47 protein-coding genes, 2 tRNA genes and 1 riboswitch (2 of these 50 running past the window's edge) are annotated in these 57,671 nt (G+C 60.4%); of the genes, 39 read left to right on the forward strand and 10 right to left on the reverse strand.

Annotated elements, in window-relative coordinates:
- From ACTQX9_RS01010 to ACTQX9_RS01025, 4 genes are all read right to left on the reverse strand, one after another.
- Positions 1 to 360: the 5' end (the start) of a hypothetical protein gene (locus ACTQX9_RS01010; protein ID WP_441540254.1), read on the reverse strand. Its footprint begins 675 nt before the window's first position; only the first 360 of its 1,035 coding nucleotides appear in the window; it begins with the start codon at positions 358 to 360; its stop codon lies off the left edge, out of view.
- 8 nt (positions 361 to 368) lie between these two features.
- Positions 369 to 1,442, reverse strand: a complete 1,074-nt coding sequence (locus ACTQX9_RS01015) for a hypothetical protein (protein WP_441540255.1) — start codon at positions 1,440 to 1,442, stop codon at positions 369 to 371.
- 2 nt (positions 1,443 to 1,444) lie between these two features.
- Positions 1,445 to 3,577: a hypothetical protein gene (locus tag ACTQX9_RS01020; RefSeq protein WP_441540256.1), complete on the reverse strand. Its 2,133-nt coding sequence runs from the start codon at positions 3,575 to 3,577 to the stop codon at positions 1,445 to 1,447.
- Between the two features lie 165 nt (positions 3,578 to 3,742).
- Positions 3,743 to 5,995 (reverse strand): hypothetical protein, encoded by a 2,253-nt coding sequence (locus ACTQX9_RS01025; RefSeq protein ID WP_441540257.1) that lies wholly within the window; start codon positions 5,993 to 5,995, stop codon positions 3,743 to 3,745.
- A gap of 86 nt (positions 5,996 to 6,081) precedes the next feature.
- Between ACTQX9_RS01025 and ACTQX9_RS01030 the strand changes: the two genes are divergently transcribed.
- The 4 genes from ACTQX9_RS01030 to ACTQX9_RS01045 all read left to right on the forward strand — a co-directional run bounded on the left by ACTQX9_RS01030 (position 6,082) and on the right by ACTQX9_RS01045 (position 14,867).
- A complete protein-coding gene (locus ACTQX9_RS01030) occupies positions 6,082 to 6,792 on the forward strand; it encodes a TetR/AcrR family transcriptional regulator (RefSeq protein WP_427728052.1) in 711 nt (236 codons plus the stop codon).
- An 11-nt stretch (positions 6,793 to 6,803) separates the two neighbouring features.
- Positions 6,804 to 11,585 (forward strand): acyl-CoA dehydratase activase-related protein, encoded by a 4,782-nt coding sequence (locus ACTQX9_RS01035; RefSeq protein WP_441540258.1) that lies wholly within the window; start codon positions 6,804 to 6,806, stop codon positions 11,583 to 11,585.
- Positions 11,586 to 11,866: 281 nt separating this feature from the next.
- Entirely contained in the window at positions 11,867 to 12,826 is a 960-nt protein-coding gene (locus ACTQX9_RS01040) for a 3-hydroxyacyl-CoA dehydrogenase (protein ID WP_427718252.1), read from the forward strand.
- Between the two features lie 304 nt (positions 12,827 to 13,130).
- Positions 13,131 to 14,867: an aryl-sulfate sulfotransferase gene (locus ACTQX9_RS01045; protein ID WP_441540259.1), complete on the forward strand. Its 1,737-nt coding sequence runs from the start codon at positions 13,131 to 13,133 to the stop codon at positions 14,865 to 14,867.
- A gap of 69 nt (positions 14,868 to 14,936) precedes the next feature.
- Here ACTQX9_RS01045 and ACTQX9_RS01050 read toward each other — a convergent pair whose 3' ends face one another.
- Together ACTQX9_RS01050 and ACTQX9_RS01055 are read right to left on the reverse strand one after the other, a co-directional pair.
- Positions 14,937 to 16,076 carry a DUF389 domain-containing protein gene (locus tag ACTQX9_RS01050; RefSeq protein WP_441040769.1) on the reverse strand — a complete coding sequence of 380 codons (1,140 nt, stop codon included), beginning with the start codon at positions 16,074 to 16,076 and terminating at the stop codon, positions 14,937 to 14,939.
- Positions 16,077 to 16,285: 209 nt separating this feature from the next.
- Positions 16,286 to 17,989 (reverse strand): OPT/YSL family transporter, encoded by a 1,704-nt coding sequence (locus ACTQX9_RS01055; protein ID WP_441033462.1) that lies wholly within the window; start codon positions 17,987 to 17,989, stop codon positions 16,286 to 16,288.
- Positions 17,990 to 18,295: 306 nt separating this feature from the next.
- Between ACTQX9_RS01055 and ACTQX9_RS01060 the strand changes: the two genes are divergently transcribed.
- The 11 genes from ACTQX9_RS01060 to ACTQX9_RS01110 all read left to right on the forward strand — a co-directional run bounded on the left by ACTQX9_RS01060 (position 18,296) and on the right by ACTQX9_RS01110 (position 28,735).
- Positions 18,296 to 19,147 carry a type III pantothenate kinase gene (locus ACTQX9_RS01060; RefSeq protein WP_154514831.1) on the forward strand — a complete coding sequence of 284 codons (852 nt, stop codon included), beginning with the start codon at positions 18,296 to 18,298 and terminating at the stop codon, positions 19,145 to 19,147.
- 88 nt (positions 19,148 to 19,235) lie between these two features.
- Positions 19,236 to 19,760 (forward strand): deoxycytidylate deaminase, encoded by a 525-nt coding sequence (locus tag ACTQX9_RS01065; protein ID WP_154514829.1) that lies wholly within the window; start codon positions 19,236 to 19,238, stop codon positions 19,758 to 19,760.
- A gap of 188 nt (positions 19,761 to 19,948) precedes the next feature.
- Complete coding sequence (locus ACTQX9_RS01070; protein WP_370450539.1) at positions 19,949 to 20,227, forward strand: NifU family protein; 279 nt, start codon at positions 19,949 to 19,951, stop codon at positions 20,225 to 20,227.
- A 109-nt stretch (positions 20,228 to 20,336) separates the two neighbouring features.
- On the forward strand, positions 20,337 to 21,158 hold the full coding sequence (gene lgt / locus ACTQX9_RS01075; protein WP_441056382.1) for a prolipoprotein diacylglyceryl transferase: 822 nt from the start codon (positions 20,337 to 20,339) through the stop codon (positions 21,156 to 21,158).
- Between the two features lie 146 nt (positions 21,159 to 21,304).
- Entirely contained in the window at positions 21,305 to 23,488 is a 2,184-nt protein-coding gene (locus ACTQX9_RS01080) for a DUF6020 family protein (RefSeq protein ID WP_441540260.1), read from the forward strand.
- 165 nt (positions 23,489 to 23,653) lie between these two features.
- Complete coding sequence (locus ACTQX9_RS01085) at positions 23,654 to 24,460, forward strand: YebC/PmpR family DNA-binding transcriptional regulator (RefSeq protein WP_154514825.1); 807 nt, start codon at positions 23,654 to 23,656, stop codon at positions 24,458 to 24,460.
- Positions 24,461 to 24,625: 165 nt separating this feature from the next.
- Positions 24,626 to 25,171 (forward strand): hypothetical protein, encoded by a 546-nt coding sequence (locus tag ACTQX9_RS01090; protein WP_441540261.1) that lies wholly within the window; start codon positions 24,626 to 24,628, stop codon positions 25,169 to 25,171.
- On the forward strand, positions 25,164 to 25,541 hold the full coding sequence (locus tag ACTQX9_RS01095) for a DUF2273 domain-containing protein (protein ID WP_441040759.1): 378 nt from the start codon (positions 25,164 to 25,166) through the stop codon (positions 25,539 to 25,541). The genes ACTQX9_RS01090 and ACTQX9_RS01095 overlap by 8 nt, the downstream gene beginning before the upstream one ends.
- A gap of 44 nt (positions 25,542 to 25,585) precedes the next feature.
- A complete protein-coding gene (locus ACTQX9_RS01100; protein WP_154514821.1) occupies positions 25,586 to 26,107 on the forward strand; it encodes an Asp23/Gls24 family envelope stress response protein in 522 nt (173 codons plus the stop codon).
- A 207-nt stretch (positions 26,108 to 26,314) separates the two neighbouring features.
- Positions 26,315 to 27,337 (forward strand): YitT family protein, encoded by a 1,023-nt coding sequence (locus ACTQX9_RS01105; protein ID WP_441540262.1) that lies wholly within the window; start codon positions 26,315 to 26,317, stop codon positions 27,335 to 27,337.
- Between the two features lie 150 nt (positions 27,338 to 27,487).
- The gene (locus ACTQX9_RS01110) at positions 27,488 to 28,735 is read left to right on the forward strand and encodes a DUF4013 domain-containing protein (RefSeq protein WP_441540263.1); all 1,248 of its coding nucleotides are present in this window, start codon (positions 27,488 to 27,490) and stop codon (positions 28,733 to 28,735) included.
- 140 nt (positions 28,736 to 28,875) lie between these two features.
- Here ACTQX9_RS01110 and ACTQX9_RS01115 read toward each other — a convergent pair whose 3' ends face one another.
- Positions 28,876 to 30,339, reverse strand: a complete 1,464-nt coding sequence (locus ACTQX9_RS01115; protein WP_441540264.1) for a M20 family metallopeptidase — start codon at positions 30,337 to 30,339, stop codon at positions 28,876 to 28,878.
- A 304-nt stretch (positions 30,340 to 30,643) separates the two neighbouring features.
- Here ACTQX9_RS01115 and ACTQX9_RS01120 point away from each other — a divergent pair, with 304 nt between their 5' ends.
- The 12 genes from ACTQX9_RS01120 (at position 30,644) to ACTQX9_RS01175 (ending at position 45,187) form a co-directional block, all read left to right on the forward strand.
- Positions 30,644 to 32,287: an amidohydrolase gene (locus ACTQX9_RS01120; RefSeq protein WP_441540265.1), complete on the forward strand. Its 1,644-nt coding sequence runs from the start codon at positions 30,644 to 30,646 to the stop codon at positions 32,285 to 32,287.
- A gap of 921 nt (positions 32,288 to 33,208) precedes the next feature.
- Entirely contained in the window at positions 33,209 to 33,502 is a 294-nt protein-coding gene (groES, locus tag ACTQX9_RS01125; RefSeq protein WP_154514813.1) for a co-chaperone GroES, read from the forward strand.
- Between the two features lie 96 nt (positions 33,503 to 33,598).
- Complete coding sequence (groL, locus tag ACTQX9_RS01130) at positions 33,599 to 35,236, forward strand: chaperonin GroEL (RefSeq protein ID WP_154514811.1); 1,638 nt, start codon at positions 33,599 to 33,601, stop codon at positions 35,234 to 35,236.
- Between the two features lie 368 nt (positions 35,237 to 35,604).
- A riboswitch (FMN riboswitch) is annotated at positions 35,605 to 35,797 on the forward strand.
- 5 nt (positions 35,798 to 35,802) lie between these two features.
- On the forward strand, positions 35,803 to 36,393 hold the full coding sequence (locus ACTQX9_RS01135; protein ID WP_441540266.1) for an ECF transporter S component: 591 nt from the start codon (positions 35,803 to 35,805) through the stop codon (positions 36,391 to 36,393).
- Positions 36,390 to 38,294, forward strand: coding sequence for an energy-coupling factor transporter ATPase (locus ACTQX9_RS01140; protein ID WP_441540267.1), 1,905 nt, complete (start codon positions 36,390 to 36,392; stop codon positions 38,292 to 38,294). Before ACTQX9_RS01135 ends, ACTQX9_RS01140 begins: the two co-directional genes overlap by 4 nt.
- Positions 38,294 to 39,094 carry an energy-coupling factor transporter transmembrane component T family protein gene (locus ACTQX9_RS01145; protein WP_441540268.1) on the forward strand — a complete coding sequence of 267 codons (801 nt, stop codon included), beginning with the start codon at positions 38,294 to 38,296 and terminating at the stop codon, positions 39,092 to 39,094. The genes ACTQX9_RS01140 and ACTQX9_RS01145 overlap by 1 nt, the downstream gene beginning before the upstream one ends.
- Before the next feature lie 30 nt (positions 39,095 to 39,124).
- A complete protein-coding gene (locus ACTQX9_RS01150) occupies positions 39,125 to 39,571 on the forward strand; it encodes a pyridoxamine 5'-phosphate oxidase family protein (protein ID WP_427726998.1) in 447 nt (148 codons plus the stop codon).
- Between the two features lie 54 nt (positions 39,572 to 39,625).
- Complete coding sequence (locus ACTQX9_RS01155) at positions 39,626 to 40,036, forward strand: pyridoxamine 5'-phosphate oxidase family protein (RefSeq protein WP_427718303.1); 411 nt, start codon at positions 39,626 to 39,628, stop codon at positions 40,034 to 40,036.
- Between the two features lie 263 nt (positions 40,037 to 40,299).
- Positions 40,300 to 41,370, forward strand: coding sequence for an N-acetyl-gamma-glutamyl-phosphate reductase (argC, locus tag ACTQX9_RS01160; RefSeq protein WP_441540269.1), 1,071 nt, complete (start codon positions 40,300 to 40,302; stop codon positions 41,368 to 41,370).
- Positions 41,371 to 41,504: 134 nt separating this feature from the next.
- On the forward strand, positions 41,505 to 42,773 hold the full coding sequence (argJ, locus tag ACTQX9_RS01165) for a bifunctional glutamate N-acetyltransferase/amino-acid acetyltransferase ArgJ (RefSeq protein WP_441540270.1): 1,269 nt from the start codon (positions 41,505 to 41,507) through the stop codon (positions 42,771 to 42,773).
- A gap of 81 nt (positions 42,774 to 42,854) precedes the next feature.
- Positions 42,855 to 43,835 (forward strand): acetylglutamate kinase, encoded by a 981-nt coding sequence (gene argB / locus ACTQX9_RS01170; RefSeq protein WP_427718310.1) that lies wholly within the window; start codon positions 42,855 to 42,857, stop codon positions 43,833 to 43,835.
- Positions 43,836 to 43,903: 68 nt separating this feature from the next.
- Entirely contained in the window at positions 43,904 to 45,187 is a 1,284-nt protein-coding gene (locus ACTQX9_RS01175) for an aminotransferase class III-fold pyridoxal phosphate-dependent enzyme (protein WP_441540271.1), read from the forward strand.
- 534 nt (positions 45,188 to 45,721) lie between these two features.
- Here ACTQX9_RS01175 and ACTQX9_RS01180 read toward each other — a convergent pair.
- The 3 genes from ACTQX9_RS01180 to ACTQX9_RS01190 all read right to left on the reverse strand — a co-directional run bounded on the left by ACTQX9_RS01180 (position 45,722) and on the right by ACTQX9_RS01190 (position 48,142).
- Positions 45,722 to 45,797: transfer RNA gene (locus ACTQX9_RS01180), tRNA-Val, on the reverse strand.
- A 57-nt stretch (positions 45,798 to 45,854) separates the two neighbouring features.
- Entirely contained in the window at positions 45,855 to 47,723 is a 1,869-nt protein-coding gene (gene asnB / locus ACTQX9_RS01185; RefSeq protein WP_441042422.1) for an asparagine synthase (glutamine-hydrolyzing), read from the reverse strand.
- Positions 47,724 to 47,926: 203 nt separating this feature from the next.
- Positions 47,927 to 48,142 carry a hypothetical protein gene (locus ACTQX9_RS01190; RefSeq protein ID WP_441540272.1) on the reverse strand — a complete coding sequence of 72 codons (216 nt, stop codon included), beginning with the start codon at positions 48,140 to 48,142 and terminating at the stop codon, positions 47,927 to 47,929.
- Positions 48,143 to 48,344: 202 nt separating this feature from the next.
- Here ACTQX9_RS01190 and ACTQX9_RS01195 point away from each other — a divergent pair, with 202 nt between their 5' ends.
- The 12 genes from ACTQX9_RS01195 to lysS all read left to right on the forward strand — a co-directional run.
- A complete protein-coding gene (locus tag ACTQX9_RS01195; RefSeq protein ID WP_441048838.1) occupies positions 48,345 to 49,862 on the forward strand; it encodes a Mur ligase family protein in 1,518 nt (505 codons plus the stop codon).
- A 130-nt stretch (positions 49,863 to 49,992) separates the two neighbouring features.
- Positions 49,993 to 50,904 (forward strand): HAD family hydrolase, encoded by a 912-nt coding sequence (locus ACTQX9_RS01200; RefSeq protein ID WP_427793596.1) that lies wholly within the window; start codon positions 49,993 to 49,995, stop codon positions 50,902 to 50,904.
- Between the two features lie 53 nt (positions 50,905 to 50,957).
- Complete coding sequence (gene murI / locus ACTQX9_RS01205; protein ID WP_117769301.1) at positions 50,958 to 51,842, forward strand: glutamate racemase; 885 nt, start codon at positions 50,958 to 50,960, stop codon at positions 51,840 to 51,842.
- Between the two features lie 52 nt (positions 51,843 to 51,894).
- Entirely contained in the window at positions 51,895 to 52,620 is a 726-nt protein-coding gene (rph, locus tag ACTQX9_RS01210; protein WP_117799672.1) for a ribonuclease PH, read from the forward strand.
- Positions 52,621 to 52,762: 142 nt separating this feature from the next.
- Positions 52,763 to 53,404 (forward strand): RdgB/HAM1 family non-canonical purine NTP pyrophosphatase, encoded by a 642-nt coding sequence (rdgB, locus tag ACTQX9_RS01215; RefSeq protein ID WP_118206636.1) that lies wholly within the window; start codon positions 52,763 to 52,765, stop codon positions 53,402 to 53,404.
- 3 nt (positions 53,405 to 53,407) lie between these two features.
- A complete protein-coding gene (gene dtd, locus ACTQX9_RS01220) occupies positions 53,408 to 53,854 on the forward strand; it encodes a D-aminoacyl-tRNA deacylase (protein WP_117797049.1) in 447 nt (148 codons plus the stop codon).
- Between the two features lie 114 nt (positions 53,855 to 53,968).
- A complete protein-coding gene (locus ACTQX9_RS01225; protein ID WP_441540273.1) occupies positions 53,969 to 54,265 on the forward strand; it encodes a Veg family protein in 297 nt (98 codons plus the stop codon).
- Positions 54,266 to 54,267: 2 nt separating this feature from the next.
- Positions 54,268 to 55,164, forward strand: a complete 897-nt coding sequence (ispE, locus tag ACTQX9_RS01230) for a 4-(cytidine 5'-diphospho)-2-C-methyl-D-erythritol kinase (protein ID WP_441540274.1) — start codon at positions 54,268 to 54,270, stop codon at positions 55,162 to 55,164.
- 49 nt (positions 55,165 to 55,213) lie between these two features.
- A tRNA-Pro gene (locus ACTQX9_RS01235) sits at positions 55,214 to 55,290 on the forward strand.
- Between the two features lie 112 nt (positions 55,291 to 55,402).
- A complete protein-coding gene (gene tatA / locus ACTQX9_RS01240; protein ID WP_441540275.1) occupies positions 55,403 to 55,678 on the forward strand; it encodes a twin-arginine translocase TatA/TatE family subunit in 276 nt (91 codons plus the stop codon).
- Between the two features lie 106 nt (positions 55,679 to 55,784).
- Positions 55,785 to 56,255: a transcription elongation factor GreA gene (gene greA, locus ACTQX9_RS01245; RefSeq protein ID WP_006234960.1), complete on the forward strand. Its 471-nt coding sequence runs from the start codon at positions 55,785 to 55,787 to the stop codon at positions 56,253 to 56,255.
- Between the two features lie 79 nt (positions 56,256 to 56,334).
- Positions 56,335 to 57,671: the 5' portion of a lysine--tRNA ligase gene (lysS, locus tag ACTQX9_RS01250; RefSeq protein ID WP_154514782.1), read on the forward strand. 628 nt of this gene lie beyond the right edge of the window; only the first 1,337 of its 1,965 coding nucleotides appear in the window; its start codon is at positions 56,335 to 56,337; the stop codon falls past the right edge of the window.

Raw genomic sequence — 57,671 nt, forward strand, 5'->3', positions numbered from 1 at the left:
TCCCACTTTGCTATTGACGAAGCTAATTTCGCTGACAAGCAGCATTTTCTTGTTTCCGTCGACGGCCTTGAGCGCACCCAGGCAGTCATCGATGTAGTCGATACATCTCTCCGGACCGTACCAATCAAAAGTCTTGTCTGACGAGCCGCGCTCGGCAGCAACCAGCCTGCTGAGCATCTCCCGTTTGCGGTTGATTTCTATCGACGCGCCACCGATGATTTGCGTGTAATGATCACCACTCAGGAACTGCGGATTATGCAGCAAATGCTCTCGCAGCTCCGGAGAGTCGATCAAGTTGATTATTTCTTCGTGCACGATAGTCTCCGAGTTGTTGGTGCGACTTCTTGTGGATTCGGGCATGACGACCTTTATTCAAATAGCTGCGGGTACTTCTCCTTGAGCGGCGCCTGATCCTGACGCAGCTCTTCCAGGTTGCGCTTTGCCTTGGACTCCATCCTTATGGTGTCGATAAACGCGATGAGTGAGTCGACATACAGGTCGCCGCGCAGGTAGGCCTGGGCGGCGATTAAAATTCGCTGCTCGTCTTCGAGTGGTTTGCGATAGTACTCAAGATTCAGGTAAAGCGGGTCTGGCTCTCCGATGTAGAGGGGAAACGTCTCGTTGTAGGTAATCGAGCAGCCAGTGGCACGCATGTTGCTGATATCTCCTGCATGGCGATAGTGCTCGAGGCGCTGCTGCGCATGATCAAGCCATTCGTCAGAACGGTCTGCCTGACGAAGCTCCGCCTCAAGCTTTGTCCGGTCCCACGTGGGCAGATCGAACAGCGTGAACGGCTCACGGGCACTGCCTTGCGGCGTCCAGACGATATCGCCGGTGTGGAACGGCGTGGGGATATCGACCCAGATGAACTCGAACGCGATCTCCCAATCGTTCTCAATGGGGCCGGCGGAAGGACAATAGACGGAAAGGGCCTCACCTTTACCGTTCACCATGAGCCAATCTTCCTGGCGATGTTCTTCGTCGGCATCGAGCGGGCACCGGGTGATGCGTACGCGTGCCTCTGGACGGCTCGCCAGTTCATCATCACTGCGCAACGCCTCGGCACATTTCTCATAACAGCTGAATGGCGCGCCGAAGGCCCCACAAAGTTGCCCGTCGGGCACAATCTCCTCTTCATATTGATAAACGTAGCCCGTCCCACTCGCAAACGCATCGACGCACCGCTTGTTGTAATCGATTGTCCAGCGCAAAAAAGTATGGAAATCGGGGATGGCCGGCCTTCCAAGACCGGCATGGGTTGCCTCCAGCGAACAATTGGGCATAGTTCGGGCGATCTCCTGCCAAGCTTCGCATTTCTGATCGAGCGTGGCGGTCTTCGAAAACCAAACCAGATAGGCGGCCTCAATGGTGTTGGGTTGAAAATTGATGCGGCGGAGATGCTCCCGAATGTCCCGGGAGTCCACAAAATCCAAGATGTCCATGGCTAGCTCCTCTTTGTTTCGAATCGCTCCGGCGGGGTTATCGCATCATCGAACAGCTCCGGATAGCGGATCTTGAGCCCGCCGTCTTCCCCTTCAAACCGCTCGGCTTTTTTCTTGACCAGCGCCTGCAGCTCGCAAAGACTTGATAGCGCAATTAGTGAGTCAAGACCCAGATTGCCGTCGAGATATGCCCGCACGCCGTACAGAATTCTCGCCTCCGGCTTGAGCGGGGTACGGCAGTATTCCATATCGAGAAGAAAACAACTCGGCTCTCCGATATAGACGGGGTACTCCAGGGGATATTCAATCTGACAGCCGTAGGCGTACATGTCGCTCGTATCGCCATTTTGCCGATGGTGCCTGAGCAGGTCGTCGGCCTTTTTTGCGGCGCATTCCCTGTAGGTGGAAGCCGGAAGCTCATCCATGACCCGCTGCGTGGTCCATGTCTGCATATTGAGAAGCAGCATGGGGTCGCCAGGGTCGCCGTGACAACAGATGATGTCGCCGGCGTGGAATGGCGTCGGGATGTCAAACCACATCAACTCAAAAGCGAAAGTGGGGTCTTCGCCCTCGCGTTCCATGTCGATGCAGCTCAGCTGGCAGTCCATAATTTCGCCTTTTGCGTTGAGCATGAGCCTGTCGGCGGCATAGTAGTTTTCGTCCGGATCGATCGGGCGGCGCGTTATTTCTATCGAGGTAGGATTTTCCTCCTCAAGCTCATTCCAGATTGCCTCGAAACATTTTTCGTAGCTGGTGTAGGGGCCATAATTGCACCCGCTCTCATGGGGACTTCCCGTCTTGTCCTCAAAGAAATACATGTGCTTGCCAGGCTGTTTGAACCGGGCGATTTTCTTGCGCTCCCATCTGATGACGTCGCGAAGAAAGACATGGAAGTTGGGGATATTGAACGTGCCGTGTCGCCTGCTCATCGCACAATTGGGCATGTTTTCGAGAATCTTTTGCCAGGCCTCAATCTTCTGTTGCAGCGTCTTCTCGTTCGAATGGTCGACGATGAACGCTGCCTCGGGCGTGGTGGGCTCGTAGCCGATGCCTTCCAAATGCTCTCTGATATCGGGCGAGTCGAGAAACTCGAGAATGTCCGAACGTATGGCGTTGACGCCGGCGCCGGCCGATGTGCGATATGGCTGCAAGCAGTCGTGTACGACCGATCCATCCGACCAATGTTTGCCACAGCCGGGGTCATCGTGCAGTTTTTTCGAGAGTTCGAGCATAAAGGAGCAATCATCGGGCAAGTCGCCGATATAGCGTTCGGCGGTGTAGAGCGCAGAGGGTGTGAAGTCGTCGAGGAAGCCGTCCGTGAAATCCCTCAAGCGGAGATTGCCTTCCTCAACGCCGTAGATTTTGCTCGGATAGGCGCACCAAACCTGGCCTTTGAACGAACTATCGTAGTCGTCTTCGAGCACGATGGCGAAACGAGGGCCGTGGTCGAAGGGCCGACCGTTGATCTTGATGATGTCGCCGGGGACCCAGGGGGTGTAAAAGACCTCACCATTGGCGCAGAAGTGCCTGCTATTGTTCCACGGCAAGTGATTGATGCTTTGATGCGGAGTCCGCTGATTCCGGCGGTCGCTCAAAAAGACCAAATCGCCAGCCATGGTTGCGGCGAATATCAGCGAGGCGTGAGCGCGTGGGCGGTCGTGTAAGTCTTCGGCGGTATAGAGCTTAATCTGCCAGAATGATTCGGACCAATCTTCATCGGGGTCGTCATCGACGTATTGCTTCATAAGGGCTTGAGCGGCATCCCAAGAGGCAACGGGGAAGGGGCCATCAAAGGTGTCGTGCCCGCGCTCGTCTTCACTGTAAAACACGCCGGAGACCAGCAAGATACCGAGGTCACGGTCAACGTTGTAAAGCATATCGAGTGCAGTGTCGAGTTGTTCGAGGCCGGAGTCGATCGTCTCGGCGTAATCCGATGAGACCTCTTTGCGAAGCTGCTCGAGCATGGTCCGTTTTTCGTCGAGCGTCTTGAGGGAGCCGCCGATGGTTTTACAGAGGGAGCCATCTGCCATTCCCATGTGTTTGAACATATGAGCACGCAGCTCATCGTCCTTGATGCAACTGCAAACGAGCTCCCTGCCGGCATCGGTGATCACGGTATCTGCTTGGCTGTCCATAGCAACCTCCAATTCGGTCGTTGCCGTTAGCATCCATCAGAGGCTGTGCTTTGTGATCCCATTAACGGGTCCCATCTGAATCTCGCGTCAAACATACTTTTGGAAACGCACTGGTACATGAGTGTGCGCGTACTGAAAGGACAATCGGTAGTGGCGTTTCAAAAACTAAGCGTAACTGGCGCAACCGCCGTCTTCCTCTAAGAAGGGATCGGCCGTCGCATCGAACAGTTCTGGGTAGCGGTCCTTGAGCCAGCTGTCTGCGTCCTCGAAGCCACGCGCCTTTTTCTCTGCCAGCGCCTGTAGCTCGCATGCGCTGGCCATTGCGGCGAGTGAATCAACCGCCAGGTCGCCTTTGACATATGCCCTGACGCCGTAAAGGATTCGCTCCTCTGACTTGAGCGGCTTGCGGTAATAGTCGATGTCCAAAAGAAAGCCCTCAGGCTCCCCAATGTAGAAGGGGAAATGCAAGGCGGATGAGACTTGGCAGCCGTAGGCGTACATGTCGCTGGTGTCGCCGTCATATCGGTGCCAGCGCAATAGCTTGTCGGCCTTTTGAACGAGGCGCTCTTTGTAGACGGAGGAGGCCAGCTCTTTGTCGACTCGTTCGGATCCCCAAGTTTGCAGGTCAAACAGCACCATCGGCTTGTCGGGGCGTTGGAGGTTGCAGACGATGTCTCCGGCATGGAAAGGCGTCGGGATATCAAACCACATGTCCTCGAAATCGCTGGCGGTGCCCGCCTCGTCCCACTCGCTTTTGTTGCGGTAATCGCAAGACATTACTTCGCCGTTCGCATTGAGTAAGACCATGTCGTCGGCATAGTGGTCTTCTTCTGGGTCGATGGGACGACGAGTGATCCTGATGGCTTTGGGATCGTCACCGTCGAGCTCTTTCCAGATGGCATCGAAGCACTTTTGATAACTGCTGTACGGGCCGTAAAGACAGCCGCCCTGCCCGCGCCAGTCCCACGAGTAGTCCTCAAAGAAGTACAGGCTTTGACCGTCCGTCCTTTTAAGGTGCGCGAGTTTTCGTTTCTCCTGCTTGATGACATTGCGCAGAAAGGCATGGAAGTCCGGGATGACGACCGTGTCGTTTCTGCGGTTCATGGTGCAATTGGGCATATTGTCGATGATCTTTTGCCAGCCTTCGAGCTTTTGCTGCAGCGTTGCTTTATGCGAGCAATTGACAATGAAAGCCGCTACGGGCGTGGTGAGCTCGTAGTTGATTCGTTGAAGATGCTCCTTAATACTTTGCGAGTCTAAAAACTCGAAGATGTCCGGACGAATATCCAGCTCGCTTTGGTTGGCGGGCTTGCGATACGGCTGAAGGCAGTCATGTCCGACCGAGCCTTCGGACCATTGCTTGCCGTAGTCGGGGTTGTCGTGCAGCATCTGCGAAAGCTCGAGCATAAAAGCGCAGTCGTCCGGCAGCTCACCGGTGTAGCACTCGGCGGTGTAGAGGGCAGAGGGGATGAAGGGGTCCAGGAGACTGTCGCTGTAGGTGCCGGATGAAAGTGAACCCTCCTTAACGCCGTGATCTTTACTAGGCCCTGCGCACCAGATCTGTCCCCGGAGCGTGTGCTCGTAGTCGTTTTCGAGCACAATGGCAAAGCGAGGCCCGTGATCAAAGGGGCGACCGTCGATTTTGAGGATGTCGCCTGGGACCCACGGCGTATAGATGGGTTCGTTGCTGTTGCAGAACCGTCTGCTATCGTTTCGCCAGGCGCTTTCGACATACGATTTGCGAGTGCGATTATTGCGCTGATCGCGGAGAAATATAAGCTCGCCATCCTTGGTTGCCGCAAACGCCAGGGAGGACTGCGCCGTTTGATATTCGTGAAGGTCTTCTGGGGTGTATAGGTCGATCTTCCAGTACGATTCGGACCAGTCGTCTTCAGGATACTCTTCGATGTAGCACTTCATGAGTGCCTGCGCGGCCTCCCACGATGCGGCGGGGAAGGGACCGTCGAGGGCGTCGGCGTCGCGCTCCTCCTCGTTGTAGACCATGACGTGCAGTAGGAGGATTCCGCGGTCGCGCTCGATGTTGTGGAGCATATCGAGTGCGCTGTTGAGCTGGGCGAGATGCGAATCGATATCTTCGACCAGCTCCGGCGAAACCTCCTTGCGGAGTTGCTCGAGCATGGTGCGTTTTTCATCAAGCGTCTTAAGAGAGCCGGCGATGATTGGCGCTGGCCAGTATAGGTATTTACGCATGTGGTCGCGCAGCTCTTGGCTCTTTATGCAGCTGAGGACGAGGTCCTTGCCGGCATCGGTGATGCCATCGCATGCCTGATTGTTCATGTCGGCCTCCTTATCGATCATTACCGGCATGATGAAACGGGCGTGGCGATTGTTGGTCCCATTAACGGGACCAAGCAGCGGCTCGATGTGACAAAGGGACTGCCCCTTCGTCGCATCCAAATATTGCCTTTACGTGTTGATACACACGGTGTGCAATAATACTCGCACTGTGCAATAGCGCACAGGCAGAGTAACAAGGAGGACGCTTGTCCCAGCTCGAGAAATGCGATCGCCGGTCCCTTCGCTCGCAGCGTGCCCTTCGCCAGGCACTTGCCAGCGAACTAGCCGAAAGCGGCGACCTTTCGCGCATTAACGTCGCGTCGCTCACCGAGCGCGCCGGCCTTACGCGCCGCACGTTCTATTCGCACTACCGCGATATCCCCGACTTTATCAATCAAATCGAGGACGGCTTGCTGGCCGAGATTCGTGAGCGTATTGAGCTCATCACCGCAGCTCGGCTGCCCGATCTCTATCACAACATCGATGAGCTCGAGCCGGCGCCCGGTTCGGTTGAGCTGCTGCGTTATCTTGCGGCCAACCGCGACTTGATCGGTGCTCTGCTGGGTCCGGGCGGCGACCAGGCCTTCATTAAAAGGATTATCGACACCGCGCGTGAGGCTGTGGTGCCGCGTGCGCAGACGGGCATTTTGGGCCTGGCGCTGGGCACGTTCTTTGACTACTACGTCACCTACGTCGTGAGTGCCGAGGTCGGCATGATTCAGCGCTGGTTTGAGCGTGGGCTCACCGAATCGCCCGAGGCCATGGCGCGCATGATGACGGTGCTCGCTTTTGTGCGCCCTGGTGACCTGTATGGCCAACCCATCGATATCAACGTGCCGGAGTACGGCATGAAGCTGTTGAACTTGCAGCTCGAGGACGCGGCCGACACCCCCGCAACCGTCGAGTCCAACAACTAAGAGGAGAGACAATGAGCAAACTCGTCGAGGGCATCAAGGACCGCATGGTCGCCGCCGCACGCGAGGCTGCGCCCACCGTGGTGGACGCCGCGCAGAAGGCCGCGACCGCGGCTGCCGAGAAAGTTGCCGAGGCAGTTGCCGATGCCAAGAACTCGGTAGGGGAGACGTCCGTCGCTAGCGAGCCCGCCACCGCCGCCGAGCCCGTAGCCACCGCCCACGCCCCCGAAGGCGCAATCTTCAACCCCGACAACGCCCACGGCAACCTGCACCTGGGCATCGATGTGGGCTCCACCACCGTTAAGCTCGCCGTGCTCAACGATGACAACCAGCTCGTCTACGCCAAGTACCAGCGCCACCACACCGACGTCCGCGCCTGCGCCCGCGACCTGTTCGAGGGCGCTGCGGCCGTGCTGCCGACGGTCCAAATGACCTGCGCCATTACCGGCTCGGGCGGCCTGCTGCTGTCCCAGTGGCTCGACCTGGAGTTTGTCCAAGAGGTCATCGCCAGCAAGCGCGCCGTCGAGACCCTCATCCCGGCCACCGATGTCGCCATCGAGCTGGGCGGCGAGGACGCCAAGATCATCTACTTCGATAACGGCATCGAGCAGCGCATGAACGGCACCTGTGCCGGCGGTACGGGTGCGTTCATCGACCAGATGGCAACCCTGCTGCACACCGACGCCAGCGGCCTTAACGAACTCGCGGCCAACGCCACCACCATCTATCCCATCGCCAGCCGCTGCGGCGTTTTTGCCAAGACCGATGTCCAGCCGCTGCTCAACGAGGGCGCCCGCCCCGAGGACGTGGCCGCCTCCATCTTCCAGGCTGTCGTGACCCAGACCATCTCGGGCCTGGCGTGCGGCCGTCCCATCCGCGGCAACGTCGCCTTCCTGGGCGGCCCGCTGCAGTATCTCTCCGAGCTGCGCCATCGCTTCTACCTCACGCTCAACCTGGACGAGGAGCACCGCATCGTGCCCCAAAATGCTCACCTGTTTGTGGCGAGCGGTGCCGCCATGGCGCACGAGTCCAATAAGCTCAGCACGTTCCCGCAGCTCATCGAGGCCATCGATGCCCTGGGTGACACACAGGGCGCCGAGGTCGAGCGTCTGGATCCGCTCTTTGCCACCGACGAGGACTTTGCCGAGTTCAAGACCCGCCACGACACCGAGGTCGTCCCCAAGGGCAAGCTCGAAGGCTACACCGGTCGCGTGTTCATCGGTATCGACGCCGGTTCCACCACCATGAAGGCCGCGCTTGTGGGTGAGGACGGCCAGTTGCTGCATACCTGGTACGGCAACAACAACGGTGACATCCTGGGTACGGCCAAGGTCATCATGGCCGATTTCTACAACCACATCCCCGCCGGCTGCACCATCGGCCACGTGACCACCACGGGTTACGGCGAGGCGCTGCTCATCGAGGCCCTCAAGGCCGACTCCGGCGAGATCGAGACCGTCGCGCACCTGCGCGGCGCCAAGGCATTCCTGCCCGGCGTCGAGTTTATCCTGGACATTGGCGGTCAGGACATGAAGTGCCTGCGCGTCAAGGACGGCGTTATCGAGCACATCATGCTCAACGAGGCCTGCTCGTCGGGCTGCGGTAGCTTTATCGAGAGCTTCGCCGTCTCTATGAACATGGACGTGCGCGCGTTCGCCGACGCAGCCATCCATGCCAAGGCTCCGGTGGACCTGGGCAGTCGCTGCACGGTCTTTATGAATTCGCGTGTTAAGCAGGCGCAAAAGGAAGGCGCCACGGTGGGCGACATCGCGGCCGGTCTGTCCTATTCCGTCATTAAGAATGCCCTGTTCAAGGTCATTAAGCTGCGCGATCCCAAGGAGATCGGAAGCCAGGTGATCGTCCAGGGCGGCACCTTTATGTCCGATGCCACGCTGCGCGCGTTTGAGCAGCTCACCGGCGTTCACGCCGTGCGTCCCGACATCGCCGGCTGCATGGGCGCCTATGGTGCGGCCTTGCTCGCCCGCGATCGCGCCGGCGCCGACGGCACCTCGACCATCCTTTCGGCCGAGGACATCGCGCACCTCACTGTGACGCAAAAGCACGTCCGCTGCGGTCGCTGCTCCAACAACTGCCAGCTCACCGTCAATGACTTTGGCGGCGGTAGGCGCTTCATTACCGGCAACCGCTGCGAGAAGGGCGCCGGCCACAAAAAGCAAAAGACCGAGGCCCCTAACCTCTTCAAAAAGAAAAACGAGTTGCTCTTTAATCGCGAGGTGCTGAGCCCCGACGAGGCCCCGCGCGGCACCGTGGGTATCCCGCGCGCACTCAACATGTACGAGAACTACCCCTTCTGGCACGCGTTCTTTACGCGCTTGGGCTTTAGCGTGCAGCTGTCCGACCAGTCGAGCAAGAAGACCTACCAGGCAGGCATCGAGTCCATGCCGTCCGAGAGCGTGTGCTATCCGGCCAAGATGAGCCACGGCCACGTGATGAACCTTATCGACCGCGATGTCGACTTTATCTGGATGCCGTGCGTGCGCTGGGAGCGCAAGGAGGATCCGACGGCTGGCAATTGCTATAACTGCCCCATCGTCATGAGCTACCCCACGGCGCTGGCACTCAATATCGACGAGATTCGTGAGCAGAATATCGAGTTCCTGTACCCGTTTGTGCCCTATCACGACAAGACCGAGCTCAAGCGCCGCTTGTACCAGGTGCTTGCCGTCGACCGCGTGGCCGATGCTGAGGCCGGTCGCGGTCGCGTGCGCGGTCCCAAGATCACGCGCTCCGAGGTCGATGCCGCCGTCAACGCTGCCTTTGAGGCCGATGCGCGTTTCCACGAGGACATCCAGACCATGGGCGAGGAGACCCTTAAGTGGGTCGAGGACCACGGCGGTCACGGCATCGTGCTCGCCGGCCGCCCCTACCACAACGACCCCGAGATCAACCACGCCCTGCCCGAGCTTATCTCGAGCTTTGGCTTTGCGGTCTTTACCGAGGATTCGCTTGCGCACCTGGTGAAGCCCGAGCGCCCCATCCGCGTCGTCGACCAGTGGATGTACCACAGCCGCCTGTACGCCGTCGCCCGTTTTGTGACGATGCGCAACGACCTGGACCTGATCCAGCTCAACTCTTTCGGCTGCGGCCTGGACGCTCTGACTACCGATCAGGTGCAGGAGATTCTGGAGGCCAGCGGCAAGATCTACACCGTGCTCAAGATCGACGAGGTGTCCAACCTGGGCGCCGCGCGCATCCGCATCCGCTCGCTCATGGCCGCGCTTAAGGACCAGGAGGCCGAGCGCTTGGCCGAGGCCGCGGCCGCGGGCGAGACCTACGAGCAGGGCGATGCCGCGCCGGTGGCTCCCTCCACGGATGCCCCCGCATTCGCGAGCCGCAAGTACACGTTCGAGGCTCAGCGCGAGAGCGCATCGACCGCGTGGCCCAAGGTGCCCTTTACCGAGCAGATGCGCGAGGAGGGCTACACCATCCTGTGCCCGCAGATGGCGCCGATCCACTTTGACCTGGTCAAAGAGGTGTTCCGCGGTGCCGGCTACAACTTGGAGCTGCTGCCCTCGACCGATCACGACGCCGTCGAGGCCGGCCTGCGCTATGTGAACAATGACATTTGCTACCCGTCCATTTTGGTGACCGGCCAGATTATGGAGGCCATCGAGAGCGGCCGGTACGACCTGTCCAAGACGGCCGTGGTTATCAGCCAGACCGGCGGCGGCTGCCGTGCCACCAACTACATCGCACTCATCCGCAAGGCCCTGCGCGAGAGCGGCCACCCCGAGATTCCGGTGATCTCGCTTTCGGCGGTGGCGCTCGGTGAGGACAACCCCGGCTTTAAGATTACGCCGGCGCTGCTTAAGCAGGCAGTCTACGCGGTGCTCTTTGGCGACGTGATGATGCAGATGCTTTATCGCTGTCGTCCATACGAGGCTACGCCCGGTGCCGCCAACGCACTCTACGAGGAGTACATGGCGCGCGCCCGCAAGCTGGCGCCCAAGTTCAACCGCCACAACTACACCAAGCTGTGCCGCGAGGCCATCCGCGCGTTCGACACCATGCCGCTCGTGGGTGAGGGCACCAAGCCGCGCGTGGGCGTGGTCGGCGAGATCTTGGTCAAGTTCCACCCCACAGCCAACAACCACGTGGTCGACGTTATCGAGCGCGAGGGCTGCGAGGCCGTGGTGCCGGGCCTGCTCGACTTCTTCCTGTACTCCATGAGCAACGCCGAGCTGCAGAAGGATGAGCTCGGAAGCTCTGCAACCACGCGCGCTGGTATGCAGGCGCTCATCAAGCTCGTGGACTGGATGCGTACGCCGGTGGAGGAGCTGCTCCAAAAGTCCCGCCGCTTTGAGGCGCCCGAGCGCATCGGCACCATGGCGGACAAGGCCCGTACGGTGCTTTCGGTGTGCAACAACATGGGCGAAGGCTGGCTGCTCACGGCCGAGATGCTCGACCTGATTGACCATGGCGCGCCCAACATCATCTGCACGCAGCCCTTTGCGTGCCTGCCTAACCACGTGGTGGGCAAGGCCGTGATCAAGGAGCTGCGCCGTCAGCACCCCGAGAGCAACATTGTCGCGGTGGACTACGACCCCGGCGCGTCCGAGGTCAACCAGCTCAACCGCATTAAGCTCATGATCAGCGTGGCCAAGGAAAACATGCGCGCCGGTAAGGGCTTTAAGCTCGAGAAGGTGGCGCCGCTCGCGATGGACGAGGTCACCGGCCAGATGCGTGACCATGATGGCTGCGTGAGCTGTGGCTCGGTCAGCGAGGAGGCCGTTGCATCGGTCGCCAAGCGTCTGGGACGCGGCATTAAGAAGTAGTTGGCCTGCTATGTGCTAGATATGAGACAAACGGGTGGCAGCCGTATCGGCTACCACCCGTTTTTGCTGGACATATGCTGCGTAAACGCCCCAACTATCACCTCTTCCGAAAGCTACGTGTCAGTGGCACCAAAAATCGCCCTTGGAACCCTGAGATAATGAACATATGTAGCCGTTCGCCGCAAATTACCGTCCGTTTATGGAACCAACCTCTAGCGCGCGTCATCCTTACGGTTGAATAAATACACATCCATGGAATTACGTAAGAGAGGACTGTTCCTATGAGCTACAAGACCGTTTGTGTTGCCGGTGGCGGCGTGTTGGGAAGCCAGATTGCCTTTCAGGCTGCCTACTGCGGCTTCGATGTGACGATCTGGCTGCGCAGCGAGGGCAGCATCGGCCGCACTCAGCCCAAGATCGATCATGTGCGCGAGGAGTACATCGCGGCTATCGAGGGCATGGCGGACGGCACGGGCGAGTGGTGTGCCGGTATCGCCGATAGCGACCAGCCCTTCGACAGGGAGGCGGCGCTCGCCGCCGTCGAGCGTGCCTACTCCACACTCAAGCTAGAGCTCGATCTTGCCAAGGCAGTGGCCGACGCCGATCTGGTTATCGAGTCGATGGCCGAGGACACCCAGGCAAAGATCGACTTCTACAAGAAGCTCGCCCCGGTTCTCCCGCAAAAGACCGTTGTCGTGACGAACTCCTCCACGCTGCTGCCGAGCACCTTTGCCAAATACACCGGCCGCCCCGAGAAGTACCTGTCGCTGCACTTTGCCAACTCCATCTGGAAGAACAACATGACCGAGGTCATGGCTCAGGACCAGACCGACAAGCGCTATTTCGATGAGCTCGTCGACTTTGCCAGCGATATCCGTATGCTTGCCCTGCCCGTCAACAAGGAAAAGAACGGCTATCTGCTCAATTCCATGCTGGTGCCGTGGCTGCTTTCGGGCCTTGATCTGTACGTCTCGGGCGTCAGCGACCCCAAGAGCATCGACCTCGCATGGACGCGCGGCACTGGCGCGCCCAAGGGCCCGTTCCGCGTGTTCGACACCGTGGGCATCCAGACGGCCTATAACATCGTCATGCAGTATCAGAAGGTGCCGGGCTTGGTGAGCCCGCTGCTCAAAAAGATGATGATGCCCTACAACTTTAAGGCCATGGCATCCGTCCTCAAGCAGATGCTCGACGAAGGCAAGCTGGGCGAAAGCTCGGGCGAGGGCTTCTTCAAGTACTAAAAAGATTCCTCGGCAACATTGAGAAACGTATCATTTGCAGTGTCAGTGCGCCGCAGCGCCGCTCGGCAACGGGACAATCCGCTTTATGCGCCAACGCGAACTTGTCGACTTTGCCGTGGACTGGATCGAGCACCATCGCGGCCGCCCCGATTGATCACTTGGGAGCGGAAGGATTGCGGATTACCTTCGCGCCCCGCGTTTCCGTATCGCTACAAGCTTAAACTTGCATTAAGGGGCGTTTGTTAAACTGCGAGTCAAAATTAGACAGGGATGGGCAAACGCCGTGGTATATGAGGGAACAACAATGGTATTCAAAGACGGTAACGATATGGAATTGAGTGACAAGGACAGCAGACTGTTTTCGCGTCGAGCGGCTCTTGCGGGTGCGGCGGGCGCGCTGGCGCTTGCCGGGACAGGGCTCATGGGCTGCTCGGTCGGCGGAGCCGGCACGGGCGCCGCATCTACTGCGAGCAACGAGCTCACTGACGAGCAAAAGAAACTCCACAAGCAGATCGTCGCGACCTACGACGTCGAGAAGCAGGCGGCCATCAAGGAGCGGCTCGATGCCGAGTACGCTGACGGCGGCTACAACGAGACCACTCCGTTTATCGCGCAGGATCCCTTTGGCACCGATACCCTGAGCTGCTACGTTCGCTTTGCGACAACGGATTCCGTAACCGTCTCCTACAAGGTCGCCGGCCGCAAAAAGACTGGCGACACGCCTAAGGTCGCCGCGTTTTCCCATACGCCCCACGGCGGTGACGCGCCGGCCACGGAACACGAGTTCAAGGTCATCGGCCTCATTCCCAACCACAAAAACACGGTAACCATCACTTGCACGGCACAAGATGGTATCAGCCGCGCCTCGACGTTCACGGTCAAGACGCCGGCTCTCAAAGGCGAGGAAGAAGAGCAGCTCGCCGTCACGTCGGGGGAGTCCAATACGCCGCTTGCCGATGGTCTCTTTACTATTCTGGGCAACGACTCGTCCAAGCTCGACTTTATGTACCTCTACGACAACGACGGCCAGATTCGCGGCGAGGTGCCGATTATCGGCTACCGCAGCCACCGCCTGCTGTTCCCGGGCGATGGCAGCATGATCATGAGCGTCTCGACTGCCAAGATGGCCCAGATCAACGCCATCGGCCAGGTGGTAAACGTCTGGAGCACGGGCGACTACGAGCTACACCACGACTACGCTTTCGATGACGATGGCAACCTGTTGGTGCTGGCGAGTCACGCCGGCTCCGAAGCCGATTTGGACGTCGATCGCGCGGCTGCCAAAAAAGATAAGGACGATCGCGTTAATGTAGAGGACCTCATCATTAAGGTCGATATAACAACAGGTGACGTCTCTCTCGTCGTGGACCTGGGCGATATATTCCCCGACCTCAAGGCAAGCGCCAAGGTTGCCTCGGACGGCGACCTGGATTGGATTCACATCAACACGATCCAGTGGCTCGGCGGCGGCACCGTTTTGCTCAGCTCGCGCGAGACCTCAACGGTCATCAAGCTCACGGATATCTACGGTACGCCTACGGTCGATTGGCTTATGGGCTCGCCAGAGTTTTGGGCCGGCTCGGGCTTTGAGGACAAGTTGCTGCAGGCTCAAGGCGATTTTTCGCTCAACGCAGGCCAGCATAGTGTGACCTATCTGCCAAACGACGAGACGACCGCGACTGGTCGCTACCAGGTGCTGCTATACGACAACAACTTTGGTGTTGCCGAGAGCTATCCCAAGTTTGACTGGGGCCAGCTGGGCGCTGCGGTAGTGACCGACTACAGCAAGGGAACGCATTCGTTTGGGCGCATTTTTACGGTGGACGAGACCGCGCGCACCTACGAGCTTGTGGACCAGATCGCAGTGCCGTTCTCAGGTTACGTAAGTAGTGCGCAGCGCGTCGGCGATTCGAATAGCATGCTTGTGGCATCGGGCATAGCCAAGACCTTTGCCGAGTACGATCGCTATGGACTGCCCATTGCCACGTACGAGATGGAAGCCGAGAAGTACATCTACCGCGTGTACAAGTACGAGCTGTAGCGCTGCGCTTGGCTGTGCCTGTGCCCCGCGGCTGCGCGCGCTCGTACCGGGCCTACCTCACGTTCCGCATCACTTCACGTCAAACTCCACGCGATCGAGTTCGGGTACGTTGAGGTCGATGAGCTTGCGGGCAACACGGCGGTCGTGCGCCCCGAGCGTCTCGCTTGTCGTTACGCGAGCGACAGTCTGGCGCTCGACAACGCCCTCCTTGTCGCCCTCGGTAGCCGAGGTCTCGACGGCGACGGTGTAATCCTTAAAGCCCGGCAGCACCGCCGCAAGTTCGCGCGTGGTTTCAGTGACGCCGTAGCCGTCTTGCACGCCGGCTTGCGCCGAGCCAATAGACCCCGCCGTCATAATAATGCAGGGGATGGCAAAGATCACCGTGCCTACGATGATGCGGCGGCGCACCTTGCGCGATAGCTCGTTGACCTCGGCGTTTTCTTCAGCAGTCACAATACCGTCGCCGTTCAGGTCGCGCTTGAGCGGCACGCGCAAAAGAAGCAGCACGGCTTCGGCAGCCAGTGCGATAAAGACCACGTTGACGCCAAACTCATAAAGCGCCGAGAGAAACAGTGACCCGCTTGCAATGGCGATGCCATAGCCCGCCGCACACAGGGGCGGCATGAGCGCGGTCGCCACGGCCACGCCGGCGATAAGCGTGGCAGGTTCCTGGTCACGCGAGTTGCCCAGCCCGCCCGCAAAGCCGCCCGCGAGCGCGACGGCAAGGTCCCACACAGTGGGCGTCGAGTTGTCGATGATGGCGGCCGTGGTGGTGCCAAGGGGCGAGAGCTTAAAATACAGCGTGGACGTGATCAGACAAAAGGCCATCTGTAGCGCGAGGCCGGCGACGGCCTCGACGGCAATCTCGCGGTCGAGCGTGGCGATGCCATATGCCATGGCAAGGACCGACCCCATGAGTGGGCAGATGAGCATGGCGCCCACGATGGCAATGTCCGAGTCGATATCGAGGCCGATGCTCGCGATGAGCATGGCGATGATGAGGATGCATAAGTGCGAGCCGGTCAGCCGCGCCCCGTTTACAAAGCGCTTGCGAATCACGTGATAGGGTGCGCGACCCTCGCGAATGTTGAATGCGCGCTTTAGGAAGCGGCCGGTGTTCTCCAGGGCCTCACTATGGGCAGGTCGAATGCCGTGGCGCCGGTGATGGCGTTTGCGTAGTCGCTTGATCTGTTGTTTGTCGAGTTCCATGTCCACCTCGTATTGCCGCAGGAACGCGGGTGCGCTCGCAGCATGTACTCTACACCGTGGCGGGCGGGGTGGTCATCTTGACGTGAAACTTAGACGAGCAGGTAAGGGGGACGTCAAATGCGGTTGCGGCCGAGTGTTTCGACAGATACAGAGCACGGGGCCGGATGGTATCCGGCCCCGCGCTCTGTACGGGTACATTGTTGTTGGGTTTAGCCCAGCAGACTCAGGCCGACGGAGACAAACGCCAGGATAACGCCAACGACAGACTCGCCTCCCAACAGGCCGCTGGCGACGACCAGGCCCTGCTCCTGGAAGGCAGCATCCTTGGAAGCCTTCTCTTTGCCCGAAAGACCGGAACCGGCGTCGCGGTGGGCTGCCCACTTGTCGTAGGCGAGCTTGACGCAGGAGCCCAAGAAGGCCGTGAGCGACATGTAGAACGGCAGGTACACGCCCAGACCGATCATCATGGCCGGAATGCCGAGCCAATACATGACGATGCCGGCGATAAAACCGCCTGCGAACCACGGCACGCTCGGGATGCCCGAGACCATGGTGGCGACTACGCTTGCCTGCGCGGCCACAAAGCTCTTGTCGGGACCAAAGGCGTCCGGACCATAGGCGGTGACGAGCGCGACCATGACGGCGGCAGCGACCAGTGCGCCCACGATGCCGCCGATGGCCTGGCCGATCCACTGTGCGCGCGGGTTGGTGCCCAGTACGGCGCCGGCCTTAAAGTCGTTCATGACGTCGCCCGCAAGGCCGCACGCCACGGCCACGATGCCGGCGATAAAGAACAGCTTGACCTGCGCAAGCTGCGCGAAGGCCGCTACGATGAGCATGACGATGAGGCCAAAGATCTCCATGGGGTCGATACCCGTCTGACCGCAGCTCTGCGCACTCATGATGGTGGTGACAAAGGTGAACAGCGTGACGATGACGGCTGGGACGGGGCCAAGGTCGAGCGCGATGGCGATGATCACGGCGATGGCGGCGGTGCCCAGGCCGATGATGCCGGCGTCGAGCTTAAGCGAGCCCGAGATGAGCGACTGCTCGTCGGTGTCGGTGGAGCTGTCGGCGGCAAGACCGCGAACGATACCGGCGACCTGCGGCAGGATGTCTTTGAGGACGACGGCGACGCCAAAGCCCATCATAAGGCCCATACCTAAGGACTTGACGATACCCTGCGCGGTCACAATATCGAACAGGCCGGCAGCGGTGCCGCCGACGATAATACCAAAGTTGCCCAGCAGCGCGCCGGCAAACCAGAAGGCGACGGGGGCAAAGCCCACCAAAAAGCCGATGGACAGCAACATGGGCGAGTTGTAGATGGCAAAGGTCACGCCGGGGATATTGAGCGTGCACAGCATGCTGGGCACCACGCCCAGGGCGTCGCGCAGCACGCTATAGATGCCTGCGATGGCCATGGAGCCAAAGAGCTGCTTGCCGGTCTTGCCGCCGGCCTCGGTAGCACGCAGGGTCTGGGCTGCGGCGTTGCCGGTGGGAAACTCCAGCGCGGCGTCCACGATAAAGTGACGGTGGATGAGCGCCGTTGCCAGAAGGCCCAAAATGGTGCCGGCGAGCGCCACGATAAACATGTCGAGCCAGCTGATCTGGTCGGCATAGCCCAGCATCCAGGCGCCCGGGATGGTAAACGCCAGGCCGCCGGCGACCATGGCACCCGCGGACATGATGGTGTGGGTAACGTTGGCCTCGTTGAGGCTGGCATTGCCCATGAGCTTAAGGAAGAACAGCGAGATGACGGCAGCGAAAATGATCGGCCAGGGGAGGGCGCCCATCTTGAGGGCCGTGTAGGCCGAGCTTGCCGTGATAATCACGCAGCCAAGGACGCCGATGACGACGCCGCGCAGCGTGAGTTGACCGCGCATAGAAGTGCGGTTCGAGGGATTGCCCATATAGAACTCCTTTGCGTATATCCGCTTCCCCCGCAAGCGCCGCTACGGATACGGCTCGGGAAGTCGGGTTACCAAGGGCCGCCGCGTGAGCTCGCGCACGACCGCGCATCAGTATAGCGGCAAGGTAGTCATTTTGGGACGGGGCTATTTTAGCTACCCTTTGACAGTCGACGAATTATCTGGGATTGGGGCAAATATCAACCGACATATTGGGGTAGCTAAAATAGCCCCGTCCCAAAATGACTACCTGGGATGGCTGGTTCGGGTAGGCGATATACTGCTGGGCAGACGAAAGGAGCGCCGACGATGCTTAATGGGTGCGCATATATATTGACGGTCGACGTGGGCAACACGTTCATTCGCTTTGGTCTGTTTGCCGAGGATTCGGCCGCGGCGCAGGAATGCCCGCTTGCGACGTGCGAGATCACGACGCCGCCGAGCATTACGGCCGATGAGGCGCGCATGAGGCTCGCGCGGGTCATGGGCGCACTGGCAGCCGATGCGGGCATGCCTGGTGTGCTTGTTCCCGCGGCAGCAGTGCTGAGCTGCGTGGTGCCGGCGCTCGAGCGCCCGTGGAAGGCGGCACTTTCCCGTACCTGCACGGGGCGCGTGCTCACCGTGGGGCCGGGACTTAAGACCGGCATGCCCGTGCACTACGACGACCCGGCCGAGATCGGTCCCGATCGCATCGCCGACGCCGTGGCGGCCCGTGCCGTCTACGGCTCTCCGTGCATCGTGATCGACCTGGGCACTACGACTAATATCGAGGTCATCGATGCACGCGGAACCTTTGTCGGCGGTGTTATCGCGCCGGGGCTGGCGCTCGGCGCTCGCTCGCTCTCGGCCGCTGCGGCGCGCCTGCCGCAAGTCGAGCCCTCGGCACCCACGCATGTGATCGGTCGCAACACGCGCGAGGCCATGCGCTCGGGCGTGGTCTTGGGCGAGGTTGCCCGTATCGACGGCATGCTCGACATGGTGCTTGCCGAGATGCGCTCGACCAAGGCGGCAGGCGAGGGCAGCGTGCCCATTGTCATCACCGGCGACGATGCCGAGGCGCTCGCGGCGTTGGTCGGCCACAGCCTGACGGTAGACGACGCGCTGACGCTGCGGGGTCTCGCCGAGCTGTACCGCATCAACCAAAAGCCTCGCCGCGCATAAAGCCAAGAACGTCGGCGCCGGGAGGAAACAGCCCCACCTTTCACCTGCTACAATGGGCCAAACTATTTCGATTTCGGAGGTGTCTGCCATGTCGGACGATCTTCATCAAACCGCGTCGGGCAAGCGCCGCGACGTTATTAGCTGGGACGAGTTCTTTATGAGCGTGGCCATCGCCGCGCAGCGCCGCAGCAAGGATCCCAATACGCAGGTGGGCGCGTGCATCGCCAGCACCAACCACCGCATTCTTTCGGTGGGCTACAACGGTACGCCCTCGGCGCTCAACGACGACTTTTTCCCGTGGGGCACGAGCGATGACCCGCTGCAGGACAAGCATAACTACGTAGTTCATGCCGAGGCCAACGCCGTGCTCAACTACCGCGGCTCGCTCAAGGACCTTGAGGGTTCCACGGTCTACGTCACGCTGTTCCCGTGCCACGACTGTGCCAAAATCCTGGCGCAGGTAGGTGTGGGCGAGGTTGTCTATCTGGACAATAAGTACGCCGACACCGACGACGGCCGCATCAGTCGCCGCATTCTCGACTCCTGTGGCATTAGCTTCCGCCAGGTTATCGTCGATGTCCACATTGGTACCGGGGAACAAACGCAGCAGTAGCGGCAGCGTGTACGAGCGCCGGGCGTTGGCAAAAGCGGCTAATTAAGCCCCGTTCCAAATTGACTGTCAAATTAACTGCTCGTGAAAGTCGTGTCCGCGCGCATGGACGGCTCGCGAGCGGGTACATGGCTGTAGTAACATAGCTCTGTCCGCGGGCGCGCCCGCGTTATTGTGAGAAAGGAGCCCCTGTGGCTGTTAACGAAGAGCTGCTTAAGAAGGTTCTTGAAGAGATTCGCCCCAACCTGCAGGCCGACGGCGGCGACATGGAGTATATGGGCGTTGATGACGAGGGCGTCGTCAAGCTGGAGCTCCAGGGCGCCTGCGCCGGTTGCCCCATGAGCGCTCTGACGCTTTCCATGGGCGTCGAGCGTATCCTCAAGGAGCACGTGCCCGGCGTTACGCGTGTCGAGCAGGTCAATGCCTCCGGCGAGGCCGAGGATCTGTACGACGAGTATGCGCCGTTCTGAGAAGCGAAAGCTGCGGGCGATGTGCTCCGCATAGACGTCATGCCCAAATGTGCGGCTGCGAGCGAAAGGCCCGCGGCCGCATTTGTATGTAGGGAGCAGGGGGACCGATATGCTCAACGACCTCTACCATATGCTTGATCCTGTCGCCATTTCGGCGGGGCCCATCACCATCTACTGGTACGGCTTGGCCTATGTGGTCGGAGCTCTGCTCACGGCGGTCGTCATGTACCGCACGCAGCGTCGTTGGGGTTTTGACATTACGGTCGACGACCTGATGAGTGTCGTGGTTGGTGTGGTCTTTGGCCTCATCATTGGCGCCCGTCTGTTCTACGTCATCTTTTACGGTGACGGCTACTACTGGGCGCATCCGCTCGAGATCTTTGCCACCAACGAAGGCGGCATGAGTTTCCATGGCGGCCTGGTGGGCGGCATCATCGGCGGCGTGCTCGTGTGCCGTATGTACAAGCTCGACGCCTGGACCATCGCCGACCTTGCCGTTATCGGTGCTCCGCTGGCCCTGTGCCTGGGGCGCTGCGCCAACTTTGTCAACGGCGAGCTGTGGGGCAAGCCGACCGATTTGCCCTGGGGCGTGATCTTTGGCGGCACCGCGGGCGATATGCCGCGCCATCCATCCCAGCTCTACGAGGCATTTCTCGAGGGCATTGTGCTCTTTTGCATTCTGCAGGTGCTCAGCCGCAAAAAACCGCTGCTGCCCCAGGGTGCGTTTATGGGTGTGTTTGTGATGGGTTACGGCATCGTCCGCTTTTTCGTTGAGTTCGTGCGCGTGCCCGATGCCCAGCTGGGCTATCTGCTGGGCGGCGTCATCACCATGGGCCAGCTGCTGAGTTTGCCGCTCGTGATTGCGGGCCTGGCGCTCATCATTTTTGCCCTCCGTCGCAACCGTCCCCAGCGCATCTATCTCGACGCCTAACCACCACATACACCACAAAGGGGAACAGGCGCCTTTGTGGCGGTTTTTCCAGGCAACGATGACAGAACCGTAACGTTTCCCCAGATAAAACCTGCCAAAATAAACCTGTCCCTTTTTGGCAGGTTTCTAGAAAGGCTTTTCGGACTGTGAAGGATTCCGATCTCTCCACAACGGCTGCGCGCGACGCCGCCCGCATCGTTTGGTTTAAGCGCTATCCCGCCAAGCAGACGCTCGTCGCATTTTTGCTCGCCCTGCTGGCGACCACGGCGTTTTCCATCGATCCCGCCCCGGTGTCGAGCAACGCGGTCCTGGCGATCGATCCAAAGGCGACGGGCATGCTTTACGTGTGCTACGAGGTACTCCTCTCATTTGCCGGCCATACCGACGCTGTGATGCTGCTCGCGCTGGCCTGCCTACTCACGCTGCCGTTTCGCTATGTGTTCTTTGGCCGCGGTGACGCTTGGCGCCCCTCGGTCGTGCTGCCGTCGCTGTTCTTTGCCGTCTGCATGGTGTTCGGCCGCAGTTACGACCTCACCGATTCGGCCGAGATTGTGCTGGGCGACAAGGCGCGCGTTATCTGCGCCTGGATTGGCGGCGCGGGCTGGATGCTTCTGGCGATTGTGTCCTTCTATCTGGCTTTTGAGTTTTTGGATTGGTTGAGTTCTCGCCGCATTCCGTTTTCGGAGGCGCATTTTGGCCGCGTGTGGCGTGTTACCCACGCCGTGCTCTCGGTCCATCCTTTTGTTGGGCCGTTTCTTGTGCTCATGATTGTCTGGGCGCCCACGCTTATCGCCTCGCTGCCCGGCCTCTTTATGGGAGATACGGGCGCGCAGATTCGCCAATGGTTCAACTACCCCAATGGCACGAGCGACTACCTGCGCCTGCTTAACCCCAACGTGCTACTCAACGGCCATCATCCGGTGGTGCACACGGCCATCATCGGCTCGTGTGTGCAACTGGGGCTTTCGCTATTCAATAGCGCCAATGCGGGTCTTGCCATCTACACCTGCGCCCAATTTGTCATCACGGCCGCCTGCGTGGCCTATTCCATATCGTCGCTGCGCAAGCTGGGCGTGAGCCTGCCGGTCCGCGGCGTCATCTTGCTGTTCTTTGCGTTTATGCCGATGTTCTCCAACTACGCGGCGCTGCTGACCAAAGACGTACTGTTTGCCGATGCGTTTCTGGTACTGCTCGTTCAGACCGTCAAGCTCGTGGCATGTGGCCTGCCCCGTCGCGATGTCAATGCCGAGCGCGCGGGCGAGCGCACGCCTGTGCTCTTTGCGCGCCACGACTGGCTGTTGCTCGTGCTGGGCGCCATGGGTTCCACGTTTTTGCGCAATGGCGGCCTGGTCTTTCCGTTGGCGGCCTGCGTGATTGCGGCGGCGTTTTGCGCCTGGGACGCGCATGTGGCCCGTCGCGTGGTCAAACAGTCTGGCGTCGCACCCTCATGCGCCACGCCGCGCTTCCGCTGGGCCGGCGTTCTCGCGGTGCTCGTGCTCTGCCTTGCCTCCAACATGTACTTTACCAAGGTCTTTATGCCCGAGCACGATATCACGCCGGGTTCCAAGCGCGAGATCCTCTCGATTCCGTTTCAACAGACGGCGCGCTTCGTCCAAAAGCACGACGGCCTTAATTCGGGCGTTAACCCCAAGGTCAAAGACGACGGCACGATTGAGGAAGCTCCCTGCGACGGTCTGGTGACCGATAAGGAACGCGCTGCGATCGATCGGGTGCTTAAGTACGAGAATCTGGGCCGCCGTTACAACCCCGACAAGTCGGATGCCGTAAAAAACTGTTTTAACGAGTACGCCTCACAGGAGGACATCAAGGCCTATTTTGAGGTGTGGGCCCAGATGTTCAAAAAGGATCCCGAGTGCTATATCTCGGCGCTCATCAATAACTACTACGGCTACTTTTATCCGAGTGCCCGCGATGCGTGGGTCTACAGCACGGCGCGCAGTGCCGAGATCATGGCGAAGCCCGATAACCTCAAGTACTTCGACTTCCATCCGGTCGATAGCAAGGTTGTGCGCTGGTGCGACCACCTGATCAACCTGTATCGCGTGGCAGTACAACGCATCCCGTTTATCTCGCTCACCATGAGCTCGGCCACCTATGTGTGGATCATGATCGCTGTGGTGGTCTATCTGCTACGTCGTCATTCGTGGCGCGGGCTGGCCATTTGGGTGCCGCTGCTGGGCGTGCTCGCCGTGTGCCTGATCGGTCCCTGCAACGGCTCGACCTACATGCGCTACCTGTATCCAGTCATCGCCTGCATGCCCTTCGCCATCGGCGCCACCATTACCCGCAGCGACCTCCTCTGGTTCTAACTTGGTGCAAAGGGGACAGGTTACTTTGCACCAAGGGGCTGCATCATCACGACGCCTTCATTTTGGGGTTTATCTCGCAGGCCAGTAGGTATATCATAACGACGTTTGTTTATATTGCCCGAGCATCTGCGCTGGGCTTTAGGTCGAAACCGATAGGAGACACGTATGTCCGGACACTCTAAGTGGGCCACAACCAAGCATCGTAAGGGCGCGCAGGACGCCAAGCGTTCCGCCCTCTTCTCCAAGCTGAGCCGCAACATCACCGTTGCCGCCCGTCTCGGCGGCGACCCGCTGCCCGAGAACAACGCCAGCCTCGCCGCCGCCGTTGCCAAGGCCAAGGCTCAGTCCATGCCCAAGGACAAGATCAAGTCCGCTATCGACAAGGCCTTCGGTTCGGGTGCCGATGCCGCCGTCTACGAGAACATCGTGTACGAGGGCTATGGTCCCGCCGGCGTTGCCGTCTACGTCGACTGCCTGACCGATAACCGCAACCGTACCGCCGCCGATGTCCGTTCCGCCTTCTCCCACGCTGGCGGCAACCTGGGCACCTCCGGCTCCGTCGCCTTCCAGTTTGAGCGCAAGGGCCAGATCGTCGTCGCCAAGGAGATCCTGGACGAGAACGCCAAGAAGGAGACCATGATCGCCAACGGTGCTGCCGGTGACGAGGAAGAGTTCATGATGGCTATCGCCGAGGCCGGTGGCGACGACTACGAGGACGCCGGCGAGGAGTGGATCGTTTGGACCGCCGCCAACGACGTCATGGCTGTTTCCAAGGCGCTCGAGGAGCAGGGCATCCAGGTCAAGGGCTCCGAGACCACCATGGTTCCGACCACCCCGACCGAGGTCTCCGGCGCCGATGCCAAGAAGGTCCAGCGCCTCATCGACCGTCTCGAGGAGCTCGACGACGTTCAGGATGTTTACAGCACCATGGACATGACCGACGAGGTCATCGCTGCCCTCGAGGAGGAGTAGCGCCTGCACGGGTTAAGCCGTGCATATCTGGGCATAATGAAGCGAGCATACAAGCCTCGTGGAATAGATGAGCCGGATCCGCGTGCGTATGGCACCGGACCCGGCTCTTTTATAATGATGCGAATCGTTTTGCATTCTGTGGACCGAAACCTGAAGGGAGCGCGCGTGCGCGTACTCAAACGAGCCCTAGCAACCGTGTACCTTGCCGCCGCCATCGTGGCGCTGGGCACGCTTGTCTGCCAGTTCTGGGGACCGTATACGTATCGCTTTATGCTGCTGTTGCGTGACACCATGCCTCGCGTCGTCGTTACGGTGTGCGCCGCCATCGTGGCACTTGGCGTGCTCATCGGGTTTTTCCGCCTGATGTTAGCGCGTCGCGAGCCGTCCTGCGTGCATCCGGCGGGGGAGCGCAACATCGAGGTCACCCTCGCAGCGCTTTCCTCGTGCGCTCGCGCTGCGGCAGAGCGCGACGACCGTGTGATGGTCGAGCATGTCGAGGCGCGCGTGCAGGGTTCCGACGAATCGCTCGTCCGTTTTAAGGTCGACGCCATCGCGCTCGATGACCGGGACGTGGCCTCCCTTGCAACCGCGATGCAGCAACGTATCGAGGAGGCCTGCGACACCATGCTCGGCACGCCGGGCACGACCGCGCGCGTCCGTTTTTTGCCGTCCAAGACTACCGTCCAGACCGTGGAGGTTTCCGGTGAGTGATACCAATCAAGACAAGACCGTCCGCACCCCGCGCCTGACGATCGACCAGAACGCTACGCCGGCAGGCGAGTCCGCCGACACCACCCCCGAGGCCGGCGAGCAGCACGACAGCGCCGCCAACGACTTTGACGAGGCCATGGGTCTCATCAAGGGTACGGGGGCGGCCATCTGGAGCTATGCCGTCCGTCATCCCAACACCACGCTCGGAGCCGTCGCTGGTTTTGTGCTCGCCGTGCTGGTGCTAACGCTCGGCCTGTGGGACACACTCGTCATCGCATTCTTTGTGCTGATCGGCGCCGTGATTGGCCAGATCCGTGACGGCGAGAACGGGATCGTCAACTTCTTCGGCCGTCTGTTTAGCGGCCGCTAGTATGTATTCGACCGCCGCGTGTGCGGTGGGCATAAGGAGGAACCATGGCTTTTAATACGAAGGTCGATGTGGCCGATACCGAGCTCGAGGCAGACGAGACCGTCGCCGCCGAGGCTGAGGACGTAACGCTCGAGGACGGGGCGCTCGTCGAGGCCGAGCCCGCCGACGATGCGGACGAGGATGATGAGGAAGCGGACGAGTCCGAGGATTCGCTGACCTATTCCAACGGTGTGATCGAGAAGATCGTCGCCATGGCTACCCGCGAGGTGCCGCACGTCCTGGGCATGAAGGGCAACCTTATGCACTTTGTTCAGGAGCAGTTTGGTGCCGAGAACCTGACCAAGGGCGTGACGGTCGAGGTCACCGATGACAACCGCGTGGTCGTCAACATTTCCGTCATTATCGAGTACGGCGCCTACGCACCCGCGATTTTCGACGACGTTAAGGCGCGCGTGACCGAGCGTCTGGCCGCGATGACCGGCCTTGAGGTGGCAGGCGTCAACCTGCGCATCGAGGATGTCATCACCCCCGAGGAGTACGAGCACCGCACCAGCCAGCACGAGTAGCCTACCAAATAGGGACAGGTTTGTTTCGATAGGTTTTACCTGCGAAAACGCTAAACGGTCGACCGCACGGATGCATGTGCGGCCGGCCGTTATTTGTATGCCCCCGATGTAGGCATACCGCTCGTCTAACTAAGGGTTGCAATCTTCGCGCTCCGCGTTACCCTAATGGGCGCATTGTTTCCAAATCGTTAACGAGGGGTTGCCGTAATGGCCGACGAGCACGAAACAGAAAGCAAGGCATGGGCGATTGAGGCCGCTGCGGCAGAGGCGGCGTCGCGTGCCGCCGAGGAGGTGCATCGTCCTCCCGTGGTGCCGATGGAGCGCGTTGTCGGTCGCGAGGATATCGAACGTGGCGAGCGCGCCGGCCGCAAGCGCAGCCAGGAGCCGGGCTTCCCGCGCTTTTTCGCCGAGCTCAATCTGGGCCTGATCCTCACGGCGTTCGCCATCGTGGCCTTTAAAACCCCCAATCACTTTGCCTTCGGCGGAACCTCGGGCGTGTCGGTCATTCTTTCCACGCTGTTCCCGACTCTGCCCGTCGGCGTCTTTATGTGGATTATCAACGCGGTTCTCGTCGTCTTGGGCTTTATCTTTTTGGAGCGCAAGGCAATCCTTTGGAGCGTTTTTGCCTCGTTTGCGCTTTCGGCCTACGTCTCGCTGTTTGAGCTCTTCATTCCGACGGATGTTTCGATGACGGGCGATATGTGGCTCGACCTGTGCTTTGCCGTTATCTTGCCGGCGCTGGGCAGTGCCATTGTCTTTGACATTGGCGCCTCAACGGGCGGCACCGATATCCTTGCCATGATCCTCAAGCGTCGCACGACGCTCGAGATCGGACGCGCCTTGCTACTGGTCGATATCGGCATCGTGACCATCGCGGCCTTTTTGTACGGTCCGCGCGTTGGCCTGTACTGCGTGCTCGGCCTGTTTGCCAAGACGCTTGTGGTCGACAAGGCCATCGAGAGCATTCATTTGCGCAAGGTCTGTACGATTATTTGCGCCGAGCCACGCAAAGTCGAGGAGTTTATCGTCAAGCATCTCAACCGCACGGCAACGATCAGCCGCGGCTACGGTGCCTTCTCGGGCAATTGCGTGACGGTGATCATGAGCGTGCTGAGCCGTCGCGAAGCAGTGCAACTGCGCCGCTATACCCGCGATATCGATCCAGATGCGTTTATCACGATCGTTGACAGCTCCGAGATCGTGGGCAAGGGCTTCCGCGGCACGAACTAGCGCGGATATACCCTTCGAACCATTGAATAAAGCCGCCAACGTTTCAAATCGGTCATCTTGGGGTATTTGTCCCCACATTGCGCGATAATGTTGCCAAAGACGTCGTTTGCGATCCAGGTGGTTCACTCTAGATACGAAGGGATGATTTCGATGTTCTGTTCGCAGTGTGGCGCCCCCATGGGCGATAACGACAAGTTCTGCGGCGTGTGCGGTGCCCCTAATACCGTGGTCAAGGCCGCCGGCCCCGCTCCCCAGGGACAGTCTCAGCCCCAGCAGTTTGTTCCGCAACCGCCCGTGGCGAATGCGCCAAAGGGCTGTGTGGCTCAGGCGTTCCAAGACATGACCAAGACTCCGGGCGTGCTGCAGCGCGTGTGCCAGATTGCTTTTTTGCCGGCGCTTATCTGTGTCGTGTCGGTGCTCGTGCTGTTCATTCCCGTTATCGGCGGTATTGCAGCTGCCATCGGCTTTTTGGCCGCCTGCGTGGCGAGTGTGTGCGGTTCGGGCTTTGGCATCGAGTGGGGTCGCGACCTGTCGCTTAAGATCGATGACGGCATGGATCGTCCGTTGATGCGTTCCACATCGTTTGGCCTCGGGGTCTTTTCGAGCGTTATTTCGGTCGTGCTCGAGATTATCGCTGCCATTCCCGTTATTGGTGTAGTGCTTTCGCTGGTGGAGAGCGTGGTAATTGGCGCGGCGGGCTCGTATTCGTATTACGGCTCTTCTGCGCTCGAGACTGCGCTGTTTGGCTCGCTTGGCCTGCTTGTCCTGGCTATGATTGCCACGGCGGTCCTGGGAGTCTTCTTTAAGATGTTCGCCGATATCGCCGTGATGCACTTTGCGGTGACCGGTCGCGTCGAGAGCGCGTTTTCGCTCGACAAGGTCTGGGCGGCCTTTAAGAACAATAAGACCAAGCTGTTTTGCGCTTCATTCCTTCCCGAGTTTTTGACGGGCCTGGTCGCCAACGTTGTCACATGGATCTTGACGGCGGTCTTTGGCGCCATTGCCTCTGTCGGTATGTATAGATACTACTATCGTCCTACGGGTATTGAGGCAATTGTTACCGGCGGTGGCATCTCACTCGTGCTGTTCCTGGTGCTGATCGCTTTCGTCACCGTATTTCTAACGGTCTTTGGCAAGATGCTCAAGCACCGTGCCGTTGGCTATTGGGTCGCACGTTATGCAAGCGAGTGGGCCGACGAGGATAAGGACGACGTCCTGACTTTTGTATTGCCCTTCGAGAAGAAGTCCGCTCCTTCGGGTTACAGCGCTCCGGATGTCGCGCCTGAGCCCGAGCCTGAGTCTGTCCCGGGATCTGCGCCGGAGTCCGAGCCCACGACGGAGCCCGAGCCCGAGACGGAACCCGAGCCAAGCTCCGACGAGGACCCGCAAGACGAGTAGCCCTGTCACCTGCCATTTGGGGACGGGATAGAAATGGTAGAAATAGTGCTTGACGAATGAGCGGGGGCGGACGTGTCGAAACGTCCGCCCCCGCTTTGACATCGCGATGTGGCTACGGCTGCGAGATGGTCGCGATTCGACTACTCGTTGTGCTTCTCCTCGTGACGAGCGGCGGTGCGAGCTTCGTGGATGCCCTTGATGGCGGCATGGCGGGCGGTGCGGGCGTCGTGCATGGCGTCGCGGGCCTCGGCGGCCGTTGCCTTGGCAGAGCGTAGCTTGGCTGCCAGATCGGGATTGGTCTCGGCAACCGCGGCGATAGCGGGGCCGTCGAGCTCCTCTTGCGTGGGCTCGGCCAAAAAGTCGATGGCATACTGAGCGGCCACCATGGAGCCCTTGGCGAGCACGCTCTCGTCGATCTTATAGAAGCAGGAGTGCTGGGCGTACGTGGCGCCAATCTTGGGGTTGCGCGTGCCCACAAAGGCAAGCACACCCGGTACACGGCGCAGGTACTCCGAAAAATCCTCGCCCGAAAGCGTGCCGCGATAATGGCCTTCGCCGGCTGCACCCAGACACTTGACCACGGCCTGACGACAACGCTCACTCGAGGCGACGTCGTTTTCGACCTTGTAGTTGGCGATGGTGTAGTCGGTAAGTTCAGCCTCGGCGCCCAGGGCCGCCGCAGTGTGCTCTACGATGCGGCGCATGAGCTCGGGCATTTCCTCGTGCGTCGAATCGCCATAGGTGCGCACCGTGCCGGCGAGGTAGGCGGTACCGGCGATAACGTTGCGCGCGGTGCCGCCGTGCAGCTCGCCGACGGTAATGACGGCCGGCTCGTAGGGGCTGATCTCGCGCGAAACGATGGTCTGCAGGGCGTTGACGATCTCGGCCGCCACCATGACGGCGTCGTGGCCGCGCTGGGGCATGGCGCCGTGGCACGAGGTCCCGCGGACATCAATGCGGAACCAGTCGGTATTGGCCATGCGCGGACCGGGCTCGCAGCTTACGGTGCCGGCGTTGACCTCACTCCAGATGTGTGCGGCGTAGGCGCCATCGACGCCGTCGAGCACACCCGTGCCGATCATGAGTTTGGCGCCTTGGCCGTTTTCCTCACTGGGTTGGAAGACGATGCGGACCTCGCCGTGGATGTCGTCGGTCATATGGCGCAGGATCTGCAGCGTGCCGAGCATCATGGCAATGTGGCAGTCGTGGCCGCAGGCGTGCATGCAGCCCTCGTTGACGCTGGCGAACTCCTCGCCGGTCTGTTCGGTGACGGGTAGGGCGTCGATATCCGCGCGCAGCAGGATGCGGCGGCGCGGCGTGCCGTCCTCGCGGTAGGCGTCGGGTGCGGTGCCGCGAAGGGTCGCCACCAGGCCCGTCTTAAGCGGGCGCTCGTAGGGGATATTCATGGCGTCGAGCTGGTTGGCGATGTCAGAAGTCGTGCGCTCTTCGGCGAGGCTCAGCTCCGGGTGCTTATGGAAGTGCCGGCGCTGCTTGATGATGTAGGGCTCAAACTCGGCGGCGATATCTTGGATGGCTGCGGTGACGTCATCAGCCGCGCGGGCCTCGGTCGCTGCCATAATCTGCTGTGCCTTGGTCTTCGTCATGGTCGATTTGCTCCTTGCTGGTTTATCGCAAAATCGTACAGGCTCTTTCCAGTATGCCACCTGCCACTTGGGGACGGGGCAGAAATGGTAGAAATGGATACCTCCGTAACCTTGATAGGTGCAAATTGCTTGTGCACGCAGCCTTGGATGCGGATTTCAAGCTTGAAATCTACCATTTCTACCCCGTTCCCAAGGGGCAGGCGGGGCCGTTGGGGTTGGGAAAGGTGCCGTTTACCGCTTGACGTTTTGCAACTGTGGCGGTGGAGTACACTCGGGGGTGTTGAATTTCCTGCCAGAGATGGGGATGCCCATGCAACATATCGATCGGATTATCCGCTCTAAGAACGTCTTTACCTCGCAAGACGGCATCGATACCGCCCGTGAGCTGGCGATTGCCATCGCAGGCGACCGTATCGTCGCAGTCGGCAAGCCCGATGACGTGATCGCCGCCGCGCCTGCCGCCACGCCGGTTATCGACTACGGCGAGCAGTTTGTCTGCCCCGGTTTCCATGACGCTCATCTGCACTTCTTTCATACCTCGGTCGGTTCCTCGCCGTATATGCTTATGGATGGGGGCACGTCCGAGGTGGCGCTGGTGCAGCACGTGCTCGAGTTTTCCCAGGATCTGCCCGACGACGCTTGGGTTGTGACGCAGGGCTGGCGCGACTACCGTTGGGACCCGCCCGAGCATCCTACCAAGGCGTCGCTCGATGCGGTATTTCCCGATCGTCCTTGCGTTATGTACTCGGGCGACGGCCACACGCTGTGGCTCAACAGTCGCGCTCTCGAGGCGCTCGGCGTCACGCGCGATAGCGAGCCGCCAGCGGGCGGCAGCTACGACAAGGACGCAAACGGTGAGCTCACGGGCATTGCTCACGAGGCGGCCGCCATGCAGCTGTTGCCGCGCTGCCTTGAGTGGCTGGGCGAAGATCGCATCGCAAGCGCTTACGCCGATCAAATGAGGCGCATGGCCGAGCAGGGCATCACCTCGATCTGCGACATGTCGCTCATGCCCATGCCGGGCTGCGATTTTATCCGCGACGACGTCTACGACAAACTGCAGACAGCCGGCAAGCTGGGCATTCGTGCACATCTGTTCCCCACGCTGCTGGATGACCAGTCGCGTCTAGAAGAGCTGCAGGCACGTTACGCGAACAACGCACTGCTTTCGGCGCCGGGCTTTAAGCAGTTCTTTGACGGCGTGTCGAGCGAACATACGGCATATCTCACCGAGCCCTATACCAATCCGCGCTTCCCGGGCGACCAAGGCCGTCTGACGGTTTCCGCCGAGCGCATGCGCAAGCTGGTTCTGGCGGCTGCGGAGCGCGGCCGCGCCGTGCGCATCCACGTTATCGGCGACGGTGCGATTCATGCCGCGCTGGATATCTTCGAGGAAGCCGCCGGTCTATACGGCCTGCCCCAGCACGGCCACAACACGCTCGAGCACCTGGAGAACCTCCTGCCCGAGGACATCGACCGCCTGCGCAAGCTCAACGTCGTCGCCTCGAGCCAGCCCTGCCACATTACGCTCGACCCGGGTGGACCGGAGCGCGATTTGGGCTTGGAACGCAGCCGCATCATGTGGCCGTTCGCAACCTATAAGCAGCGCGGCATTCGCCAAGCCTTCGGTACCGACAGCCCCATCACGCCCGTTACCAGCATGGACGTGCTCTACACGGCTATCACGCGCCAGGACCCCAAAAGCCACTGGCCCGAGGGCGGCTGGTTACCGAGCGAGCGCATCGACGCGGCAACGGCTTTGCGCAACTACACCTTGGGCAGCGCCTATGCGGCAGGCGACGAGCAAAACCTCGGCAGCTTGGAGCCCGGCAAGTATGCTGACCTGGTGGTCTTGGACCAAAACCCGCTCACCGTTGACCCCCAAGAGCTGCAAGCCACCAAGGTTCAGGCCACCTACCTGGCAGGTAACGTAATCTACGAGCGCTGATGCTCATGCCGTGTCGTTAAACGCGGCCCGGGCGACTTATTTTGGGATGGCGCTCGAGCCACGTCTGCACATCGGTGGGGAATCGTTATGAGCGTCCCTGCTCTGCCGGATTTGTGCGTGGGGTGGAGGCGCTGCTGCCCCGCGCGTTCAAATTGGACATTTGCAATGCTGCCTCATGGTGTTTTGCATACTTCCCATTACAGATTGCATAAAAAGGTTGGGATGTTCTTTCTGGCCCTGATGTACCCCCGCCTGGGCCGTGCAAAAAACGGAGTATTCAGCACTGCGAGCTCTGCCGGCGCCGTTGCGGTCGGGTAATGTCATGGGGATTGACGTCATTTTGGCGTCCGGGCAGGCACGAGGCATGCCTTTATGCCCTGTTGGGGTCTGCCTGCCGACCCAAATCGCCGGTCGAAGGCGTCCTTGGGACCAATAAGATGTGTCTGGCGCGTATACAGCCATCCTGGTCTGCTGAATACTCCCAAAAATGCACGGTGCTCCCCAGGGGACCCGTGCGTGCAGCGAAAGCCATGCCCATGTTCCTATCCGCATCGCCATTTTGCTGCACTGACGTTTCTGAATGCCGCGCCCGAACTAGTTAACTAGGCTCCCGTGTGGCTCCGGAGGGGCGGGGCATAAGGTTTGTCGCGAGTTCCGCACGAGCCGAAGGCCACGTAATGTGGCCTTCGTGCGAGCAGGACTGCCCGAGCAGGAAACCTTATGCCCCGCCCCTCCGGCGCCACACGGGAGCTGCGCACAAGTTATTCCCCCGGCATTCAGAAAATCTAAGTGCCAAAAAATAAGATTTTTTGACTCTGTGTTGTATAACCCGCCATTCGTGGGTACCATTCAACGCGTACGCAAACAAATAGGGTTAATTCGCGTGGCATAACCACGCGGCCCAAAAAGGAGGAGACAAGCATGTCGTCTTTGAAGCCGCTTGCAGATCGTGTTCTGGTCAAGCCCGACGAGGCCGAGCAGAAGACCGCTTCTGGTCTGTATATCGCCAGCAACGCTCAGGAGAAGCCGCAGCGCGGCACCGTCATTGCCGTTGGCGCTGGCAAGGTCAACGACAAGGGTGAGCGCATCCCCATGGACGTCAAGGAAGGCGACGTTGTCATCTACGGCAAGTTCGGTGGCAACGAGGTCAAGGTCGACGGCGAGAAGTATCTGCTGATGCGCGCCGACGACATCTACGCCGTCGTCGAGGCCTAGTCTCATCAGGCTCTCTGATTCGTCTTTGAACGCGGTCGCCGCATAGGACTCGGAAGCGGCGACGTGAGTCACATTTCTTTTGGAGGATTACCTACCATGGCAAAGAACATTACGTTCAATACCGATGCCCGCGCTAAGCTCGCCAAGGGCGTCAACACTCTGGCCGATGCCGTTACCGTCACCATGGGCCCCAAGGGCCGCTATGTCGCCCTGCAGCGCACGTTCGGTGCCCCGACCATCACCAACGACGGCGTTTCCGTCGCCAAGGAGATCGAGCTCGAGGACAACATCGAGAACATGGGTGCCCAGCTGGTGAAGGAGGTCGCCACCAAGACCAACGACACCGTGGGTGACGGCACCACCACCGCAACCCTGCTCGCTCAGGCCATTGTTAACGACGGTCTTCGCAACGTCGCCGCTGGCGCCAACCCGCTGGCCATCCGTCGCGGCATCGACAAGGCCGTTAACGCCGCCGTCGCCGAGATGAAGAAGCAGGCCAAGCCGGTCGAGACCAAGGAGCAGATTGCTTCCGTCGGTACCATCTCCGCCGGTGACCCCGAGGTCGGCGAGAAGATCGCCGAGGCCATGGAAGTCGTGGGCAAGGACGGCGTCATCACCGTCGAGGATTCCCAGACGTTCGACATCACCATCGACACCGTCGAGGGCATGCAGTTCGATAAGGGCTACGTCTCCGCTTACTTCGTCACGGACAACGACCGCATGGAGGCCGTGATGAAGGATCCGTACATCCTCATCACCGACCAGAAGATCTCCAGCGTCCAGGACATCATGCCTGTTCTCGAGGCTGTCCAGCGCGCTGGCCGTGGCCTGCTCATCATCGCTGAGGACATCGACGGCGAGGCTCTGCCCACCCTCGTCCTCAACAAGATCCGCGGCGCCCTCAACGTCTGCGCCGTCAAGGCTCCGGGCTACGGCGATCGCCGCAAGCGCATTCTCGAGGACATCGCCGTCCTCACCGGTGGTCAGGCTGCTCTGGACGAGCTGGGCGTGAAGGTCGCTGACATCACCGCAGATATGCTCGGTACCGCTAAGTCCGTCACCATCTCCAAGGACAACACCGTCATCGTCGGCGGCGCTGGCTCCAAGGAGGCCATCGACGCCCGTATTGCTCAGATCAAGGGCGAGATGGAGAACACCACCTCTGACTTCGACCGCGAGAAGCTCCAAGAGCGCCTGGCCAAGCTCTCCGGTGGCGTTGCCGTCATCAAGGTCGGCGCTGCCACCGAGTCCGAGCTTAAGGAGATCAAGCACCGCGTCGAGGACGCCCTGCAGGCAACCCGCGCTGCTGTCGAGGAGGGCATTGTCGCTGGCGGCGGCGTCGCCTTCATGGACGCTGTGCCTGCGCTCGATGCAGTCGAGATCGACGACCCCGAGGAGAAGATCGGCGTCGACATCGTCAAGAAGGCTCTGACCGCTCCGGTCGCAACCATTGCCAAGAACGCTGGCTTTGAGGGCGCTGTCGTGGTCGACAAGGTCGCCGAGCTGCCCGCTGGCCAGGGTCTCAACTCTGCCAGCGGCGAGTGGGGCGACATGATCGAGATGGGCGTCCTCGACCCCGTCAAGGTCAGCCGCGTCACCCTGCAGAACGCTGCTTCTGTCGCCAGCCTGATCCTCATCACCGAGGCCACGGTTTCCGATGTGCCCAAGAACACTCAGCTTGAGGATGCTATCGCTGCTGCTACCGCTGGTCAGCAGGGCGGCGGTATGTACTAAGGCCGACAAGGTCTAGAACTCCCACCGGGGATCCGGGGGCGTGACGGGGCTTCTCTCCGGAACGTCCTCGGACATGCAAAGAGGCTCCGCATCGCGCTTCGCGCTGCGGAGCCTCTTTGCGTCCTGCGGAATGTTCCGGAGAGAAGCCCCGTCACGCCCCCGGATCCCCTGCGTTTACGGCTTTGAAGTCGGCTCGCGGAGAAGGACGTGGTTGTTGGGGATACGTATCCCGGACGCTGTTTCGCGCTTTGCGCGAAAGGCGCGTTACTGTGGGATGGGTGGGGAACGTGGTTGTTGCGGCAACTGATCCCCACCATAAATTACCCTTGGCATACTTGCGCGAATACCTGCTCGTGCTACACTTCCAATTGCTGTTTCAGGGCGGGGTGTAATTCCCCACTGGCGGTAAATCGGACGGTGCCAGAGGGGCGCCGTGGCGCAGGCGAGGTACCTGCGTCCGAGCCGATGAGTCCGCGACCCGTGCGTGCGTTGGTTCGCATGCCGGCTGAACTGGTGAGATCCCAGTACCAACGGTTAGAGTCCGGATGAAAGAGGCAGGTGATCTTATGTCTGAACAGTCGCAGCATATCCATTTTGAGAACACGAATAGGTGGAGCACCAAACAGCTCGTTACCATGGCGCTGATGTGCGCCTTGGGCGCCCTGTTTATGTACGTGCAGCTGCCCATCCTTCCTTCGGCGCCGTTTTTGACCTACGACCCGTCGCTGGTGCCGGCGATGGTGTGCGGGTTTGCGTATGGTCCCGGCGCCGGTACTGCTGTTGCCGCTATGGCTATCGTTATTCACGCGCTCACCACGGGTGACTGGGTCGGTGCGCTTATGAACCTGGTTGCCACGCTGGGCTACATTCTGCCCGCGGCTATCGTCTACCAGAAGATGCATACCTATAAGGGTGCCGTGATTGGCCTGGTGTTCGGCGTCATTACCGCTACGGCGCTGTCTATGGTCGCAAACCTTACCATTGGCGTATGGTTCTGGTATGGCTCGGTCGATGCGATCGCCCCGCTCATGGTTCCTGCCGTGCTGCCGTTCAACCTTATCAAGACCGTGCTCAACTCGGTGCTCACGCTTGCAGTGTACAAGGCGGTCTCCAACCTCATCACGCCTAAAAAGGACCAGGTCAAAGGCCGCGCATGATTGATTGTCGAGGCGTTTCCTTTAGCTATGACGGTGTCACGCCGGCGCTCGACGGTATCGATCTGAACATCGAGGATGGCGAGTTTCTCTGCATCCTCGGCGGCAATGGGTCGGGCAAGTCGACGTTTGCCAAGCATCTGAATGCGCTGCTGCAGCCCGATGCAGGAACGGTGCGTATCAACGGCATGGATGCATCAGATCCCGAGTTGGTCTACGACATTCGTTCGACCGCGGGCATGGTGTTCCAGAATCCCGATGATCAGCTGGTGGCAACGCTTGTCGAAGATGACGTTGCGTTTGGTCCCGAAAACCTTGGCGTGCCATCGGCACAAATTGCGCAGCGCGTACGCGAGGCGCTGAAGGGTGTGGGCCTGGTGGGCTTTGAGCGCCACGAGACCCATGCACTTTCGGGCGGCCAAAAGCAGCGCGTGGCGCTTGCCGGCGTGCTCGCCATGGAACCGCGCGTGCTCATATTGGACGAGGCTTCCTCGATGCTCGATCCGCGTGGACGTAAGGGCCTCATGAAGGTTTGCCGCGCGTTGCACGATCGCGGCATGACCATCGTGATGATTACGCACTTTATGGAAGAGGCCGCCGAGGCCGATCGTGTCGCGGTGTTTCGGGCGGGGCGCGTTGCCATGCTCGGTGCGCCCGAGGAAATCTTGACGCGGGCGGACGAACTTGCCCAGCTCAACCTGGATATGCCGGCGTCGTGCTCTCTAGGTAGGGCACTCCGCGCGAAGGGCGTACCCGTTTGCGCGCAGGTGCGTGAGGCGGATATGGTCGCCGAGATTGCACGGGTTTATGCTGAGCGGAGCGGGGCGGACGTCGCTGGGCGGCCCTCCGCATCCGATTCTCGTGTGCTTGACCATGCATCCTCTGCAGCCAACGGGATGGTCGCGTCGGAGCCCGTCATCGAGATTTCGCACCTCTCGCATAGTTGGTCGCTGAGCGCCCGTGAGCGCCGCCGATGGCGCAAGCGCTCGACCACTGTGGGCGCATCGGGCAAACAGACTCTTTGGGGCAACGATCCAAACAGCCCCTGGGCGCTACGTGATGTTTCGCTGACGGTGCGTCGCGGCGAGTTTCTGGGCCTGGCGGGTCATACCGGCTCGGGTAAATCAACGCTGGTTCAGCATCTCAACGGGCTGATTCGTCCACAGGAGGGGAGCGTTTGCGCACTGGGACTCGACCTATCAAGCAAGAAAGGCGCCGCCGCGGTTAAGGCCAAGGTCGGCGTGGTGTTTCAGTATCCCGAGCGCCAGCTATTTGCCGAGACCGTGGCGCAGGACGTGGCGTTTGGCCCGCGCAACCTTGGCCTGCCGCAAGACGAGGTTGTTCGCCGTGTCGCAACATCGCTTGCGCGCGTGGGCCTCGACCTTGCCGCGATAGGCGACAAGAGCCCCTTTGAGCTTTCGGGCGGTCAGCAGCGCCGCGTGGCGTTTGCCGGCGTGCTCGCCATGGAGCCCGAGGTCCTGGTGCTCGACGAGCCCATGGCGGGGCTCGATCCGGCTGCGCGCAGGGATTTCCTGGAGCTCATCGATCGGCTCCATCGTGAGGGCCTGACCGTTGTCATGGTTTCGCACAGCATGGATGACCTGGCAAATTGTTGTGACCGTATCGTTGTGATGAACGAGGGCGCGGTGTTTGCCGATGGAACGCCCGCACAGGTTTTTGCGCACGCGAACGAGCTCAAATCGATCGGTTTGGGCGTTCCCGCTGCGCAGCGCATGGCATTGTCGCTCGTGCAAGCCGGTGTGCCGCTCCGCTGCGACAAGCTTTATACGGTTGAGTCGCTGGCCGACGAGTTGGCCGGCATGCTGCTACGCTGCGCGGACGGACCTTTGAGGGCGTCGCGTCAGGCTGGTTCCAAGATGGCCACGCAAGAGGAGGGCTGCTAATGGAGGCATTCTCATTTGGCAGCTACTATCCCGGCGATAGTGCGATCCACCGCCTGGATCCGCGCACTAAGTTGCTCCTAGGTTTCGCATTTCTGATCACTGCGCTCACCGTCGGCAGCTTCCGCGGGCTGGTTCCGATCGCAATTTTTGTCGTGCTGGTCTATGTCGCGGCCCGGGTTCCGTTGCGTCGGGTCCTATCGTCGATGGCACCACTGCTGGCGATTGTCGTGGTGGTCGCGGTGCTCAACCTGTTTTCCGATCAGAGTGGCCGCATTTTGTGGCAGTTTGGCTTTTTGCAGGTGAGCGAGGGCTCGCTGCGTTCTGCGACGTTTATGGCGTGTCGCCTGACGATGATGATGGCCGGCATGAGCGCCATTACGCTCACCACGCCGACGCTCGACCTCACCGCGGGTTTTGAGCGCCTGCTCGCACCATTCGCGCGCGTGGGGCTTCCGGCGCACGAGCTCGGCATGATTATGGGTATCGCACTGCGGTTTATGCCACAATTTGCCACCGAGATGAAACAGACGGCCGATGCACAGGCAAGCCGTGGCGCGCGCGTGACGGGCGGTCCGCTCGGTGGCGTGCGCATGCTCGGCAGTGTGGCGATTCCGCTGTTTACTGGCGTGTTCCGTCATGCCGATACGCTTTCGGCCGCCATGGATGCGCGCTGCTATCACGGCGAGCGGGGACGCACGCGTCTGCATGCGCTTACGTTTGGCCGCGGGGATGCACTGGCCGCGGTGGCGATGGCGCTGCTGGTGGCATGCGTTGTCGTTATCAATCTTCAACTCGTCTAAGCTCGATTCGAGCGCAAGAAAGGGGTCTCTATGACCGACATCGATCGCATGGCTCAGCTCGAGCGCGTCTGCTCGTATCTCAGACGCATTCCGGCGTGGTATCTTGCCACGACCGATGCAAACGACGGGCATCAACCCCGTGTGAGGCCGTTTTCGTTTGCCATGGTCGATAACGACAAACTGTGGTTTTGCACGTCGCGCGACAAGGACGTATGGGCGGAGTTGAGCAAGAATCCCAAGTTTGAGGTATCGGGCTGGAAGCCGGGGGAGTGCTGGATCGTGTTAACTGGCGAGGCCGCACTCGAGGACGATGCATTCGTGAGTGACAAGGTGCGCCAGACGGGCTTTAAGCACATGGTGGGCATTGGCGAGCAACACGATAGTGCCAACGATGGCCGCCTTGCGTTCTTCTCGGTCCGCAACATCGCCGCGCGGTTCTGCGATATCGACGGCAGCGAAGAGCTCCTCGAGCTTTAATTTCCCAAATTAGCTGCCCATTCCAAAAAGACTGGTCAGATGACAGGAGGAAACGTGGACGGATTGAATACGGTGCTGGAGTATCTGACGTCGGTGCCGGCGTGGTACCTAGCGACGAGCGTGGACGGGCAGCCGCATGTGCGTCCGTTCTCGTTTGCGCAGATTCAGGACGGCAAGCTGTGGTTTGTAACGGCGCGCACCAAAGATGTGTGGCAAGAGCTGCTGCAAAACCAGCGCTTTGAGGCCACGAGTTGGTGGCCGGGCCATGGTTGGTTGATCCTGCGCGGACGTGCGGGTCTGGACGACCGGGCTTCGGATGAAATGCGCGAGGCCGGGTGGAAGCATCTTGAGCGCTTGAGCGAGCACTATGAGGGGCCTAACGATCCCACGCTTGTCTTCTTTAGCGTCGAGGACCCCGAGGCTTTTATCTGCAATCACGACGAATGGGTTCCGGTCGAGCTCTAGGCTGCTCTGGGCGACCCTTAAGTTTGGTATTCCGTATAAGGTGGGCTCTGCATTGGCCAGCAGCATGATGCGCTGCGGCTAATGCAGAGCTCGCTTATTTTTTGTCAATTCTTTCAAGCGAATGTGTCGGATATGTTTCAATGCATGAAGACACAAATTATTTGCGTAAATATGCATTCTCGGGTGCTAAAGTTTCAACCTACCTCATAACGACGGCTGCGGAATGCGCAATGACGCATAAGACCGCAGACAAGGAGTCCGATATGTCTTTAAAGGTTGGAATCGTCGGCGCGGCTGGATATGCCGGCGCCGAGCTTATTCGCCTCGTGCTCGGCCATCCCGAGTTTGAACTTGTTGCCATTACGTCCAACGCCGATGCCGGCCAGCTGCTGTCCGCGGTGTATCCGAGCTTTGCTGGCGTGAGCGATCTGGTTTTCACCACGCATGACGCCCCTGAACTCAAGAGCTGCGATGCGGTTTTTCTCGCCGTGCCGCACACGGCTGCCATGGCACAGGTGCCCGCTCTGCTTGCGTCGGGTGTCTCTTGCTTTGATCTTTCGGCCGATTACCGTCTGAGCGACGCGTCTGTCTTTGAGACATGGTATGCCGCCGAGCACACGAGCCCCGAGTTGCTTAAAACACGTGCCTTCGGTCTGCCCGAGTTGTTCTGCCAGGACTTAGAGACCGCTGCTTCCAGCCATGCCGCTGGCAGACCCGTGCTGGTCGCCTGCGCCGGTTGCTATCCCACCGCAACGAGTCTTGCTGCCGCGCCTGCCGTGCGTGCGGGCTGGGTGGCCCAGAGCGGCCCCGTAGTCGTCGACGCCATCAGTGGCGTGACGGGTGCCGGTAAGTCGTGCAACACCCGCACCCATTTTTGCAGCGCGGACGAGAATCTGGAGGCCTATGGCGTAGGAAAACATCGCCATACGCCAGAAATCGAGCAAATTCTGGGCCTTACCGATCGCGTCGTCTTTACTCCGCACCTGGCACCGCTCAAGCGCGGCCTGCTCTCTACGGTGACGCTGCCGCTCGCAACGCAGGCTCTCGAAGCGCTGACTATTGAGGATGCCGTCGACCATTACAAGAAGTTCTACGCCGGTCGTACCTTTGTGCGCGTGCTCGATGCCGGCCAGCAACCCAAGACGGCTTCGGTTGTCGGTACCAATGCCGCCCAGATCGGCCTTGCGCTCAACAAGCGTGCGGGCGTGCTGGTGGCGACGGGCGCCATCGACAATTTGTGCAAGGGCGCTGCGGGCCAGGCGGTCCAGTGCGCCAACATCGTCTTTGGTTTTGACGAGCGACGAGGCTTGCCCACAGTGGCGTGCCCGGTGTAGCACATTCGATTATTAACGATTTGGTAGTCGGGTATCGAGTTTGGCGCCACTATTAAGCTGGTCTCATGATTGTGGCTGGCATGGCGCACCAACCGATGCCCATTTTTTGTTTGACATAAGGAGTCGTAAAGACGATGAATGCTGAGCAGTTCGATATCAAGATTCGTGCCGTAGAGGGCGGCGTAACGGCGGCAGCCGGCTTTAAGGCGGCGGGCATCCATGCCGGATTCCGCAAGAATCCCGAGCGCCTGGATTACGCGCTCGTTGTGCCCGATAAACCCTGTCCCGGGGCCGGAGTGTTTACGACTAACCGCTTTTGTGCGGCGCCCGTGCAGGTGAGCCGTGCCAACCTGGGCGGTACGGACAAGGGCTATGGCATCATCGCCGGTGTTTCAATCAACTCCGGCAACGCGAACGCCGCCACGGGCGAGACCGGCCTTGCCTGTGCGCGCGAGACGTGCAATATCGCCTCGCAGGTCATTGGCTGTGAACCCCAACAGATTTTAGTTGCCTCCACGGGCGTGATCGGACAGATTCTGCCGATCGACACGTTTGAGACGGCAATTCCGTCCGCCTACGAGGCACTCTCTGCCCATGGCGGCGCCGATGCAGCCCGTGCCATCATGACGACCGATACGCATTCCAAGGAGTATGCCGTTCGCTACCGCAGTGAGGCTGTGGGCCATGTGGGCAACGTTTATACGGTGGGCGGCATGTGCAAGGGATCGGGCATGATCATGCCCAATATGGCCACCATGATCGCGGTCATTACTACCGATGCCCCCGTCGAGTCGGCGGCGCTCCACACCCTACTGCTCTCGACCGTTAAACAGACCTTTAATAAAGTGACGGTCGATTCCGATACCTCGACCAACGACACCTGTATCATGCTGGCTTCTGGCGCTGCCGCCGCGGATGCCGAGGCCATCGTCGAGGGCACTGACGCCTTTGACGAGCTGGCCTTTGCCGTGCACGAGGTGTGCGAGAGCCTGGCGCGTAACATCGCGGCCGATGGCGAGGGTGCGTCAAAGCTCGTGACGGTTAACGTCACCGGCGCCGCCAACGACGAGGAAGCCGATATCGCCGCCCGCGCCGTCGCCAACTCGCCGCTCGTCAAGACCTGCATCGCTGGCCACGACTGCAATTGGGGTCGCGTTGCCATGGCGCTCGGCAAGTGCGGCGTAAAGTTTAATCAGGAAGACGTTTCCATCGACATGATGGGCATGCCCGTCTGCCGCGATGGCCTGACTGTTCCTTTTGACGAGGACGAGGCCCTGCGACGTTTTGAGGCGCCCGAGATCGTGATTTCGGCCGACCTGGGCGCAGGCGACGCGGCAACGACCGTGTGGACCTGTGACCTCACGCACGAGTACATCTCAATCAATGGTGACTACCGCTCCTAGACTCCAGGCACGCTGCGCATCTCGCCGCGATTGCGGGCAGCGGAGTACAGCGCGATAACGATACGAAAGACGAGGCAGATTATGAAATTCGCACGCGATTGTCGTTCGAGCGAATCCAACGAAGCAACTGCGCAGCTGCTGTTCGAAGCGCTGCCGTGGATTAAAAACCTGACCGGCAAGACGGTCGTTATCAAGTATGGCGGGGCCGCCATGGTAGACGAGCAACTGCGTCGCGACGTGATGAGCGACATCGTTTTGCTCAAGATTATCGGCATGCGCCCCGTCATCGTGCATGGCGGCGGCAAAGCCATCAACGAGGCGCTGAGCCATTACGATATGCCCGTCGAGTTTAAGAACGGTCAGCGCGTGACCACGCCGGCGACCATGGATATCGTGCGCGAGGTGCTGGGCGGCAAGGTTAACCAAGAGCTGGTGGCGGCAATCAACCACCACGGTAACTTGGCCGTGGGCGTATCGGGCAGCGACGCCGGCACGCTCATCGCCGAGCCGCTCGACCCCGAGCTCGGACGCGTGGGCAAAGTGACGCATGTCAACACCGACTACATCGAGAACTTGCTCGATAGCGAGTATATTCCCGTCATCGCTACCGTCGCGGCGGGGGAGGACGGTGGCTTCTTCAATATCAACGCCGACACCGCCGCCGGTGCCGTTGCGGCGGCGCTCCACGCGCACAAGGCGATCTTTTTGACCGACGTCGACGGCCTGTACAAGGACTTTAGCGATAAAGACTCTCTCATCTCCAACCTAACGCTCGACGAGGTTAATGAGATGCTCTACGGTGGCGAGGTCGATAAGGGCATGATTCCCAAACTGCGCGCGGCCGTCGATGCGCTTGTCGGCGGCGTATTTCGCGCTCACATCATTAACGGTACCACGCCGCATTCGCTGCTCCTGGAGCTGCTGACCGATGCCGGCGTCGGCACCGTGATCCACTCTACCGAGACGGCCTACGAATTTGATACGCACCCGCACCCGCTTTCGACCTTTGCGGCGCGCCTGACCGAGAACCTCGACGAGGTCGAGAAGCTCCAGACGGTCTAGCTGGTTAGAAATCGTCACACCGTTACACCCACAGTCCGCGCCACCTGGCGCTTAACGAAAGGCATCTCATGTCACTTGCAGCTCAACAATCGCTCGAATCCCACTACGTTATGCAAACCTTTGGCCGCTCGCCGGTCGAGTTTGTCGAGGGCCACGGCATGAAGCTCACCGGCGACGATGGTCGCGAATATCTCGATTTTCTTGCAGGTATTGGCGTATGCAGCCTAGGCCACGGCAACCCGGCGGTGCTCTCGGCGCTCGAGGCCCAGGCCAAGAAGCTCCTGCATGTCTCCAACTACTTCTACATTGAGCAGCGCGGCCAGGTCGCGGCGTTGCTGTCCAAGCTCGCCAACGACGATGCGGACGGTGCGCGCGTGCTTGCCGACGCGATTGCCGCTGGCGACGAGACCACGGCGGCGGCGCTTGGCGCTCCGGCTGCGGGCGAGCAGGTGTGGGAGACGTTCTTTGCCAATTCCGGTGCCGAGGCCAACGAGGGGTCTATGAAGCTCGCGCGTCTGTATGCCAAACGTGCCGGCAACGGTGGCAACACCATCGTGTGTATGCGCGGCGGATTTCATGGTCGTACGCTCGAGACCATTGCGGCGACCATGCAGGATTGGCTGCAGGACAGTTTCCGCCCGCTGCCGGGTGGCTTTGTGGCATGCACACCCAACGATGTAGATGAACTGCGTGCAATTTTTAAGCAGTTGGGAAGCGAGATTTGCGCTGTGATGCTCGAGCCGATCCAGGGCGAAAGCGGTGTGCATCCCATGACCGGGGAGTTTATGGCTGCGGCGCGCGACTTGGCACACGAGGTGGGTGCCGTGCTTATCGCCGACGAGGTCCAGTGTGGTATTTTCCGCTCCGGCAAGCCGTTCGCGTTTCAGACTTATGGTGTGGAGCCCGATATCATGAGTCTTGCCAAGGGCATCGCCGACGGCGTGCCCATGGGTGCCGTGGTGGCAAAGAAGGAAATCGCCGACATCTTTAAGCCCGGCGACCATGGTTCGACCTTCGGCGGCAGCTGCTTGGCCATCGCGGCGTGTGCCGCGACGCTCTCCGCGCTGGTGCGCGGTGACTACGCAGACCATGCCGCCAAGGTGGGTGCCTATATGGAGGCAAGGCTCGCCAAGCTGCCGCATGTTACCGAGGTGCGTGGTCGCGGCCTAATGCTCGGCTGCGATTTGGACGATGCTGCGGGTGATGCGCACGACGTTGTGGCTCGCGCATTGGTGGCTGGTACCGTGATTAACGCTACAGGCGCACATACACTGCGCTTCTTGCCGCCGCTCGTGTGCGAGGAAGCCGATGTGGACAGCCTAATCGAGATCCTGGCGGGTGTTTTAGCTTAGCGCCATCAGGCATAGCAGTTTGAAGCGGGTTCCAGACCGTCACGTGCCGTTTGGCGCACGATTGGGCAAACTGGAGCCCGTTTTGCTATCGATTTACCATGGCTGGGATAGGCCGTGTGCAAACAAAAACGGTCCCCTTGCGAGGACCGTTTCCAATTCAGTGGTGGGCGATGAGGGATGTCCGCGTGCGGCTGGCGCCGCCCGCGCCCCGCTTCGTCGCTCCGCTCCTCGCGTGCTGCGCTGGAAAACGCTTCGCGTTTCCTCAGCTCCGCACCCTTGCGGGTTCGAATCCCATGCACCGGGCGCAAACAAAAACGGTCCCCTTGCGAGGACCGTTTCCAATTCAGTGGTGGGCGATGAGGGATGTCCGCGTGCGGCTGGCGCCGCCCGCTTCCGCTTCGTCGCTCCGCTCCTCGCGTGCTGCGCTGGAAAACGCTTCGCGTTTCCTCAGCTCCGCACCCTTGCGGGTTCGAATCCCTCTGCACTGGGCCCAAAAGGGAAAGGCCCCCATCGCTGGGAGCCTTTTCAATCAAGTGGTGGGCGATGAGGGATTCGAACCCCCAGCCTTGTGCGTGTAAAGCACCTGCGCTAACCGTTGCGCCAATCGCCCGCGGGAATTGAGTATAGCGGAAACCCTGCGGGGTTCACCGCTAATTCATAACGAAATCTAAGCGGCGACTTCGGTGCCCTTGTTCTCGTCGATAAAGAAGCGCTTGTACCAAATGAGGAACGTCAGCGTGGTATAGATCTTGCGCTGGTTGAGCGCGCGGCCCTCAAAGTGATCGTCGAGCAGCTTCATGAGCGCATCGGTGTCAAAGAAATCGGCAGCCCACGGTGCGGTGAAGTACTCCTTGACGTAGTCGTAGTATTTCTGCTCGCGCAGCCAGAACTTAACTGGCACCGGGAAGCCAACCTTCTTGCGTGTTGCCCACTCATCGGGCAGCGTGCGATTGGCGGCGTGGCGCAGGACAAGTTTGCAGCCCTCTTCGTTGACACGGTAGTTGGCGGGAATATGCTCGGCGAACTCCATGACCTTTTTGTCCAGGAACGGAACGCGGAGCTCCAGGGAGTGTGCCATGCACATCTTGTCTGCCTTGAGCAGAATGTCGCCCGGAAGCCACATGTTCATATCCAGATATTGCTTCTTAGAGAGCTCGCAGCAGTCAGGGACCTGCTTGTAGTACTCTGCGCACATTTCGGAGGCGTTCTTGCCGGTGTCGTAAGCTGGCTTGAGAACCTCGTCAACCTCGGACGGGTCGAACACCTTTGCCTGGCCCACGTACCAGCGCTCGGGGACCTCGGCGCACTTGGTCAGGAAGTTGTGACCCTTAAAGTAGGGGAGATGCTGAACGAGCGAGCCCAGGGCACGGCGCACGCCGAGCGGCACGCGCTTCTTGAAGGATCGCATCTCGGGGGTGTCCTCGTACCACTCGTAGCCGGCAAACAGCTCGTCGGCGCCCTCGCCCGAAAGGACGACGGTAACTTCCTCGGCGGCCATCTGTGCCAGATAGTACAGCGGCACGCTGGAGAGGTTCGATTGCGGCTCGTCCATGTGGTACTGGATATCGGGTAGCGCGTCGAAGAACTCGTCGGCGGTGATCATCTTGCGCACGTTCTTAATGCCAAGTTTGTCGGAAAGCTCGGCGGCGTAGTTGGTCTCGTTGAAGTTCTTGTAGTCAAAGCCGACGGAATACGTGGTGTCGGGCATGAGGCAGGCGGCAATGTAGCTGGAGTCGACGCCGCCGGAGAGGAACGAGCCAACTTTAACATCGGCGATGCGGTGCGCGGCAACGCTCTCGTGCACGACCTTGTCGCACTCGTCCACGTACTCCTCGAAGCTCTTGGAGTTGTCATCGGTAAAGTCGCAGCTCCAGTAGCGCTTGATGTCCATAGTGTTGGTCGTAAGGTCGTACGTAAAGCAATGCGCGGGGGCAAGCTTGAACACGCCCTTAAAGAACGTCTCCTCCGTGGCAGGGAACTGCAGCGTGAGGTAGGGACGCAGCGCGTCGCGGTTGACGGCCTTCTCAAACTTGGGGTGGTCCAGGAAGCTCTTGATCTCGGAGCCAAACAGCAGCGAGCCGTCGGAGGCCCGGTAGTAATAGAACGGCTTGATGCCAAAGATGTCACGGGCGCCGAAGAGCTTGTTCCTGTTCTGGTCGTGAATCACGAACGCATACATGCCGCGCAGGCGGTTGACCAGGTCCTCGCCCCACTCCTCGTAGCCGTGCACCAGGACCTCGGTGTCGGCGTTGCAGTGGAAGACGTAGCCGGCAGCCTCGAGCTCGGCGCGAAGCTCCTGGAAGTTGTAGATCTCGCCGTTGAAGACGATGGTGACCTTGCCGTCATCGCTCGACATGGGCTGAGCGCCAGCCTCGGAAAGGTCGAGAATCGAAAGACGGCGGAAGCCGAGGGCGACGTTGTCGACGATGTGCTGGCCACCCATATCCGGCCCGCGATGGATGATGCGATTCATCATGGCCGTGAGAACCAGCTCACTCTGTTCATCTGTACCGGTAAAACCGACAAAACCGCACATGCAAGATCCTTTCTGCTGACGGCTTAGGTGCGCTGCCGCAAGGTTTGCAGCAGTCGATATCAATCAATCCTTACTATCATGCCAATCTTTTGCTTCGTGATGGGGCATAAGCGCCGAGGGGACCGAAAAACCACGGCCCGCACGTTGGGTGAAGCGGCGGGCCGCGACTACGACGATTGCTGTGTGCGAGAGCGCGAGAGGGGCTAGCGCTTGCCGCGCTTGGCAAGGCGGTGCTCTACCTTGGCGACGACGTGGATGAGCGGAATCGTCACAACCAGATAGTAGGGTGCGGCGCAAATGTAGGGTGTGATGTTGCCCGTGGTGGCCGTGAGGTTTTTGGAGAACAGCATGAGTTCCATGACGCCGACGCTCGAAAGCAGCGACGTGTCCTTGTAGAGCATGACAAACTCACTGGTCATCCCCGCATCGCGCGCATTTGTAGGGCGGGGGTTTTGTTATTTCGAATTAACCGTGCGCTGGTCCTTGCAAGTTTTTAGGGTGCTGAGACACTCGCAAGGTCAGGTGGCATATTAGGATGGTTGATAATACAGGGGCGCGACCGGATTCATCTGGGACGGTTTTTGCCCTTTTAAGGTTAGGTTTAGCGAGAAAGGTCGTTATATGTCGGGTACGACGAAGGAGAAGCTGGCTTTGATGCGCTATGTGGAGCTGCTCGAGGCCGAGGCCCTTGTTGTTTCCAAGCCGGATACTCTTTGCGACCAGCGCATCGAGTTTGCGACCGACGACTCGCGCCAGGTACGTCCGGGCACATTGTTTGTCTGCAAGGGCCGTGCGTTCAAGCCCGAGTATCTGGTCTCGGCGATTGCCGAAGGCGCCGTGGCGTACGTGTCCGAGGTTGATTACGACGTCGATATTCCCGCTGTGATCGTCAACGATATCCGCCGTACGCTCGCTGTGGTGGCGGACGCCTATTACGGTCATCCCTCGGGCAAGGTGAAGGTCTGCGCTTTTACGGGCACCAAGGGCAAGTCGACCTGCAGCTTTTATCTGCGTGGCATTCTTGCCAACGAGGCTAAGCTCACGGGCCGTCATCGACCAGCCCTCAACACGGGTATCGAGTTCGATGACGGTATCGAGGCCGGTCCTTCTAAGCTAACGACCCCCGAGTCCTTCCTTTTGCAGTCGCGTATCGCACATGCCGCCGAGGCGGGCGCTCCGTGGCTGGTCATGGAGGCGTCGAGCCAGGGCCTCAAATACGAGCGTACGGGCAAGATTGACTTTGAAGTGGGCGCCTTTACCAATATCGGTGAGGACCATATCTCGCCGATCGAGCACCCCACGCTCGAGGATTACTTTGCCAGCAAGCTCAAGATTTTTTCGCAGAGCCGCTTTGCCGTGGTCAACCTCGATATGGACCACGTCGACCGCGTGCTCGAGGCGGCGTCCCGCTGCGAGCGCACGGTGACGTTCTCGCTGACCGATGGACGCGCCGACGTGCGTGCGTTGGCCATTCGCAACGGCGATTGCGGCGTGATCGCCACGGTCCGCACGCCGCGCTTTACGCGTGACATCGTGATCCCCACGCCCGTCAAGTTCAACGTGTCCAATGCGCTTGCCGCCATTGCCTGCGCCGAGGCCCTCGGCATTTCCGAAGAGGGCATCGTCCATGGCTTTGAGGGCGTCTTTGTTCCCGGTCGCATGGAGCTCTATCCGTCTGCATCGGGCAAGATTTTGGGCGTCGTTGACTATGCGCACAACGGCATGAGCCTCGAGACGCTTTTGCGCGACCTGCGCGAGAACTATCCCGAGCGCGAGCTGGCGGTTGTCTTTGGTGCAACGGGAGGAAAGGGTGTCGATCGCCGTACTACGATGGGTATCGCTGCCGGCAAGTACGCCGATCGCATCGTGATTACCGAGGATGACCCGGGCCCCGAGGACGTCGAGGACATCTGCGCCGAGATTGCGCGCAATGTCCAGGCGCAGGGAAACGATAGCTGGCAGATCGTGTGCGACCGCGCCGCCGCTATCGAGACGGCCGTGCGTGAGACCGACCGCCCCGCTGTGGTTATCGTGACCGGCAAGGGCGAGGAGGAGTGCATGCTGCGCAAGAACGGACCCGAGCCCTGCGAGCGTGATGGCTCGGTTCTCAAGCGCATCCTTGCGGCGTACGACGCCTAGGCGCTGCTGCCTTTAGGATGGCGTTTGCGGATCCTCGACGCCCGATGATGCAGTGCCTCTCAAGCGTGTTCACCTTAGGGAAAACGCGGTACCAAGATTAAGTCTTTTCTACGTAATAAATGGAGTGACCATGTCCCACAACACCCTGCCGACCGTTGCCGAGCTTTCGGGCGAGATGCGCGAGCGCCTTGCCAAGGTCAAGTACGTCTTTACCGATCTGGACGCAACGATGCTCGCGCCCGGCTCGTGCGTGCTGCGCGACAACGACGGCAATCCCTCGACCAAGCTCGTCGAGGCCGTCGTGGCGCTTGCCCGCGCTGGCATCCAGGTAATTCCAACCTCGGGTCGCAACCGCACCATGATCCACGAAGATGCCCGCGTGCTCGGCCTCAACTCCTACATTGGCGAGATGGGTGGTCTGGTCATGTACGACCTCAAGGCCAACGACTGGGAGTATCTGACCGGCGACATGCCTTACGACCCCGCCTGCGGCCTTACGCCGCACCAGGTGATTGAGCAGACCGGCGTGTGCGAGAAGATTCTCGCTCGCTGGCCGCACAAGATCGAGTACCACAACGACATGTCGACTGGCTATAAGTACCGCGAGGTCACCGTCGGCATGCGCGGCGATATTCCCGATGACGAGGCGCAGGCCATCCTCGACGAGGCCGGCTGCGGTCTGGTCTGGGCCTGCAACGGCCACTTGACTCATCTGTCCAAGCCGACGACCCTCGAGCTCGATCGCGTCGAGGATGGTCGTGCCTTTAACATCAATCCGTCGGGTCTCGACAAGGGCGTGGCGGTCGCGCGTTTCTGCGAGCATCTGGGCATCGAGCGCGACGAGACGCTGGCACTCGGCGATTCCGAGTCTGATTTCTACATGGCCGACCACGTGGGCACGTTCTGCCTGGTCGAGAACGGTCTGACCAGCGCCGGCGCGTCCGAGTTTCTTGCGTCCTGCGATAACGCCTTTGTCACGCGTGGCAGGATCGTTGACGGCTGGGCGGCGACGGCGGAGCTGCTCGTCGCGGCCCGTTCATAGCGCAGTGCCGTTACGCTTGGCCATATCTTTTCGAGAGAGAATCTGGTGAGGTAATGTCCGATATCGAGAATCTGGCCGGTGATACGCGCCCCATCGGCGTGTTCGACTCGGGTCTGGGCGGCTTGACGGTTGCGCGCGCGATTGCGACGGCGCTTCCGCACGAGTCCGTCTACTACTTTGGCGATACCAAGCGCTGCCCTTACGGCACCCGCACCGAGGACGAGGTGCGCTCGTTTGCGCTACAGGCGGGGCGCTGGCTTTCGAGACACGACGTCAAGATCATGGTCATCGCCTGCAATACGGCGACGGCAGCGGCGCTTCGCCTGGCTCAGCAGGTGCTCGATGTCCCCGTGATTGGCGTAATCGCGCCGGGCGCGCGTGCCGCCATCAACAGCACCCGCACGCGCCGTGTGGGCGTGCTCGCCACCAACCTCACCATCCGCTCGGGCGCCTACACGCGCGCCATCCAGGACTTGGATGCCGGCGTGGACGTGTATGGCTGCCCTGCCTCGAGCTTTGTCGAGGTTGTCGAGCACGAGCTCGCCTCGGGCGCGCATCTGCAGGAGCAGTGGCTCGAGAACGAGGATATTTTTGATACGCCAGCCGTTCGCGCGCTGGTCAACGCCACTGTCGAGCCACTGCACGATCGTGGCATCGATACCGTGGTGCTCGGCTGTACGCACTTTCCGCTGCTGGTGGGCCCCATCCGTCATGCGTTGGGGCCCGGGGTGCGCGTGGTGAGCTCCGCCGAGGAGACCACCCGCGAGCTGACCGATATCCTCACGCGCCGTGAGCAGCTGGCGGGCAACACCGCCGAGCCGCAGCATCGCTTTGCCACCACGTCCGACAACATTGCCGAGTTTGCGGTGGCGGGCAGCTTTATCTTTGGCCAGCCGCTCAAAAGCATCGAGCATGTCGATATCGACGAACTCGGTTAGGCACGCAATGTCGCCGGAGTCTTCGCCACTCTTTTGCCGAAAGGATAGTTCCATGGAATATATGCAGGTCAACCGCGCCAACGGCCGCGCCGCAAACGAGCTGCGTCCCGTTAAGCTCACCCGCGGCGTCATGAAGCACGCCCACGGCTCGTGCCTGGCAGAGTTTGGCGACACGCGCGTGCTGTGCGCCGCCACCATCGAGGAGGGCGTTCCGGGCTGGCGCAAGGGCGCTAAGGCCGGTTGGGTAACGGCGGAATATGCGATGCTGCCGGCGTCGACCGGCAAGCGCTGCAAGCGCGAACATGCCAACCGCAAGGGCCGTTCCATGGAGATCGAGCGCTTGATCGGCCGCAGCCTGCGCACCGTCGTCAATATGAAGGCGCTCGGCGAGTACACCGTTACCGTTGACTGCGATGTGATCCAGGCCGATGGCGGCACGCGTACGGCGAGCATCACCGGCGCCTGGGTGGCGCTGCACGACGCCCTTGCCATGTGGGTCGAGGCGGGCAAGCTCGAGCGCATTCCGCTTACCGGTCAGGTTGCCGCTATTTCCATGGGCGTCGTCGACGGCAACACCCTGCTCGACTTGGATTATTCCGAGGACAGCCACGCCGAGGTCGACATGAACCTCGTCGCCACCGACTCCGGCGAGATGATCGAGCTCCAGGGTACCGGCGAGCAGGCGCCCTTCGACCGCAAGCGTCTCAACGCCCTGCTCGATCTGGGCGACAAGGGCATCGCCGAGCTCATCGAGCTTCAGCGTCAAGCCCTCGCCTAACCTGCCAAAAGGGGATGTTGATTTTGGCAGGTTTAATCTGCGAAAACGCCGAAGTATAAGACTGCCGTTGATTGAGAGGGGAGAGGCCGAGGCCCTCGTCGTCCTCTACACGGCATTGCTATAAGAGACAAGGAGGCCAGCTATGGCACTTGAGAAGATTGACATCGACACCCTCGACCCGGCGGCGACCATTGTTGTGGCCACGGGTAACGCCCATAAGCTCACCGAGATCGAGGCCATTTTGGGCAAGGTCATGCCCGAGGTGCGCTTTGTGGCGCTCGGCCAGCTGGGCGATTTTGAGGACCCCGAGGAAAACGGCACGACGTTTTTGGAGAACGCCATCATCAAGGCGCAGGCTGCGGTCGAGGAGACGGGCCTTATGGCCATCGCCGACGATTCCGGCTTGGTCGTAGACGCGCTGGACGGTGAGCCGGGTGTGTATAGCGCGCGTTATGCGGGCGTACACGGCGATGATGCCGCCAACAATGCCAAGCTTCTCGTTAATCTGGAAGGCGTGGCAGACGAGGATCGCACCGCACGCTTTATGAGCGTCGTTGCGCTCATCGACCAAGACGGCCTGGTCACCTATGGCGAGGGTGCCTGCGAGGGCGTTATCGCACACGAGGGCCGCGGCGACCACGGCTTTGGCTACGACCCGCTGTTCCTGCCGGTCGATACGCCGGGCAAGACTATGGCCGAGCTCACAGCGGACGAGAAGAACGCCATCAGCCATCGTTTCCATGCACTCGAGCACCTGTCCGCCAAACTCACGGGCGAGGAGTAGGCCGTGCGTGCGGTGGTGCAGCGCGTGCTCAACGCCGGTGTGACGGTCGACGGCGAGTGCGTGGGCCGCATTGGGCGCGGCTATCTGGTATTGCTGGGTGTGGGCCATGGCGATACGCGTGCCGAGGCCGATAAACTATGGGGCAAGCTCCGCGGGCTGCGTATCAACGAGGACGAGAACGGCAAGACTAACTTGGCGCTTGCCGATGTCGACGGCGAGGTGCTCGTGGTGTCGCAGTTTACGCTGTTTGCCGATTGCCGCCACGGCCGTCGTCCGTCGTTTACGGATGCTGGCGCGCCCGATGTCGCCAACGAGCTTTATGAGTACTTTCTGACGCTCGTCGCCCAGGACGTCGACCACGTGGCGCACGGCATCTTTGGCGCCGACATGAAAGTCGACCTGGTCAACGACGGCCCGTTCACCATTGTCCTCGATACCGACAATCTGTAAGTAGCCTAATTAGCTACTTGCGTGGGGTTGTAACAGGGTGCTATAGTATTAGAGTTTTGTCTATCTTAGGGGTATTATCCCCTTTTTGAATTGCACCTTCTGGAGGCCCTGTTCATGGAAGAGATGGAAGTCAATTACGTCGACGACATCCACGAGAAGCTGACCGATATGGTGGGCGATCGCGTCAAGGTGAAGGCCAACATGGGCCGTACCCGCGTTGTCGAGCGCACGGGTACCATCAAGAGCGTCCACCCGGCTGTCTTTATCGTCGAGGTTGACGAGCGCCGCGGCCGCAAGTCGCGTCAGTCCTACCAGTACATCGACGTCCTTACCGGTCAGGTTGAACTGTTCGACCCCGAGAGCGGCGAGCACATCTTTACTCCGCTCGGCAACCAGCTCGAGGAGCATTAACGGTGACCGATCGGTCCCTCATCCTTACTGCGCCGGCAAAGATTAACCTCTACCTGGGGGTTCATACCGAGCGCGATACCCGCGGCTACCACAAAGTCGATTCCCTGATGGCAGCTGTCGGCCTAGCCGATACCGTGACGGTCACGCCGGCGCAGGCGTTGACCGTCCAGACGGTTCCGGCATCAGATTTTCCCATGCAAAAGAATACTGCCTACCGCGCCGCCGTCGCCATGGCCGATCATTTCGGGCGCGAGGCAAACGTGTGCGTGACGATTGAGAAGCGCATCCCGCTGTGCGCCGGCCTGGGCGGCCCCTCGACGGATGCCGCGGCGGTTATCGTTGCCCTGGCTGAGCTGTGGGGCATCGACCGCACTGATCCTGCGCTGGACGAGATTGCTCGTGGCATCGGCGCCGACGTGCCGTTCTTTTTGCATGCGAGCCCCGCATTCTACGTTGGTGGGGGAGACGTTCTGGCAACTGAGTACCCCGCGCTTCCTGTGACGCCCGTTGTGCTGGTCAAGCCGCGGGAGGCGAGCGTTTCGACAATTGAGGCCTATCGACGTTTTGACGAGGCCCCGGTGCCCGCGACTGCGCCCGATGCCATTGCATCGGCTCTTCGCGTGAGTGATGCGAAGATGGCGTATTCGCTCATCCATAACAACTTGGGCGTCATTTCTGCTTTGATGGAGCCGCAGATCCAGGCGGTTCTCGACTGGCTGAGCGCACAGGAGGGAACCGTTGCCGTGGACGTGTGCGGGTCGGGTGCCTGCTCGTTTGCCATTTGCGACACCGCCGCCACGGCCGAAAGGCTTGCCGGGGCTGCCCAGCAAAATGGCTGGTGGTCCTGCGCGACTGAGCTTATTCCCAACACGGTACAAATCGACGCGTCAAAGAAATAAAAATTTCTCTAGCACGCGGCGAAAAACTTTGTTACTATAGTCGAGCTAACGGGTTGTGGCTCAGTTTGGTAGAGCACTGCGTTCGGGACGCAGGGGTCGCTGGTTCAAATCCAGTCAACCCGACCAGAGCATGAGGAGGGACCGCTTCTTGCGGTCCCTTTTTTTAGCTATTGTTGTGATGCCGCGATACCCGCGGTATACTCATTCGAGCTTGTCTCGCTGTTTTGTGGAGGTCTACATGTTTGGACTGAGGGCTCCTGAGCTCATCATTATTCTCATCGTTGTCCTGATTATCTTCGGGCCCAAGAACCTGCCGAAGCTCGGCAAGTCCCTCGGCTCTACCGTCAAGAATATCCGCGAGGGTATGGAGGGCGACGATAAGGACGAGACCAAGCAGGCCGAGGACGTTGTGGTCGAGGAGTCCGAGGAGGACAAGAAGATCGCAGAGCTCGAGGCCCAGCTCGCCGCCGCCAAGAAAAAGAAGGCAGAGGACGGCGACGCGGACGCAGAGTAGTCCCATCCCTTTGGGGTGAGCACCTGACCGGCTTGCCCGCAGGCTAGCCGGTCTTTTTCGTTATGTTGACAGTTGATTGTTACATCATAGTTGGGGAGATATCCGTATGGACGCAAGCCAGATCGTACTGACCGCTGAGGGCCGCCAGAAGCTCGTCGAGGAGCTCGCTTGGCGTGAGGGCGATTACGCCAAGGAGATCGTCGAGGACATCAAGGAAGCCCGCGCGTTTGGCGACCTTTCGGAGAACTCCGAGTACGATGCCGCCAAGGACAAGCAGGCTCAGAATGCTGCTCGTATTGCCGAGATTCAGGCTATTCTCGCCAACGCTCAGGTTGCTGCCACCACGGGCGATCTGACCGTCTCCATCGGTTCTACCGTTTCGCTGATTGATCCCAACGGTGAGGTCATGGAAGTCACGCTCGTCGGTACCACCGAGACCAACTCGCTCGAGCACAAGATCTCCAACGAGTCCCCGGTCGGCCACGCCATCATCGGCCACGGCGAGGGCGACTCCGTCGAGGTCGTTACGCCTTCCGGCAAGACTCGCGTCTACACCATCGCCAAGATCGCACGCTAGACCACGGTCCCGCGTAAAGGTATGTTTTCGCTCCCTGGGACCGAATCCTGGGGAGCGTTTTAGTTTGAGGAGCTAACTTATGGCAGAGAACCAAAACGCCGCCGAGCAGGCATCGACGCTCAACGACGAGCGCGCCACGCGCCTGGCCAAGCGCGCCGCCCTGTTCGAGGCGGGCCAGAACCCCTATCCCGAGCACTCCGAGATCGAGGACTACGTTGCCGACATCGAGGCTAAGTATGCCGATCTTGCCGATGGCGAAGACACCGAGGACGTCGTGAAGATCGGCGGCCGCGTGGTCGCCAAGCGTGGTCAGGGCAAGATCATGTTCATCGTCGTGCGCGACGCAACGGCCGAGATTCAGCTGTTCTGCCGCATCAACGACATGGATGAGGCAGCCTGGAATACGCTCAAGGCCCTCGACCTTGGCGATATCCTGGGTGTGACCGGTGTGGTTGTGCGTACTCAGCGCGGCCAGCTCTCCGTCGCCCCTAAGAGCGCGACCCTGCTCTCCAAGGCCGTTCGCCCGCTGCCCGAGAAGTTCCACGGTCTCTCCGACAAGGAGACCCGCTATCGTCAGCGCTATGTCGACCTGATCGCCAACGACGATGTCCGCGAGACCTTCCGCAAGCGCTCGCAGATCCTCTCCACCTTCCGTCGCTTTATGGAGTCCGACGGCTACATGGAGGTCGAGACCCCCATTCTGCAGACCATTCAGGGTGGCGCTACGGCTAAGCCGTTCATCACGCACTTTAACGCTCTCGATCAGGAGTGCTACCTGCGCATTGCTACCGAGCTGCACCTCAAGCGCTGCATCGTCGGTGGCTTTGAGCGCGTCTTCGAGATCGGTCGTATCTTCCGTAACGAGGGCATGGACCTCACCCACAACCCCGAGTTCACCACGATGGAGGCCTACCGTGCCTTCTCCGATCTCGAGGGCATGAAGGCACTCGCCCAGGGCGTCATCAAGGCTGCCAACAAGGCCATCGGCAACCCCGAGGTCATCGAGTACCAGGGCCAGACCATCGATCTTTCCGGTGAGTGGGCAAGCCGCCCCATGACTGATATTGTCTCTGACGTGCTCGGCAAGAAGGTCACCATCGACACGCCTGTCGAGGAGCTTGCTGCCGCCGCGCGCGAGAAGGGCCTGGAGATCAAGCCCGAGTGGACTGCCGGCAAGATCATCGCCGAGATTTACGATGAGCTGGGCGAGGACACCATCGTCAACCCGACCTTCGTGTGCGATTACCCTATCGAGGTCAGCCCGCTCGCCAAGCGTTTTGAGGACGATCCGCGTCTGACCCACCGCTTTGAGCTGGTCATCGCCGGCCACGAGTACGCCAACGCATTCTCCGAGCTCAACGACCCGGTCGACCAGGCTGAGCGCTTTGCCGCCCAGATGGCCGAGAAGGCCGGCGG

It is taken from the genome of Collinsella sp. LCP19S3_F2, assembly GCF_052121015.1.
Lineage (GTDB): Bacteria > Actinomycetota > Coriobacteriia > Coriobacteriales > Coriobacteriaceae > Collinsella.

Excerpts from the sequence above, each read along its gene's own strand:
- ACTQX9_RS01135 (WP_441540266.1), top strand. The coding sequence starts at position 35,803 with ATGTCTGAACAGTCGCAGCATATCCATTTTGAGAACACGAATAGGTGG.
- asnB (WP_441042422.1), bottom strand. The coding sequence starts at position 47,723 with ATGTGCGGTTTTGTCGGTTTTACCGGTACAGATGAACAGAGTGAGCTG.
- ACTQX9_RS01110 (WP_441540263.1), top strand. The coding sequence starts at position 27,488 with ATGTTCTGTTCGCAGTGTGGCGCCCCCATGGGCGATAACGACAAGTTC.
- argB (WP_427718310.1), top strand. The coding sequence starts at position 42,855 with ATGAAATTCGCACGCGATTGTCGTTCGAGCGAATCCAACGAAGCAACT.
- ACTQX9_RS01120 (WP_441540265.1), top strand. The coding sequence starts at position 30,644 with ATGCCCATGCAACATATCGATCGGATTATCCGCTCTAAGAACGTCTTT.
- ACTQX9_RS01140 (WP_441540267.1), top strand. The coding sequence starts at position 36,390 with ATGATTGATTGTCGAGGCGTTTCCTTTAGCTATGACGGTGTCACGCCG.
- ACTQX9_RS01015 (WP_441540255.1), bottom strand. The coding sequence starts at position 1,442 with ATGGACATCTTGGATTTTGTGGACTCCCGGGACATTCGGGAGCATCTC.
- ACTQX9_RS01050 (WP_441040769.1), bottom strand. The coding sequence starts at position 16,076 with ATGGAACTCGACAAACAACAGATCAAGCGACTACGCAAACGCCATCAC.
- ACTQX9_RS01145 (WP_441540268.1), top strand. The coding sequence starts at position 38,294 with ATGGAGGCATTCTCATTTGGCAGCTACTATCCCGGCGATAGTGCGATC.
- groES (WP_154514813.1), top strand. The coding sequence starts at position 33,209 with ATGTCGTCTTTGAAGCCGCTTGCAGATCGTGTTCTGGTCAAGCCCGAC.
- ACTQX9_RS01190 (WP_441540272.1), bottom strand. The coding sequence starts at position 48,142 with ATGACCAGTGAGTTTGTCATGCTCTACAAGGACACGTCGCTGCTTTCG.
- ACTQX9_RS01105 (WP_441540262.1), top strand. The coding sequence starts at position 26,315 with ATGGCCGACGAGCACGAAACAGAAAGCAAGGCATGGGCGATTGAGGCC.
- rph (WP_117799672.1), top strand. The coding sequence starts at position 51,895 with ATGGAATATATGCAGGTCAACCGCGCCAACGGCCGCGCCGCAAACGAG.
- greA (WP_006234960.1), top strand. The coding sequence starts at position 55,785 with ATGGACGCAAGCCAGATCGTACTGACCGCTGAGGGCCGCCAGAAGCTC.
- ACTQX9_RS01020 (WP_441540256.1), bottom strand. The coding sequence starts at position 3,577 with ATGGACAGCCAAGCAGATACCGTGATCACCGATGCCGGCAGGGAGCTC.
- ACTQX9_RS01055 (WP_441033462.1), bottom strand. The coding sequence starts at position 17,989 with ATGGGCAATCCCTCGAACCGCACTTCTATGCGCGGTCAACTCACGCTG.
- ACTQX9_RS01065 (WP_154514829.1), top strand. The coding sequence starts at position 19,236 with ATGTCGGACGATCTTCATCAAACCGCGTCGGGCAAGCGCCGCGACGTT.
- ACTQX9_RS01060 (WP_154514831.1), top strand. The coding sequence starts at position 18,296 with ATGCTTAATGGGTGCGCATATATATTGACGGTCGACGTGGGCAACACG.
- ACTQX9_RS01045 (WP_441540259.1), top strand. The coding sequence starts at position 13,131 with ATGGTATTCAAAGACGGTAACGATATGGAATTGAGTGACAAGGACAGC.
- ACTQX9_RS01175 (WP_441540271.1), top strand. The coding sequence starts at position 43,904 with ATGTCACTTGCAGCTCAACAATCGCTCGAATCCCACTACGTTATGCAA.
- ACTQX9_RS01100 (WP_154514821.1), top strand. The coding sequence starts at position 25,586 with ATGGCTTTTAATACGAAGGTCGATGTGGCCGATACCGAGCTCGAGGCA.
- ACTQX9_RS01200 (WP_427793596.1), top strand. The coding sequence starts at position 49,993 with ATGTCCCACAACACCCTGCCGACCGTTGCCGAGCTTTCGGGCGAGATG.
- argJ (WP_441540270.1), top strand. The coding sequence starts at position 41,505 with ATGAATGCTGAGCAGTTCGATATCAAGATTCGTGCCGTAGAGGGCGGC.
- ACTQX9_RS01195 (WP_441048838.1), top strand. The coding sequence starts at position 48,345 with ATGTCGGGTACGACGAAGGAGAAGCTGGCTTTGATGCGCTATGTGGAG.
- groL (WP_154514811.1), top strand. The coding sequence starts at position 33,599 with ATGGCAAAGAACATTACGTTCAATACCGATGCCCGCGCTAAGCTCGCC.
- ACTQX9_RS01150 (WP_427726998.1), top strand. The coding sequence starts at position 39,125 with ATGACCGACATCGATCGCATGGCTCAGCTCGAGCGCGTCTGCTCGTAT.
- tatA (WP_441540275.1), top strand. The coding sequence starts at position 55,403 with ATGTTTGGACTGAGGGCTCCTGAGCTCATCATTATTCTCATCGTTGTC.
- rdgB (WP_118206636.1), top strand. The coding sequence starts at position 52,763 with ATGGCACTTGAGAAGATTGACATCGACACCCTCGACCCGGCGGCGACC.
- argC (WP_441540269.1), top strand. The coding sequence starts at position 40,300 with ATGTCTTTAAAGGTTGGAATCGTCGGCGCGGCTGGATATGCCGGCGCC.
- lgt (WP_441056382.1), top strand. The coding sequence starts at position 20,337 with ATGCTCAACGACCTCTACCATATGCTTGATCCTGTCGCCATTTCGGCG.
- murI (WP_117769301.1), top strand. The coding sequence starts at position 50,958 with ATGTCCGATATCGAGAATCTGGCCGGTGATACGCGCCCCATCGGCGTG.
- ACTQX9_RS01085 (WP_154514825.1), top strand. The coding sequence starts at position 23,654 with ATGTCCGGACACTCTAAGTGGGCCACAACCAAGCATCGTAAGGGCGCG.
- ACTQX9_RS01035 (WP_441540258.1), top strand. The coding sequence starts at position 6,804 with ATGAGCAAACTCGTCGAGGGCATCAAGGACCGCATGGTCGCCGCCGCA.
- ACTQX9_RS01040 (WP_427718252.1), top strand. The coding sequence starts at position 11,867 with ATGAGCTACAAGACCGTTTGTGTTGCCGGTGGCGGCGTGTTGGGAAGC.
- ACTQX9_RS01225 (WP_441540273.1), top strand. The coding sequence starts at position 53,969 with ATGGAAGAGATGGAAGTCAATTACGTCGACGACATCCACGAGAAGCTG.
- ACTQX9_RS01115 (WP_441540264.1), bottom strand. The coding sequence starts at position 30,339 with ATGACGAAGACCAAGGCACAGCAGATTATGGCAGCGACCGAGGCCCGC.